Origin of the sequence: uncultured Methylovirgula sp. (assembly GCF_947646745.1) — a bacterium.
GTDB lineage: Bacteria > Pseudomonadota > Alphaproteobacteria > Rhizobiales > Beijerinckiaceae > Methylovirgula.
Genome location: NZ_CANSHK010000025.1, coordinates 1 through 48,642, shown reverse-complemented (window position 1 = coordinate 48,642; position 48,642 = coordinate 1). Strand labels below are relative to the sequence as shown.

The 48,642-nt window shown below is 63.4% G+C and carries 52 protein-coding genes, 1 tRNA gene and 1 riboswitch; of the genes, 33 read left to right on the top strand and 20 right to left on the bottom strand.

Going from position 1 to position 48,642, the window contains the following annotated elements:
• From Q0025_RS09060 to Q0025_RS09045, 4 genes are all read left to right on the top strand, one after another.
• A partial coding sequence (locus tag Q0025_RS09060) for a hypothetical protein (protein ID WP_297298180.1) occupies positions 1–536 on the top strand: 536 nt, incomplete at its 5' end.
• A 62-nt stretch (positions 537–598) separates the two neighbouring features.
• Positions 599–3,091 (top strand): excinuclease ABC subunit UvrB, encoded by a 2,493-nt coding sequence (uvrB, locus tag Q0025_RS09055; protein ID WP_297298179.1) that lies wholly within the window; start codon positions 599–601, stop codon positions 3,089–3,091.
• 44 nt (positions 3,092–3,135) lie between these two features.
• On the top strand, positions 3,136–3,987 hold the full coding sequence (locus Q0025_RS09050; RefSeq protein WP_297298177.1) for a hypothetical protein: 852 nt from the start codon (positions 3,136–3,138) through the stop codon (positions 3,985–3,987).
• A gap of 46 nt (positions 3,988–4,033) precedes the next feature.
• Positions 4,034–4,336, top strand: a complete 303-nt coding sequence (locus Q0025_RS09045; protein WP_297298175.1) for a hypothetical protein — start codon at positions 4,034–4,036, stop codon at positions 4,334–4,336.
• Here Q0025_RS09045 and Q0025_RS09040 read toward each other — a convergent pair.
• Both Q0025_RS09040 and Q0025_RS09035 read right to left on the bottom strand, forming a co-directional pair.
• Positions 4,323–4,901, bottom strand: a complete 579-nt coding sequence (locus Q0025_RS09040; protein ID WP_297298173.1) for a cytochrome b — start codon at positions 4,899–4,901, stop codon at positions 4,323–4,325. The genes Q0025_RS09045 and Q0025_RS09040 overlap by 14 nt on opposite strands.
• 99 nt (positions 4,902–5,000) lie before the next feature.
• The gene (locus tag Q0025_RS09035; RefSeq protein ID WP_297298171.1) at positions 5,001–5,999 is read right to left on the bottom strand and encodes an extensin family protein; all 999 of its coding nucleotides are present in this window, start codon (positions 5,997–5,999) and stop codon (positions 5,001–5,003) included.
• Positions 6,000–6,133: 134 nt separating this feature from the next.
• On the opposite strand from Q0025_RS09035, the gene Q0025_RS09030 reads away from it, so the two are divergent.
• The 3 genes from Q0025_RS09030 (at position 6,134) to Q0025_RS09020 (ending at position 8,246) form a co-directional block, all read left to right on the top strand.
• Positions 6,134–7,150: a CorA family divalent cation transporter gene (locus Q0025_RS09030; protein ID WP_297298169.1), complete on the top strand. Its 1,017-nt coding sequence runs from the start codon at positions 6,134–6,136 to the stop codon at positions 7,148–7,150.
• A gap of 68 nt (positions 7,151–7,218) precedes the next feature.
• The gene (gene arfB / locus Q0025_RS09025; RefSeq protein ID WP_297298167.1) at positions 7,219–7,641 is read left to right on the top strand and encodes an alternative ribosome rescue aminoacyl-tRNA hydrolase ArfB; all 423 of its coding nucleotides are present in this window, start codon (positions 7,219–7,221) and stop codon (positions 7,639–7,641) included.
• A 74-nt stretch (positions 7,642–7,715) separates the two neighbouring features.
• Positions 7,716–8,246, top strand: a complete 531-nt coding sequence (locus tag Q0025_RS09020) for a DUF3617 family protein (RefSeq protein ID WP_297298165.1) — start codon at positions 7,716–7,718, stop codon at positions 8,244–8,246.
• Positions 8,247–8,332: 86 nt separating this feature from the next.
• On the opposite strand, the gene Q0025_RS09015 is transcribed toward Q0025_RS09020, so the two are convergent.
• Together Q0025_RS09015 and Q0025_RS09010 are read right to left on the bottom strand one after the other, a co-directional pair.
• A complete protein-coding gene (locus Q0025_RS09015; protein ID WP_297298164.1) occupies positions 8,333–8,890 on the bottom strand; it encodes a DUF2852 domain-containing protein in 558 nt (185 codons plus the stop codon).
• Between the two features lie 116 nt (positions 8,891–9,006).
• On the bottom strand, positions 9,007–9,642 hold the full coding sequence (locus Q0025_RS09010; RefSeq protein ID WP_297298162.1) for a TetR/AcrR family transcriptional regulator: 636 nt from the start codon (positions 9,640–9,642) through the stop codon (positions 9,007–9,009).
• Between the two features lie 196 nt (positions 9,643–9,838).
• On the opposite strand from Q0025_RS09010, the gene Q0025_RS09005 reads away from it, so the two are divergent.
• Both Q0025_RS09005 and Q0025_RS09000 read left to right on the top strand, forming a co-directional pair.
• Positions 9,839–11,146 carry a methyl-accepting chemotaxis protein gene (locus Q0025_RS09005; protein ID WP_297298160.1) on the top strand — a complete coding sequence of 436 codons (1,308 nt, stop codon included), beginning with the start codon at positions 9,839–9,841 and terminating at the stop codon, positions 11,144–11,146.
• Between the two features lie 32 nt (positions 11,147–11,178).
• Positions 11,179–11,436, top strand: coding sequence for a hypothetical protein (locus Q0025_RS09000; RefSeq protein WP_297298158.1), 258 nt, complete (start codon positions 11,179–11,181; stop codon positions 11,434–11,436).
• 16 nt (positions 11,437–11,452) lie between these two features.
• Here Q0025_RS09000 and Q0025_RS08995 read toward each other — a convergent pair whose 3' ends face one another.
• The gene (locus Q0025_RS08995) at positions 11,453–13,816 is read right to left on the bottom strand and encodes an ATP-dependent helicase (RefSeq protein WP_297298156.1); all 2,364 of its coding nucleotides are present in this window, start codon (positions 13,814–13,816) and stop codon (positions 11,453–11,455) included.
• A gap of 538 nt (positions 13,817–14,354) precedes the next feature.
• Here Q0025_RS08995 and Q0025_RS08990 point away from each other — a divergent pair.
• Positions 14,355–15,560, top strand: a complete 1,206-nt coding sequence (locus Q0025_RS08990) for a hypothetical protein (protein ID WP_297298154.1) — start codon at positions 14,355–14,357, stop codon at positions 15,558–15,560.
• A 253-nt stretch (positions 15,561–15,813) separates the two neighbouring features.
• Positions 15,814–16,953, top strand: coding sequence for a glutathione-independent formaldehyde dehydrogenase (locus Q0025_RS08985; protein WP_297298152.1), 1,140 nt, complete (start codon positions 15,814–15,816; stop codon positions 16,951–16,953).
• Between the two features lie 28 nt (positions 16,954–16,981).
• Here Q0025_RS08985 and Q0025_RS08980 read toward each other — a convergent pair whose 3' ends face one another.
• Both Q0025_RS08980 and Q0025_RS08975 read right to left on the bottom strand, forming a co-directional pair.
• A complete protein-coding gene (locus Q0025_RS08980) occupies positions 16,982–17,239 on the bottom strand; it encodes a DUF6496 domain-containing protein (RefSeq protein ID WP_297298150.1) in 258 nt (85 codons plus the stop codon).
• A gap of 66 nt (positions 17,240–17,305) precedes the next feature.
• Entirely contained in the window at positions 17,306–17,998 is a 693-nt protein-coding gene (locus Q0025_RS08975; protein WP_297298148.1) for a glutamine amidotransferase, read from the bottom strand.
• A 49-nt stretch (positions 17,999–18,047) separates the two neighbouring features.
• On the opposite strand from Q0025_RS08975, the gene Q0025_RS08970 reads away from it, so the two are divergent.
• Positions 18,048–18,773, top strand: a complete 726-nt coding sequence (locus Q0025_RS08970) for a DUF4396 domain-containing protein (protein WP_297298146.1) — start codon at positions 18,048–18,050, stop codon at positions 18,771–18,773.
• A gap of 59 nt (positions 18,774–18,832) precedes the next feature.
• Here Q0025_RS08970 and Q0025_RS08965 read toward each other — a convergent pair whose 3' ends face one another.
• Both Q0025_RS08965 and Q0025_RS08960 read right to left on the bottom strand, forming a co-directional pair.
• Positions 18,833–19,882 carry a YeiH family protein gene (locus Q0025_RS08965; RefSeq protein ID WP_297298144.1) on the bottom strand — a complete coding sequence of 350 codons (1,050 nt, stop codon included), beginning with the start codon at positions 19,880–19,882 and terminating at the stop codon, positions 18,833–18,835.
• A gap of 96 nt (positions 19,883–19,978) precedes the next feature.
• Complete coding sequence (locus Q0025_RS08960) at positions 19,979–20,368, bottom strand: tautomerase family protein (RefSeq protein ID WP_297298141.1); 390 nt, start codon at positions 20,366–20,368, stop codon at positions 19,979–19,981.
• A gap of 252 nt (positions 20,369–20,620) precedes the next feature.
• Here Q0025_RS08960 and Q0025_RS08955 point away from each other — a divergent pair, with 252 nt between their 5' ends.
• From Q0025_RS08955 to cydX, 5 genes are all read left to right on the top strand, one after another.
• Positions 20,621–21,082: a nuclear transport factor 2 family protein gene (locus tag Q0025_RS08955; RefSeq protein WP_297298139.1), complete on the top strand. Its 462-nt coding sequence runs from the start codon at positions 20,621–20,623 to the stop codon at positions 21,080–21,082.
• Between the two features lie 309 nt (positions 21,083–21,391).
• Positions 21,392–21,565, top strand: coding sequence for a cytochrome oxidase putative small subunit CydP (gene cydP / locus Q0025_RS08950; RefSeq protein WP_297298137.1), 174 nt, complete (start codon positions 21,392–21,394; stop codon positions 21,563–21,565).
• 3 nt (positions 21,566–21,568) lie between these two features.
• Positions 21,569–23,149 carry a cytochrome ubiquinol oxidase subunit I gene (locus tag Q0025_RS08945; RefSeq protein WP_297298135.1) on the top strand — a complete coding sequence of 527 codons (1,581 nt, stop codon included), beginning with the start codon at positions 21,569–21,571 and terminating at the stop codon, positions 23,147–23,149.
• Position 23,150: 1 nt separating this feature from the next.
• Positions 23,151–24,290, top strand: a complete 1,140-nt coding sequence (gene cydB, locus Q0025_RS08940; protein WP_297298133.1) for a cytochrome d ubiquinol oxidase subunit II — start codon at positions 23,151–23,153, stop codon at positions 24,288–24,290.
• A 27-nt stretch (positions 24,291–24,317) separates the two neighbouring features.
• Complete coding sequence (gene cydX, locus Q0025_RS08935) at positions 24,318–24,449, top strand: cytochrome bd-I oxidase subunit CydX (protein WP_297298132.1); 132 nt, start codon at positions 24,318–24,320, stop codon at positions 24,447–24,449.
• 21 nt (positions 24,450–24,470) lie between these two features.
• On the opposite strand, the gene Q0025_RS08930 is transcribed toward cydX, so the two are convergent.
• The gene (locus Q0025_RS08930) at positions 24,471–24,938 is read right to left on the bottom strand and encodes a hypothetical protein (RefSeq protein WP_297298130.1); all 468 of its coding nucleotides are present in this window, start codon (positions 24,936–24,938) and stop codon (positions 24,471–24,473) included.
• 98 nt (positions 24,939–25,036) lie between these two features.
• Positions 25,037–25,111, bottom strand: a tRNA-Gly gene (locus Q0025_RS08925).
• A gap of 198 nt (positions 25,112–25,309) precedes the next feature.
• Here Q0025_RS08925 and Q0025_RS08920 point away from each other — a divergent pair.
• From Q0025_RS08920 to Q0025_RS08880, 9 genes are all read left to right on the top strand, one after another.
• Positions 25,310–26,212 (top strand): co-chaperone YbbN, encoded by a 903-nt coding sequence (locus Q0025_RS08920; protein ID WP_297298128.1) that lies wholly within the window; start codon positions 25,310–25,312, stop codon positions 26,210–26,212.
• A gap of 99 nt (positions 26,213–26,311) precedes the next feature.
• On the top strand, positions 26,312–26,980 hold the full coding sequence (locus Q0025_RS08915; RefSeq protein ID WP_297298126.1) for an LON peptidase substrate-binding domain-containing protein: 669 nt from the start codon (positions 26,312–26,314) through the stop codon (positions 26,978–26,980).
• A gap of 11 nt (positions 26,981–26,991) precedes the next feature.
• A complete protein-coding gene (locus tag Q0025_RS08910) occupies positions 26,992–27,216 on the top strand; it encodes a Trm112 family protein (protein WP_297298124.1) in 225 nt (74 codons plus the stop codon).
• 29 nt (positions 27,217–27,245) lie between these two features.
• Positions 27,246–28,121 carry an acyl-CoA thioesterase II gene (tesB, locus tag Q0025_RS08905; protein WP_297298122.1) on the top strand — a complete coding sequence of 292 codons (876 nt, stop codon included), beginning with the start codon at positions 27,246–27,248 and terminating at the stop codon, positions 28,119–28,121.
• A 336-nt stretch (positions 28,122–28,457) separates the two neighbouring features.
• Positions 28,458–28,796: a P-II family nitrogen regulator gene (locus tag Q0025_RS08900; protein WP_297298121.1), complete on the top strand. Its 339-nt coding sequence runs from the start codon at positions 28,458–28,460 to the stop codon at positions 28,794–28,796.
• A 30-nt stretch (positions 28,797–28,826) separates the two neighbouring features.
• Entirely contained in the window at positions 28,827–30,251 is a 1,425-nt protein-coding gene (locus Q0025_RS08895; RefSeq protein ID WP_297298119.1) for an ammonium transporter, read from the top strand.
• 308 nt (positions 30,252–30,559) lie between these two features.
• Entirely contained in the window at positions 30,560–33,124 is a 2,565-nt protein-coding gene (locus tag Q0025_RS08890; protein WP_297298117.1) for a DNA translocase FtsK, read from the top strand.
• A gap of 162 nt (positions 33,125–33,286) precedes the next feature.
• Positions 33,287–34,024, top strand: a complete 738-nt coding sequence (locus Q0025_RS08885) for an outer-membrane lipoprotein carrier protein LolA (RefSeq protein WP_297298115.1) — start codon at positions 33,287–33,289, stop codon at positions 34,022–34,024.
• A 287-nt stretch (positions 34,025–34,311) separates the two neighbouring features.
• The gene (locus tag Q0025_RS08880; RefSeq protein WP_297298113.1) at positions 34,312–35,127 is read left to right on the top strand and encodes an exodeoxyribonuclease III; all 816 of its coding nucleotides are present in this window, start codon (positions 34,312–34,314) and stop codon (positions 35,125–35,127) included.
• A gap of 25 nt (positions 35,128–35,152) precedes the next feature.
• On the opposite strand, the gene Q0025_RS08875 is transcribed toward Q0025_RS08880, so the two are convergent.
• Entirely contained in the window at positions 35,153–35,506 is a 354-nt protein-coding gene (locus tag Q0025_RS08875; protein ID WP_297298111.1) for a hypothetical protein, read from the bottom strand.
• Positions 35,507–35,696: 190 nt separating this feature from the next.
• Positions 35,697–36,536, bottom strand: coding sequence for a hypothetical protein (locus Q0025_RS08870; protein ID WP_297298110.1), 840 nt, complete (start codon positions 36,534–36,536; stop codon positions 35,697–35,699).
• A gap of 258 nt (positions 36,537–36,794) precedes the next feature.
• On the opposite strand from Q0025_RS08870, the gene Q0025_RS08865 reads away from it, so the two are divergent.
• On the top strand, positions 36,795–37,829 hold the full coding sequence (locus Q0025_RS08865) for an aspartate-semialdehyde dehydrogenase (protein ID WP_297298108.1): 1,035 nt from the start codon (positions 36,795–36,797) through the stop codon (positions 37,827–37,829).
• Positions 37,826–38,080 carry a hypothetical protein gene (locus Q0025_RS08860; protein ID WP_297298106.1) on the top strand — a complete coding sequence of 85 codons (255 nt, stop codon included), beginning with the start codon at positions 37,826–37,828 and terminating at the stop codon, positions 38,078–38,080. Before Q0025_RS08865 ends, Q0025_RS08860 begins: the two co-directional genes overlap by 4 nt.
• 78 nt (positions 38,081–38,158) lie before the next feature.
• Here Q0025_RS08860 and Q0025_RS08855 read toward each other — a convergent pair whose 3' ends face one another.
• Positions 38,159–38,569: a hypothetical protein gene (locus Q0025_RS08855; protein WP_297298104.1), complete on the bottom strand. Its 411-nt coding sequence runs from the start codon at positions 38,567–38,569 to the stop codon at positions 38,159–38,161.
• On the opposite strand from Q0025_RS08855, the gene Q0025_RS08850 reads away from it, so the two are divergent.
• Positions 38,549–39,127, top strand: coding sequence for a hypothetical protein (locus tag Q0025_RS08850; RefSeq protein WP_297298102.1), 579 nt, complete (start codon positions 38,549–38,551; stop codon positions 39,125–39,127). The two genes, Q0025_RS08855 and Q0025_RS08850, sit on opposite strands and share 21 nt — an antisense overlap.
• 39 nt (positions 39,128–39,166) lie before the next feature.
• On the opposite strand, the gene tal is transcribed toward Q0025_RS08850, so the two are convergent.
• The 5 genes from tal to thiC all read right to left on the bottom strand — a co-directional run bounded on the left by tal (position 39,167) and on the right by thiC (position 44,145).
• Positions 39,167–40,120 carry a transaldolase gene (gene tal, locus Q0025_RS08845; protein ID WP_297298101.1) on the bottom strand — a complete coding sequence of 318 codons (954 nt, stop codon included), beginning with the start codon at positions 40,118–40,120 and terminating at the stop codon, positions 39,167–39,169.
• A 57-nt stretch (positions 40,121–40,177) separates the two neighbouring features.
• Positions 40,178–41,254: a dienelactone hydrolase family protein gene (locus Q0025_RS08840; protein ID WP_297298098.1), complete on the bottom strand. Its 1,077-nt coding sequence runs from the start codon at positions 41,252–41,254 to the stop codon at positions 40,178–40,180.
• Between the two features lie 76 nt (positions 41,255–41,330).
• Positions 41,331–42,011: a Fic family protein gene (locus tag Q0025_RS08835; protein WP_297298096.1), complete on the bottom strand. Its 681-nt coding sequence runs from the start codon at positions 42,009–42,011 to the stop codon at positions 41,331–41,333.
• The gene (locus Q0025_RS08830) at positions 42,008–42,187 is read right to left on the bottom strand and encodes a hypothetical protein (protein ID WP_297298094.1); all 180 of its coding nucleotides are present in this window, start codon (positions 42,185–42,187) and stop codon (positions 42,008–42,010) included. Before Q0025_RS08830 ends, Q0025_RS08835 begins: the two co-directional genes overlap by 4 nt.
• A gap of 104 nt (positions 42,188–42,291) precedes the next feature.
• Complete coding sequence (thiC, locus tag Q0025_RS08825) at positions 42,292–44,145, bottom strand: phosphomethylpyrimidine synthase ThiC (protein WP_297298092.1); 1,854 nt, start codon at positions 44,143–44,145, stop codon at positions 42,292–42,294.
• Between the two features lie 67 nt (positions 44,146–44,212).
• Positions 44,213–44,314, bottom strand: a riboswitch (TPP riboswitch).
• 146 nt (positions 44,315–44,460) lie between these two features.
• Between thiC and Q0025_RS08820 the strand changes: the two genes are divergently transcribed.
• The gene (locus Q0025_RS08820) at positions 44,461–44,697 is read left to right on the top strand and encodes a hypothetical protein (RefSeq protein ID WP_297298090.1); all 237 of its coding nucleotides are present in this window, start codon (positions 44,461–44,463) and stop codon (positions 44,695–44,697) included.
• Positions 44,698–44,703: 6 nt separating this feature from the next.
• On the opposite strand, the gene efp is transcribed toward Q0025_RS08820, so the two are convergent.
• Complete coding sequence (efp, locus tag Q0025_RS08815; protein ID WP_297298088.1) at positions 44,704–45,273, bottom strand: elongation factor P; 570 nt, start codon at positions 45,271–45,273, stop codon at positions 44,704–44,706.
• A gap of 196 nt (positions 45,274–45,469) precedes the next feature.
• On the opposite strand from efp, the gene epmA reads away from it, so the two are divergent.
• From epmA to Q0025_RS08800, 3 genes are all read left to right on the top strand, one after another.
• Positions 45,470–46,522, top strand: a complete 1,053-nt coding sequence (gene epmA / locus Q0025_RS08810; RefSeq protein ID WP_297298086.1) for an EF-P lysine aminoacylase EpmA — start codon at positions 45,470–45,472, stop codon at positions 46,520–46,522.
• 11 nt (positions 46,523–46,533) lie between these two features.
• Positions 46,534–47,577: a lysine-2,3-aminomutase-like protein gene (locus Q0025_RS08805; protein ID WP_297298084.1), complete on the top strand. Its 1,044-nt coding sequence runs from the start codon at positions 46,534–46,536 to the stop codon at positions 47,575–47,577.
• Between the two features lie 86 nt (positions 47,578–47,663).
• The coding region (locus Q0025_RS08800; RefSeq protein WP_297298082.1) for a DUF3772 domain-containing protein at positions 47,664–48,642 on the top strand (979 nt) is incomplete at its 3' end.

Sequence of the window (48,642 nt, the reverse complement as noted above, 5' to 3'; positions counted from 1 at the left end):
TGCCGTCCGAGGTCGTCGCCGCGGTGCTCGGCAAGCCGGGCAACCTGCGCGAAAGCGCCCTTGCCGGCTCATTCCAGGTCAAGAGCGTCGGCTGGTCGTTCCGTGCCGCCGTGCTCGCCGGGTTGATCGTCGGCCTCGTCAACGCCGCGGCGCGAGCGACGCGTTTTTTGAGCCTCGGCAGCCTTGGTGGTCTCGGCGGCCTCGACAAACTGCCGCTCGGGCCGTCGGTTTTGGGCCAGATCTCGCTCGGCGAGGCGACCGTGCCGCTGACCTTGCTGGCGGCCCTTGCGGGCCTGTGGAGCGGCGCCCGCGCCAGCGCGCTCGCGCTTCTGTTCGCCCACAAGATTCTCGCCCGCCTCGGCCACACGAGCCTTGTGGCGTACAGCCTCGGCGGCGCGGCGGCCTGTCTGGCTTACGCACTAATCGCCGCGCTGTTTGGCGCCGAGACGACGCCCGTGTCAGTCGCGACGGAGGCCCTGTCCGGCCTTGGCGCCGGTTTCTTCTACCGGCTGTTCGCTGCGACCGAACGCAGCTGAAGCGCTGGGCCATTGGCTGATCTGCGCTTCCATCTGCGGCGCAGCGGACCCATATTGCGTCCATGCCCAAAACGCCCAGACAATCCGCCCGTTCGAAGGCCGGCAAGCCGGAGCTAAAACCGCTCGGCGAGCACCTCGCTTCGCTGCTCAATCCGGCCCTGGCGGGCGGACCGCCGATCGGCTTTGCCGAGGCGCCGGCGCATTATGACAGCGCGCTCGCCGTCAGCGGCGTCGCGGCCACCGCCGCCTCGCTCAAAGACCTGCTCGAACACGGCGACCCCAATCTGCGCAACAAGGCGCCGTGGATGCCGCACCGTCCGTCGCGGCCGGAGAAATCCGAAGGCGGCGTACGCTTCAAGATTGCCTCGGACTATGAGCCGCGCGGCGACCAGCCGACGGCGATCGACGAACTGGTCGCCGGCGTCAATGCCAACGAGCGCGACCAGGTCCTGCTCGGCGTGACCGGCTCGGGCAAGACCTTCACCATGGCGCAGGTGATCGCCCGCACGCAGCGCCCGGCGCTGATCCTGGCGCCGAACAAGACGCTCGCAGCGCAGCTCTATGGCGAGTTCAAGAGTTTCTTTCCCGAGAACGCGGTCGAATATTTCGTCTCCTATTACGACTATTACCAGCCGGAAGCCTATGTGCCGCGCTCCGACACCTATATCGAGAAGGAGAGCTCGATCAACGAGCAGATCGACCGCATGCGCCATGCGGCGACCCGCGCCTTGCTCGAACGCGACGATGTCATCATCGTCGCCTCCGTTTCCTGCATCTATGGTATCGGCTCGGTCGAGACCTATACGGCGATGACCTTCACGGTGAAGGCCGGCGAGCGGATCGACCAGCGTCAGCTCATCGCCGATCTCGTCGCGCTGCAATACAAGCGCTCGGGCGGCGATTTCTATCGCGGCGTCTTTCGCGTCCGCGGCGATACGATCGATCTCTTCCCCGCCCATTATGAAGACCGCGCCTGGCGGATCAATTTCTTCGGCGACGAGATCGAATCGATCATCGAATTCGATCCCTTGACCGGGCAGAAGACGCAGGATCTCGAATTCATCAAGATCTACGCGAACTCCCATTACGTCACGCCGCGCCCGACGCTCATCCAGTCGATCAAGGGCATCAAGGAAGAATTGAAGCAGCGCCTCACCGAGCTTTACGCCGCCGGCCGTTTGCTCGAGGCGCAACGGCTCGAGCAGCGCACCTTGTTCGATCTCGAGATGATGGAAGCGACCGGCTCCTGCGCCGGCATCGAGAATTATTCGCGTTATCTCACCGGCCGCCGGCCGGGCGAGCCGCCGCCGACGCTGTTCGAATATCTGCCCGACAATGCGCTCGTCTTCACCGACGAATCGCATGTGACCGTGCCGCAGATCGGCGGCATGTATCGCGGCGACTTCCGCCGCAAGGCGACGCTCGCCGAATATGGCTTCCGCCTGCCCTCCTGCATGGACAACAGGCCGCTGCGCTTCGAGGAATGGGATGCGATGCGGCCGCAATCGATCCATGTCTCGGCGACGCCGGGCAAATGGGAGATGGAGCGCTCCGGCGGCATTTTCGTCGAACAGGTGATCCGCCCGACCGGCCTCATCGATCCGCCGGTCGAGGTGCGCCCGGCGCGCGCCCAGGTCGACGATCTGCTCGGTGAAGTGCGCGACGTGGCGCAGAAAGGCTACCGCGCGCTCATCACCGTGCTGACCAAGCGCATGGCCGAAGATCTCACCGAATATCTGCACGAACATGGCGTGCGCGTGCGCTACATGCATTCCGACATCGACACGCTGGAGCGCATCGAGATCATCCGCGACCTGCGCATCGGCGCCTTCGATGCGCTCGTCGGCATCAACCTGCTGCGCGAGGGTCTCGACATCCCGGAATGCGGGTTGGTTGCCATTCTCGATGCCGACAAGGAAGGCTTTCTGCGCAGCGAGACCTCGCTCGTCCAGACGATCGGCCGCGCCGCGCGCAATGTCGACGGCCGCGTGATCCTCTATGCCGATCAGATCACCGGCTCGATGCAGCGGGCCATGGCCGAGACCAGCCGGCGGCGCGACAAGCAGCGCCAGTTCAATATCGAAAACGGCATCACACCGGAATCGATCAAGCGCGGCATCCAGGACATTCTCGGCTCGGTCGCCGAACGCGACCATGTGACCGTCGATGCCGGCATGGCGCAGGCGGGCAATCTCATCGGCCATAATTTCAAGGCGACGATCGCCGACCTCGAACGCGAGATGCGCGATGCGGCGGCCGACCTCAATTTCGAAAAGGCGGCGCGGCTGCGCGACGAGATCAAGCGGTTACAATCGGTCGAACTTGCGATCTCCGACGATCCGTTGGCAACGCAAACCGATGTCGAGCGCGAGGCCGGCGCCTATCGCGGGACACGGCCCTTTGGCGATGCCGCCAATCTGCCGGCGAGCCGGCCGCACAAGCCGACCGATGCCGAAATGGGACCGCATAATTTCGGCGGCGGCGAGGCCAAGCCGCGCAGTTCCGCGGGACGCGGCGGAACACGGGCGTGGAAGGGGAAGAGACGGCAAAGCTGAAATATCCCGCAACCATTTTGCTGGCGCTCGCGTTAGCGGCGGCCATGTTTCACTTTCGTCCGAGGACCGCCGCGGCCCTCTGCGGCGGCCATCTTTATGCGCTGACTTATAGCGGCGCGACGCCGCATATCGATCTGTCGATCGACGGCGCGACGGCGCGCGCCATGCTCGATTATGGCGCCACCAAAAGCTCGCTGCGGGCGAAGACGCCGGCCGAGCTCGGCGGCATGGTCAAGGCGGCGACGTCGCTGCCGCTTCCCGGCGAAAGCGAATTTCTCACCCGCCGCGCCGAGCCGGATACGGATGCCATTATCGGCACCGATCTGCTCGCCCATCTCACAGTCGCGCTCGACGGCGAGACCGCGGCGCTGTCGGCCGAACCGTGCCCAGCCGCGCAGCTCGAAGCGGCCGGCTTTGCGCCGATCGCCCAGCGCGGCTTCTTCTCGCGCGATCGCGCGCGCGTCGCCAAGGACCGGCCCAATGTGCCGGTCGTCTTCGTGCAATTGGGCGCGACGCAGACCTGGGCGCAGATCGACACCGGCTATGACGATGCGCTTTATCCGCATTCGCTCGACATCAACCAGGCCTATTATGACGCGCTCGTCGCCCATGACATCCGGCTGACGCAGGAGGGCACGGTGACGGTCAAGACCTGCGTCGGCTTCGAGACGCGTCCGGTCTATTCCAGCTCTCAACCGCTTGTGATCGCCGACGAGAACAGCAGGCCTGTCGCCGAGACCGGCCGCTATTATCTCATCGTCAAGCCGACCAATCCCTGCGGCGGCATCGCGACACGGACCACGCCGGCGGCGCAGCTCGGCGGCTCGTTCCTGAACCTGTTTCGGTCGATCGTCTTCGACCCGCATGGCGAAACGGTGTGGGTCAAGAAGGACTAAAGCCCGCTTCGCGGATGGCGCCGCTTTGCTCACGAAGGGCAAAGCCATGTTTAAAATTCTTGGTCTCGCGGCGGCGCTTTGCGCGACGCCCGCCTTCGCCGCACAGCAATTGATGCCGGCGCCCTATCCCGGCCAATTCGGCGGCAATGCGCAGGAATCGCAGCCGGTGGCGCCGACGCTCGGTGCGCCTCAGCGATTGGTGCCGGAGCCTGCGCCGCAAGCCAAAGGGCCCGCTGCGCTCGATGATCCGCGGCCCGTCACCGCACGGCGGCATCAGCGCCTGATCCGCGATCCCTATCTGCGCCAGGATTGGTGCAATGGCACGAGTGCCTGCACTATTCTGCGTTGACCTGCTCCGGCAGCATGCGCGCTAAATCATTGTCTCGGCGGATCGCGATATGCCAGACGACGCCGAGAAGATGCGCCGCGAGAAACAGATAGACGAAATATTGGCCGGTCAGATGCACCGCGCCGGCAAGCTTGGAGAGCGCCGGATTCTCCGGCAGGGCCGGCAGCGGCAGACCGAAGAACGAAACCGGATGGCCGTCGTGGGCGCTTGAGAGAATATAGCCGCTGACCGGCATCACGACGAAGATCGCATAGAGAAAGACATGCGTCGCACGGGCGAGGCCGGCCTCCCATTTGGCGAGGCGCGGCGGCAGCGGCGGCGGTTTGCGCACGGCGCGCCAAATGAGCCGCGCGACGATCAGCGCCAGCGCCAGGACGCCGAAGGACTTGTGCAGAAAGATGAAGACATGATGGTTCGGCGCGTCGCGGCCCATATGCGCGACGATCCAGCCGAGCGGCAGCGTCGTGAAAATGACCAGCGCCGCCAGCCAATGAAGAAGCTGTGCGGGCGCGTTGTAGCGCATGAACCGTTGTGTCGTCGCGTGCGGCGGATTCGATTGCAACATGCCGGAGTCCATCTGCGGTTGGAGGTTTCCCGTTCCTAACGCGCGGGGCCATGCTGCGGAAAGCACGCAAGCCCATGCGCCGCAGAATGTGATCGCACCTTAATGCAGATCCCAATCGGCCGGCCGCCCTTCGGGCACGAAGGCGCCGTCGGAGCGCATGGTCCCCGCCTGGGGCTCGGCCGTTTGCGGCTGAACGGGTTCGGGCGGCAGTGCATCCGAGGAGAGCGCCTGGTACGAACGCCCATAGGAGCGCGGCGGCGAATAGGGTGCGGCGGGCACGGCGGCATCGGGCGAATCGGGCCCCGTATGCAGGGCCATCGGTTGCTGGTCGGCGGCGCTGCCGGCCTGCGAGACATCCATCTCCTCCTCAAGCGGCGGCGGCTCGGGCAGACCATCCGGCGGATGCGACTGCGGCCAGATATCCGGATGCGGCTTGCAGACCCGGCGCGGCCCGGTCGATGTGTTGCCGCGCATCGCGAGATCGAGATGGAGATGGTTGTAATGCAGGAAATTATAGCCCGGACCAAGCACGGTGGTGAAATCGCCGCAGGCGCCATTGTCGACATCGCGCAGGAAGGCCTGCGATTGCGGATCGCCCTGCGTCCAATCGTGAACCACGGTGATGTCGCGGCCGTCCTGAAGCCGGAAGCCCTTCACATCGATGGCATTGCCGAAGGCATGTTCGGAGAGCCTCGCGCCCCATTCGCCATTGATGCCGCGGCAGCTATAGGTGCCGAAGGTTTCGATCTCGACGACGCGCTCGCTGAACCGCGTTTCGGCCGCCGGCTCGACCACGTCCTTCACCCAGGCATTAAGCGACGCGATCATCGGGCAATCGAGAATGTAATCGCCGTCGAGCATGACCGTGCCGTCGAGCAGGGCCGCGACCTTGAACGGCCGCGTCAGGCCGCAGATGCCCGGCCCGTTGATCTCTTCGACCGGGCGGACATAGGCCGATTGCTGGATGAGATTTTGCGCCAGACAGGCGTTTTCCGCTTCGGCGCGCCAAGCCGGCCGCTGCGCCCCGTAATTCGAGCAGCCAGCGAGCTCAAGAAAAAGCGCCGCCGCAGCGGCGAAAGGCAATATGCGACGCGCCATTGCCTCAAATTGTTCGAAATGTGTTAAGTGCGCTTAAAATAACGCGGTTAACGTCTCGCTGCGGCACGGCCGGCGGCTTCTGCCGTTAAGTCAACGGTCGCGTTCTTTCGTGATCCCAACCTGCGAGCCTCATTATGGATGACACGCCCATTGCCCTCGCGCCTTCGTCGGCCGCGCACGTCATGCCCGGTCTCGTCTGGGCGTTCCGCATCCATGCCGACGGCACGCCGGAGGCGCTCCCTGCCGACAAACCGATCCGCCTCGGCGACGACGGCTGGCTCTGGCTGCACTTCAACCTCGCCGATGCGCGGGCATGCGAACTCCTGCCCCGCTTCGAGGACCTGCCGCCGGAAGCGGCGGCCGTGCTGACCGCGCCGGACGGCACGCAGCAGCTGCATGTCAATGACGAAAGCGTCTATGGCATCTTTGCCGATCTCATCGCCGATCTCGACGGGGCGACGCATCATTTCGGCTATTTGCATTTTGCCATGACCGACAGGCTGCTCGTCAGCGCGCGCCGCCGGGCGATGAGCGCCGCCGAAAGCGCCCGTCAGGCACTCGACCGCGGCCGCAAGCTGCACCGCGTCGCCTCGCTGTTCGAGCTGATCGTCAATCATGTCGCCGATTCGATCGACAAATATGCCGACCGGCTCGACGAGGAGATGGACGAAATCGAGGACGACCTCTGGCAGCGATCGGCCATGGACCAGCGCGGGCGGCTTGCCAAAGCGCGCAAGGCGGCCGTGCATCTGCATCGCCAGATGCAGGGCCTGCTGACGCTCTTTAGCCGCGTCGGGCACAAGCTCGACACCGAACCGCCGGCGGATCTGCGGCTCAAGACCAGCATTCTGACACAGCGGCTCGAAAACCTCGACCGCGACATTGTCGCCATGCGCGAACGCGCCCATATGCTCCAGGAAGAAGTGGCGCTCAAGATCGCCGAAGATACCAATCGCAGTCTTTATCTGCTCACCATCATCACGACCTTCTTCCTGCCTGCGAGCCTGGTCGCCGGCATTTTCGGCATGAACGTGAAGAATCTGCCTTTCACCGACGTCAACAGCGGCTTCTTCTGGTCGATGGTGATCCTGGTCGGCGCTTCGCTCGCCATTCTCATCATCATGCAGCGCATGCGCATTCTTCTGCGCTAGAACGCATCGGACGAAAACGTGCGGATCGGCGCCCTTCGAACGAACGGGCGACAAGGGACGAAAGATCGATGTCGCGGATTGTCATCGCCGAAAATCTGTCGCTCGACGCCAACGAGCTCGAATTTTCGTTTCTGCGCGCCTCGGGCCCCGGCGGCCAAAATGTCAACAAAGTCGAGACGGCGGTGCAATTGCGCTTCGACGTGCGCCATTCGCCGTCCCTCGCCGAGGACGTCAAGCGACGGCTTGAGAAGCTCGCCGGCAGCCGGCTGACGCAGGACGGCGTGCTGGTGATTTCGGCGCAACGATTCCGCTCGCAGGAGCGTAATCGCGAGGATGCGCTGATGCGGCTCGGCGCCTTGATTGCCAAGGCCATGCTGCGGCCGAAACGGCGGATCGCCACCCGGCCGACGCTCGCCTCGAAACAGCGGCGCCGTGACGCGAAAGAAAAGCGCGGCGCGATCAAAAGATTGCGCAGCACGCCCGCCGATTAAAGCGCATCGCCGCCGCGAGTGGATTGCCGGCGCCGCTCGTGCTATGGCCGGCAGTAGCAAGAGGGGAGGATTTCATGCGTGTAACTTTTGCGGTGGCGACGGCGCTGGCTGCGAGCTTTGTGACGGCCGCCGCGGCCGACGATTATCCGTCGCGCAAACCCGGCCTTTGGGAAGTCGTCGTCCATAATGCGGCCATGCCCGAAGCCACGATGAAAATGTGCATCGATGCCGAGACCGATCAATTGTTTCACAAATTCAGCAGCACCATCCGCTCCAAACATTGCGACAAGAACGACGTCACGGTAAGCGGCGACACTGTCCAGACGCAAACCAATTGCGTCCTCGGCGGAACGACGGTGACGACAAGTTCAGTCACAAAATTCACCGGCAACGCCGCCTATCACGTCGACATCAAGACGCATTTTGATCCGCCGAAACTCGGCCAGAGCGATGTGACGGCCACGCAGGATGCCAAATGGGTCGGCGACTGCCCGGCCGATATGAAGCCCGGCGACTTCGACATGGGTCATGGCATCAAGGTCAATATCAAGACGATCAATATGCTGAAATCGCTGCTGCCGGGGCACAGCAACAGCAATCAATAGAGCAATGTCTCAAACGCGACGAGGCAACCCAGGTTGCAGCTGGATTGCCTCGCAGACGTGCTACGCGATTTGGCGAGCCGGATCGCTCAGCTTGCCGGCGGCGGGTTCGGCGCGCCGTTCTGCGGCGGCTGCGCGTTGCGCTGGTTCATGAACCGCTCGAATTCCTCGCGATCCTTAGCGCGGCGCAGGTTTTCGACGAAGGTCGAAAATTCCTGCTCGGCGGCACGCAGCTTTTCGCGCTCGGCTTCGAGCCGCGCCAGTTCCGCCTCGCGCCATTCGTCGAAGGCAAGATTGCCGGTCGAGCCGGGCTTCCATTGCCACGGCGCCCCGCCGAAGCCGCGCCGCTCGCACGCACTCGACCAATTGTAGAAATCCTGCCGGCGCATACCGAAACCGTGACGGCCCATCTTCTGCTCCCATTTCTCGCGGAATTTCTGCTGCATCTTGTCACTGACGAAGCTCGGCAGATCGCCGGCATAGGCGCTCTTCTTCTGCCAGATCTTGGCGAAGAGAATCACAAGCCCGATCGGCCAAAACAGGATGAAGCCGAGCACCATGGCGACGATTTCGATCGGCTTCCAATCCGCCATCGTCGGAATATTGGCCGAAGCGTCACCCGGCGCGCGGCCATAGCTGCGTGTCATACACATAAGCTCCTCCATGCAGCACGAACGCTGCAATGTAAAAGTATATTACATTAACATTGGATGGCTGTCGAGGCGGCGCCGGTTCAAATCGTATATCCCGATGATAACGCTGATTATTTTCCGCGCAGCGCGGTGGCGATCAGGGCGTCCGCGCCGCGCTCGAGAATCGCCGCGGGATCGTCGCCGCGAGCCGGATCGAAATGGCCGGCGAGGGTCAGCATGGCCGTGCCATGCGCCAGCGCCCAGATTTCCAGCGCCAAGCGGCGGATGTCGGCGGGATTGCCGCCGGCCGCCAGGATGACGCCCGCGGCGGCACGCGTCAGCCCGTCGAAGGCTTTGTTGGCGACGAAATTGGCCGCCTGCCCATGCAGGCTTCGGGCATTCTCGAACATCGCCGTGTAGAGGCCGGGCTCGGCGGTGGCGAAGGTGAGATAAGCCCGGCCCATGCGCTTCAGTGCCGCGTGCGGTTCGGGGCGGCCGTCATCCCAGGCACCGGCCAGCCGCTCGCCAAAGAGATCGAAGCCGCGGCGGGCGAGCTCGCCCATCAAGTCTTGCCGGTCGGCGAAATGCCGATAGGGCGCCGCCGCCGTCACCCCGACGCGTTTGGCGGCCTCCGCCAAGGTAAAGCCGCCCGGCCCATGCTCGGCCATGAGGGCGCGCGCCGCTTCGACCAAGGCCTCCTTCAGACCGCCGTGGTGATAGCCGCGCCGCTCCGGCCCGAAGCCGCCGTGTTTCCAGTTTCGCTTCATATGCTTGGGAATCATAACGACAGTTTAGACGCAGCGCCCCGGGTGCGCGAGAGGCGGGCGTCCGCTGCCGGGTCCATTATGGTTACCAAATCTTGACAAGTTCGGGATAAATCTGCGTGCCGCACAACCATAACGATAAAGCGCCGGCACCCGAGGACCATCGATGTTTCCGCGCCTCAACCGGAAGCACTCTGCAGTGCCGTTGCCCGTTGCGACGGACGAGGATCGCTTTGCCGAAATTCTCGAGGCGCTGCCGGACAACCTGGAGGTGGCGCGCCTGCCCGAAGGCCGTTTCGGCCAGGCGCTGGCGCGGCTCCTGCACGCGGCGCGACGCACGAGCTTCGACCGCCTCGAGCTGATCGCCAAGCTCTCGAAAGAGGCCTCCGAAACCGCCGTCAATACCATCTGGATGGCGCATGACCTGAGCGAGATGACGCGCTCGGCGCGGGCCATCTCCAGCGCCGTCGAAGAACTGGCAACCTCGATCGACGCGATCGCCGGAAACACCGCCGACAGTGCCGCACACGCGGCGCGCGCCACCGGGACGATGGCGCAATGCGCGACGGATAGCCAAGCGGCGACCGATGCGATGGTGACAATCGAACGCTGCACGGGCGACATCGACGCGCGGCTTGATATTCTCGACGGCGCGGCGGCCCAGATCGGCGCCATGGCAAGCATGATCGAGGCGATCGCAGCGCGGACGAATATGCTTGCGCTCAACGCGACGATCGAGGCCGCGCGCGCGGGTGAGGCGGGCCGCGGCTTTGCCGTCGTCGCCGGCGAAGTCAAAGCCCTGTCGCACCAGACGAGCGGCGTGACCGAGGAAATCCGCAAACGCCTCGCCGCTTTTGCGGCGGAGATGGCCGATATCCGCGCGGCGGTCGGCGACAGCCGGAGCGCGGTCGGGCAAGGCCGCGGCATCGTTTCGAGCGTCGCCGATCAAGCGGCCGCCGCCGGCAAGGAGATGAGCGAAGTCGCCGAGCGCGCCCGCCATCTCGCCGAATATCTCGCGCATCAGCGCGCCGCAACCGCGGAGATCGCCGAGGGCACCGAGGCGATCGCCAGCAAAATCAGCAAGACCGAGACCGAGATCGGCGCGGTCGACCGGCGGCTCGCCGGTTGCGAAGACTTGGTCGAGAAAAGCTGGGGCGACGCCGCCGCGGGGATTGCCCGGGTCCGTGCCGACGCGGCGATCTTCAAGCGCAAGCTCGCTGCGATCCTGGTCGGGGTCGATCCGCCGATTCTCGCGCCGGCTTGGCTGAAACGCGATCGGCTGGAGGCGGCCTTGAACAGCCTTGGTGAGCCCGCGCCGCGCGATCTCGTCGATCGTCTCGATCGCGCCGTGGCGCAGGCCGAGCAATGGGGCGGGGAAGCGATCGGCGCGATCGGCCATAAGGATTGGCGCGCCGCTACCCATTTTTATGAACGATGCGAAGCGGCGCTGGATGAAGTGGCCGCCACCGCCGCGCTGCTTTCGCGCGCGATCAAAGACAAGCTATAAGGCCGGCATGACGGCCGGCGAGGATGCGGCTCATGCGAATCGGATTGCATCTGCTCTTATTCGGGCTTTGCTTGAGCGCCGGCGCGCCGGCGCTGGCCGATGCGACGGCGCCGGCCAAAGTGCCGTCGGATGTCTCGGTCCTCGCCTATGGCGCGGCGCATCCCGGCTGCCGCGAATGGACGGACGGCTGCCGCATCTGTCTGCGCAGCCCCGATGGGCGCGTCGGCTGCTCGACTCCGGGCATCGCCTGCCAGCCGAAAGATATTGTCTGCAAGAACGAAGGCAAGTGAGTGGTGCACGTCACCATCACGCCGCCTGAACGAAGCTCTCCAGCACCATCTTGCGCCCGGCCTTGTCGAAATCGACCGTGAGCTTGTTGCCGTCGACGGCCGCGACCGTGCCGGGCCCGAACTTCATGTGAAACACCCGCGCGCCCTTGCCGAAGGATGAACTTGCCGACGATTTGGCGACGAGTTCGCCCTCGATCGTCAGCGGCCCGCGCCGCGCCGCGCTGTCCTGCCAATTGCTTCGCGCCTCGCCTTGCGTCTCGGCACTGCGGCGCTGCGCGCGCTGCCAGCCGGGCGTCGCATAGGGCGAGCGGTAAGTATCCATATTGGCGAAGCGCGATTGCGCATAATTGCCGTAGCTGCGGCCGGACGCCGAATCGACCACCTCGACATGGGCTTCCGGCAGTTCGTCGAGAAAGCGCGACGGGATCGTCGTCTGCCACAGGCCGCGGATGCGCCGGTTGGTGGCAAAATAGATTTTCGCCCGGCGCTTGGCGCGCGTGAGGCCCACATAAGCCAGCCGGCGCTCTTCTTCCAAGCCGGCACGGCCCTGCTCGTCGAGCGAGCGCTGATGCGGAAACAGGCCTTCCTCCCAGCCGGGCAGGAACACCGTCTCGAATTCCAATCCCTTGGCGGCATGCAGGGTCATGATCGAGACACGCGCGCCGGCGTCGGCGCTGTCGGCGTCCATGACCAGCGAAATATGTTCGAGGAAGGCAGTAAGACTCGGGAATTCCTCCATGGCGCGGACGAGTTCTTTCAGGTTTTCGAGCCGGCCGGCGGCCTCGGCCGTGCGGTCCTTCTGCCACATGTCGGTATAGCCGGATTCTTCGAGGATCGTCTCGGCGAGCTCGCCCTGCGGCTTCTGCTCGACGAGCCCGGTCCAGCGGTCGAGATCGGCGAGGAAGTCGCGTAGCGCCTGGCGCTGCTTCGGCTTCAATTCCTCCGTCTCGATCATGATCCGCGCCGCCTGGCTCAGCGAAATGCGCTCGCGGCGCGCATGATCGTGCAGCATTTGCAGGCTCGCATCGCCGAGACCGCGTTTCGGCACGTTGATGATGCGCTCTAAGGCGAGATCGTCGTCGTTCTGCGCGACGAGCCGCAGATAGGCGAGGGCATCGCGGATTTCGGCACGCTCGTAGAACCGCGGACCGCCGATGACGCGATAGGGCAGGCCGAGGGTGATGAAGCGCTCTTCAAATTCCCGCATCTGGAACGAGGCGCGCACCAGAATCGCAACCTCGTCGAGCCGCGCGCCTTGGCGCTGAAGCTGCTCGATCTCTTCGCCGATGACGCGGGCTTCTTCCTCCGAATCCCAGACGCCGGAGACGGTCGGCTTGTCGCCCTTCTCGCCGTCGGTGAACAGCGTCTTGCCGAGCCGGCCCTGGTTATGCGCGATGAGGCCCGCGGCGACATCGAGGATATGCCCGGTCGAGCGGTAATTGCGTTCCAGCCGGATGATTTTCGCGCCCGGGAAATCTTTCTCGAAGCGCAGGATGTTATCGACGTCGGCGCCGCGCCAGCCATAGATCGATTGATCGTCGTCGCCGACGCAGCAGATATTGTTGCGGCCCTGGGCGAGCAGCTTCAGCCACAAATATTGGACCGTGTTCGTGTCCTGATATTCGTCGACGAGCATATAGCGGAAGCGCTCTTGATATTGCTTCAAGACGTCCGGATGTTCGCGGAAGAGCCGCAGGCTTTCGAGCAGCAGGTCGCCGAAATCGGCGGCGTTCAGCACTTTCAGCCGGTCCTGATAATGCTGGTAGAGCTTGCCGCCCTTGCCGTCGGCGAAGGCGGCCGCTTCGCCCGCCGGAACGTGGGCGGGATCGAGCCCGCGATTTTTCCAATTGTCGATCTGATAGGCGAGCGTGCGCGCCGGCCAGCGCTTGTCGTCGATATTCTCTGCCTGCAGCACTTGCTTCAAGAGCCGGATCTGATCGTCGGTGTCGATGATGGTGAAGGAATTTTTGAGCCCGACCAGTTCGGCATGGCGGCGCAGAATCTTGGTCGAGATCGCGTGGAACGTGCCGAGCCACGGCATGCCCTCGGCCGCGCCGCCGATCAGCACGGCGATGCGCTCCTTCATCTCTCGCGCCGCCTTGTTGGTGAAGGTGACGGCAAGGACCTGGCTTGGGAAGGCGCGGCCGGTGGCGAGAATATGGGCGATGCGGGCGGTCAGCACCCGCGTCTTGCCGGTGCCGGCACCGGCAAGCACCAGCAGCGGGCCGTCGAGCGTCTCGACCGCAGCGCGCTGCTCCGGATTGAGACCGTCAAGATAGCGCGACCCCGCGCCGGCGCTGGCCCGTGCCGCAATGCCGCCCGGCCGTACCGCCGGGGGCGCATAGCCAGGACCAGATTCTTCAAAATTATCGGGGCTCACGCCCGCACTCCGACCGGGAACGAAAGACGAATCATGGATTCCAATGTGGGGCTTTTGGAGGGGGATGTCGAGGCGAGGAGAAGACGGCGGGTTGGATGGGCTAGGTTTGGGTCCGGCCGCGCCAAGGCTATGCTTGCGAGGCAGCGGACCGAGAAAAACGGGCGGCTTCCCTGAACAGGACCAAGAGGTCTCCATGCCGACTGAGCAATCACTCACCGATCTTTTCGCGCGTCTTGGCGCACGAAATCCGGCAATGGGCGCGCTCGCGGATCGAAGAAGGACTCCCGCAGTTCGCACGGTTCCTTCGTACGGGGGGCTGTGAATTGATCGTCCCGGAGGATGATCGACATCGGATCGACGCGCAGACCATTGCCGTATCGGACCAACCCGGTGCTGCGATCGAGCCGGCATTACGCCGGATCCGTTCCGTTCTATAAAGTGATGTTTACTTGATCAACTTGGTACAGCGCGTCAATCCAATCGGCCTTATGTTAATGCCGCTGGCAATTCGGTGCGCTGAGAAGGCGGGGGTATATTCTTGATCAAAAACAAGTCGAACAGCGCCGATGTTCGGCATACGAGCGCGATGTTTATACTTCGCTTCGCACTTCCCTTATTGATCATCATAGCCGCTCTCTGGGCGCTCGGGATGAAGAGCGCGATCGCCCTGGCTACACTTGGCACGGTTTCACTTTATGGCGTCCTGGTTCTGCGCGGGCCGCTCCAAAATCTTGCCATCGCCCTGGCGACGGCCGCAATTGCACTGGCCATAACCGAATGCGTCGCCGTCGTGATCACGCCGCGTATCATCACTACGCCACCCGGGCTCTACGTGCCCGACGCCGAACTTGGATACAGGCTTGGAAAGCCAGGACGCTATCGCTCCCGGCGTATTCTCATCGGCACGCCTGGCTATGATGTGAACTACACGATAAACGCCGAGGCCATGCGGCAGGTGGACGCCGGCCATGACGGAAAGGGCGTTATTTTTCTCGGCGATTCTTTTGTCTTCGGCCTTGGCCTCAACGACGCCGACACTCTGCCGCAGATCTTCGCGCGCCTGACGAAGCAACGCTTCCCCGTCTTCAACGCGGGCGTACCAGGATGGAGCCCGGCGAATGTTCTTGCTGAGATTCAATCCGGACGCTTGGACAAAATGCTGAGCGATTCAGATTTCGCCGTGCAGTTCGTTGCGCCCTGGCACGCGGAGAGAATGGCTTGCAACTCCGGCCAGACGGTTTACGGGCCGAAATACCAGGCCGTGGATGGCGGCGTGCAACGGCTGCGCAATTGCCCCCCGGAGACCGCAAGTATTTTTTCGACCTTCAGCATTTTCAATACGCTGATCGCGCCGCACCTGCGCCATCTCACAAATAACGACATAGCGAACCTGGTCGCGGTGACCCGCGAGTCCGTCAAGCTGGTGAAAGAAAAGTATCATGTGCCGATGATTATCTATTATCTGCGCGACCCAGGCTATCTTCAGCGCGCATCGCTGTCTTGGACCGACGATCAGATCATGGCAGCGTTCCGGTCCAGTGGCGCTCAGGTGCTCGACTATACGCTGGCAGACGGAAATAATCCCAGATACCGGATCGGTGGAGACGGCCACCCGAGCGCTCTTGCCAATCGAATTCGCGCCGAACGACTCGTCAATTTCATGCAAGCGCAGGGCGACGCGCCTCTCTCTAATCCGAGCGTCAAAAGACTCGTTGGCCTGCCCCTCTCAGGTGAACCAAAGTGATGCTTAGTCCAGCATCGGCTGGGCGCGCGCTTAAGGCTTTCAGTCTGCTTCATTTCGCTTACCCCCAGGGAACGCGTGAGATGCGGCGCGATCGGGGCCGTAAGCTTCGCAAGGCGAGAACGCCACGCGGCGCCTATCGCGGCGAAGAGAACGAGCCGACCCAATAGTGCGCTCACATCTGCCGTTGTGCGGAACTCGTCGTGCCGCGCCGCGATTGGGGCGGCACGACACCCCCAAACGGCAGGAGCTTGGCATGAGAGGCTTGACCTATAGCGGCCCGCGCGACGTGCGCGTGGTCAATGTCCCCGACGCGCGGCTCGAAAAGGAAACCGACGCGCTGGTGCGGATTACGACCACCAATATCTGCGGCTCCGACCTGCACATGTACGAAGGCCGCACGAGCGTCGAAAAGGGCAAGATTCTCGGCCACGAAAATCTCGGCCAAGTCATCGCCATCGGCAAAGCCGTCGACCGCGTGAAAGTCGGCGATTGGGTCTGCCTGCCGTTCAACATCGGCTGCGGCTTTTGCAAGAATTGCGAGCGTGGCCTGACCTCGGCCTGCCTGACGGCCTTCCCGGGCCATGCCGGCGCGGCTTACGGCTATGCCAACATGGGGCCTTATTCCGGCGGCCAAGCGGACCTGCTGCGCGTACCTTACGCCGATTTCAATTGCCTCGTCCTGCCGCCCGACGCCGAAAACAAGCAGAACGATTATGTCATGCTCTCGGACATCTGGCCGACCGGCTGGCACGCGACCGAGCTCGCGCAGCTCCAAGGCGGCGAATCCGTCGTTATCTACGGCGCCGGTCCGGTTGGGCTATTCGCTGCTTATTCGGCGATCCTGAAGGGCGCGAGCGACGTCATGATCGTCGACCGTCATCCCGACCGGCTGCGTCTCGCCGAAGAAATCGGTGCCATTCCGATCGATGATTCGAAAGAGGATCCAGTCGATGCGGTCATGAAGATCACCGGCGGGGAAGGTGCCGACAAAGGCTGTGAATGCGTCGGCTGGCAGTGCCACGATCCGGCCGGCCATGAGGTGCCGAACGATACGATGAACAAGCTCGTCAAGTCGGTCCGCGCAACGGGGGCTCTCGGGGTCGTCGGCGTTTTCATGCCGCAGGATCCGAAGGCCGGCGACCGGCTCATGCAGCATGGCCAGATCGCCTTCGATTTCGGCGAATTTTTTAATAAAGGCCTGCGCCTCGGCTGCGGCCAGACCCCCGTCAAGGCCTATAACCGGCGGCTCTGCGCCTTGATCGCAACGGGCAAGGCGCGGCCGTCCTTCCTCGTCTCGCACGAACTGCCGCTCGACAAGGCGCCCGATGCCTACAAACATTTCGACTGCCGCGACGACGGCTGGACGAAAGTGGTGCTGAAGCCCGCAGCGTGAGGAAAGGGACCGCGAAGGCGGTCCCGCCTCAATGCTTTCTGTGGCCTTCCTTCTGCGCCTGGGCAGTTTCGCCGTGGCGCTCCTTTTCTTTGGTCTTCTTGAGATGCTCGCGATTCTTCTGCGGGCTTTCGTTTTTCGATGCGCCGGCCTCGCTCAAGGCGATGGCGACGGCCTGCTTGCGGCTTTTCACCGTGCCGCCGCGGCTCGACTCCAGTTCGCCGTGCTTGAATTCGTGCATCACACGGCCGACGGTTTCCTTCTGCGCTTTGGTCTCATGTCGTGCCATTGCCGGTCTCCACGCGTTGCAATCCGCACCAACGCACAAGAGCCTAGCGCCGATCCACGGCGCCTCTCAAGGCTTGAGGCCGGCCAGCCATTCGCTCAGCATGGTCGCCGTTGCGCGCTGGAGCGACGGGCAGTAGGCGGCTGCGGCTTTACGGAACTCACGCGGATCGCGGCCGCCGAGATCGCCGGCATAGCCGATCAGCCAGCGCTCGAGGTCGGCAGCGTCCGGCTCAGGATGGAATTGCAAGGCAAGAATATTGGGCCCGGCGGTAAAGGCTTGATGCGCACAAAGATCGGTCGAAGCGAGCAGCGTGGCGCCGGCCGGGAGCGCGAACGTGTCGCCATGCCAATGCAAGACTTCGACGCCGGCGAAATGGCGCAAGGGGCTCGCCGCGCCCGCGTCGTTCAGCGCGAGCTTCGAAAAACCGATTTCGCTGTGGCCGGAGGGGCCGACCTTGGCGCCCATCGCCGTCGCCATCAATTGCGAGCCGAGGCAGATTCCGAGTGTCGGACGCCCCGCGGCGATCCGTTGTCGCAGGATGCGTATTTCATCCGCGAGGAAGGGATAGGCCTCGGCCTGGTAGACGCCGAGCGGACCGCCGAGGACGACGACAAGATCGGGCGCCAGCGGATCGAAATCCGCAAGTACGCCGCTATCGACGTCGGCATAGGCAACCTCGAAGCCGGCGGCGGCGAGCGCCGGCGCGAGCGTGCCGAGATCCTCGAAATGAACGTGTCTGATCGCAATGGCGTTCGTCATGAGAGTCCTGTTTCAGGTCCGTATCGTGCTTCAATGCCGGAGGTTTTTCTTGACGCATCAATTCCCGCTTTGGCTTCATATTCTCGCAGAAATCTCGCTCGAGCTCGGCTTGGTCAGCGCATTGATCATCATTGCCGATGAAACGTCCCGGCCGCAACAGATGTGGATCATGAATCTCGTCTGGCCGCTCTGTGCGCTGTTTGGCGGCCTGATTTGGCTTGCGCTTTATTTCCGCTGGAAGCGCGGCGTGCCGCGAAATCGCGGCTCGGCAGAGGCGCAGCCACGGATGAAGCCGCCGCCCTGGGTCGCGGTGACGACCTCGGCAAGCCATTGCGGCGCCGGCTGCACGTTGGGCGATATCTTAGCGGAATGGCTCGCTTATTTTCTGCCGGGCCTTGCTATTGCCTTTGGCTGGAAAAGCCTTTTCGGCGAGAAAATCTATGCGGTCTGGGTCGTGGATTTCATCCTCGCCTTCGGCTTAGGAATCGGCTTTCAATATTACACGATCAAGCCCATGCGAGATCTTTCGCCGCGCGACGGGCTGATCGAAGCCTTGAAAGCGGATACGGCGACGATCCTCGCCTGGCAGATCGGCATGTGTGGCTTCATGGCCTTGGCGCAATTCGGCTGGGCGATGCGCGTCTATGGCGCGCCGATCGCGACGAACCGTCCGGAATTCTGGCTGATGATGCAGGTCGCCATGCTTTGCGGTTTCGTCACCAGCTATCCGGTCAATTGGCTGCTTCTGAAAATGGGCATAAAGGAAGAGATGTAAGACCTGATGCGCCCGCCGCGCGGGCGGCGAGCGCGGATTTTATCCGTCGTCTCGGCACTTCACGTCGTCATCTTCACGAGAGCCAAGCTGAACGCGGCGATGAAGACGAACGCGGCGAGACCGAGGAGCAGCGGGCGCAACCCCTTGGCGCGCAGCTTGCGGATATCGGTCTCGAGACCCATTGCCGCCAGCGCCATCGACAACAGAAACGTCGTCAGCGTCACGATCGGGAATTTGAGCGCGGCGGGCACGCTCACCACGCTGTTCAGGCCCACGAGCGCAACGAAGCCCAGCACGAACCAGGGGATCGGTGTGCGCGCCGGTTGGCGATGCGCGGGGCTTCCCGCCCGCGTCCGCGCCAGAAAGCCGAGGCTGATGACGACCGGCGCCAACAACGTGACGCGGGAGAGCTTGGCGATCGTGCCGAAATCGCCGGCCGACTTGCCGTCCTGAAAGGTCGCGGCGACGACTTGCGCGATCTCATGGATCGACGCGCCGGCCCAGAGCCCGAACGCATGCGGCGAGAGATGCAGCACGCCGGGCAGCAGCGGATAGCCGAACATGGCGATCGAGCCGAAGACCGTGACGCAGGCGACGGCATAAGCCACGTCCTCGTCATGCGCATTGGTCACCGTATTGGTGGCGATGACGGCCGAGGCACCGCAGATCGATGTGCCGGCGGCGATCAATTCGGCAAGCTTGCGATCGACGCCCAACAGCTTGCCGAACCATTTGGTGAAGACGAAGGTCGCGACAAGCGTGAGCACGATCACGCCCAAACCTTTCGGTCCGACCTCGACCACCTGCTGCGCGGTCAATTGCAGGCCAAGCAGGATAATAGCGAAGCGCAGAATTCGCCGCAGCGAGAAGGTGACGCCCGGCTTCGCTCGCGCCGGCGTCCCAACGAGATTGTGAAAAGCAATGCCCATGACGATCGCCAGGATCATCGGACTGAACGTTCCGACGCCCGGCAGAGCGTGCAAGGCAAAGCCCGTCGCCGCGATGGTCGCGGTGAGCAGGAGACCGGGAACGATCGCAAAAAGCGCGGGGCGCGGCGGCGCCGCGCTAGGCGCGATCGGCAGATTGAGGGGGGTTGTTGCAGTGTCCATCATTCGGCTCCGTGTTGGCGCCGAATGTCCGCGAATGTGACCGACAAATACAATTCATTATTATTGTCAAATCGCTCTAATAAATCGATTGATCGATCAAAGCTCGCCGGTCAAAAACTGCGCCCTGCCGTTGCCGAAGGACCAGTCCTCGTCGCTGTTTGAAACGAGCGACACCATCACGTCCGAAGTGGCGATCGCGCAATGCTCCCACAACTCTTGGCAGAGCAGCTTATAGAAGGCTTCTTTTTCCGCCCGTGCACGCGGCCGCGTCGTCACCGTGAAGAGGACGAACTTCTGCGTGCGCGGTATGTCGAGCCCGGTGTCCTGGGCGATGAGATGCGACGCCTTGTGCTCAGTATAGATTTGATAGCGGTCGCGCTCCGGCACTTTGAAGGCGGCGAGCATGGCGCGATGCGCGGCATCGAGCAAAGTCTGGATTTCTTCGTCGGTGCGGCCGGCGACGGCATCGATACGGATAAGCGGCACGGGACCCTCAAAGGTGGACGGCGCGACAGGCGGCATTGGTGCGCCATCTGCGCATCATCGATGCGATGATTGCTTCGCCTTTAACGCGACTCCAGGCTGAAAGCGAGCGGAGCCGTTCTCATTGCATCCATGCGCCGGATGCAGGCATAAGCCGAAGCACGCGCTCTTCCGAACCCAGCCGAGGCCCGAAGGGATGCTTGACGGAATTGTACCAAACGGTTTATACAGAACCGATAAGTACAGGAGAATCCGATGCCCGCGCCCGTTCCGCCTTTCACCCGCGAAACCGCGATTGCCAAAGTCAGGCTTGCGGAGGACGGCTGGAACAGCCGCGATCCCGCCCGCGTCGCGCTGGTGTACACGCCGGATTCGATCTGGCGGAACCGCGCCGAATTTCCGCGCGGGCGCGACGCGATCATCGCCTTTCTCACCCGCAAATGGGCGCGTGAACTGGACTATCGGCTGATCAAAGAGCTTTGGGCGTTCACCGACGATCGCATCGCCGTGCGCTTCGCCTATGAATGGCACGACGACAGCGGCCAATGGTTCCGCTCCTATGGCAATGAGAATTGGCAATTCGATACCGAAGGGCTGATGCATCACCGCTACGCCTCGATCAACGATCTGCCGATCAAGGAAGGCGAGCGAAAATATTTCTGGCCGCTCGGGCGCCGGCCGGACGACCATCCGGGTCTGAGCGAACTCGGGCTCTAAGCCACAAAGCGCCCGCCCATATAAGCCGCACCGCATATTTCGGTGCGGCAGCGATCCGCGATGTTGGACAATTCGTCCAGGCGGCGTTGCGGCCTATCTGCCGTCTTGCTTGATTAAGATCAATTCGATCCGGCACCGCCCCCGCTAACGTCCGCGCCACTTCGACCCTTCTCATCGGCGTGCGCGGAGCGGCGTGATGGATCATCTTGCGCGCATATATTTTTTGCGGTTTTGCAATCTCCGCGCGGCCCGCTTCTCCGATTGCGGCGGTGCGGCCTGATGCCGAGCCTGCTTGCCACATCGCGACGCATGCGCCGATCGACTTATGGGCGTGAAATCATTGCGGTGCTGTGCCTGAAACTGTTTGGCCTCGCCGCGCTCTACTACCTCTTCTTCTCCCCTGCCCATCAATTCGCGCCGACGCCGCAAGACGTCGCGCGGCATCTCGTCGACAACGCAAAGGCCGCAACGGCTGGAAGGTGACTTATGATTGACAACGCCGCCGTCGAGCTCTCGCGGCTTCAGTTCGGCCTCACGGCCATGTACCACTTCCTCTTCGTACCGCTGACGCTCGGCCTTTCGATTCTGCTCGGCATTTTCGAGAGCGTCTATGTGATGACCGGCCGCAGCATCTGGCGCGAGATCACCAAATATTGGGGCCTGCTGTTCGGCATCAATTTCGCCATGGGCGTGGCCACCGGCATCACCATGGAATTCCAGTTCGGCACCAACTGGGCCTATTACTCACATTATGTCGGCGACATTTTCGGCGTGCCGCTGGCAATCGAAGGGCTGATGGCCTTTTTCCTCGAGGCGAGCTTCATCGGCCTCTTCTTCTTCGGTTGGGATCGCCTCTCGAAGATCGGCCACCTTGTCGTCACCTGGCTCGTCGCGCTCGGCTCGAATCTCTCGGCGCTGTGGATCCTCATCGCCAATGGCTGGATGCAGCATCCGGTCGGCGCCGCCTTCAATCCGGCGTCCATGCGCATGGAAGTCACGAATTTCAGCGAAGTGTTGTTCAATCCGGTGGCGCAGGCGAAATTCGTCCACACCGTCAGCGCCGGCTATGTCACCGGCGCGATTTTCGTCATGGCGATCAGCGCCTGGTTCCTGCTGAAAGGCCGCAATCGCGCCTTTGCCATACGCTCGATGACGGTCGCGGCAAGCTTCGGTCTCGCCTCGGCGCTATCCGTCGTCGTGCTCGGTGACGAGAGCGGGTATACCGCTTCGGAAAACCAGAAGATGAAGCTCGCCGCCATCGAGGCGATGTGGCAGACGGAGCCCGCGCCCGCAAGCTTCACCGCCTTTGGCTTTCCTGACGCCAAGGCGCATATCACCCGCGACGCAATCGAAGTGCCGTGGGTGATGGGCCTCATCGGTACGCGCTCCATCAACGGCAAGATTCCCGGCATCATTCCGCTTGTCGAAGCCAACAAGGCGCGCATTGCGAGCGGCGTGATCGCCTATGGGGCGCTCGAACAATTGCGCCATCATCCCGATGACACGGCCGCGCGGACACGCTTCAACGCACATGTCAACGATCTCGGCTATGGGCTGCTGCTCAAGCGCTATACCGACAAGGTCGTCGATGCGACCCCGGCCGAGATCGACAGCGCCGCATGGGACACGGTGCCCAATGTGCCGGCGCTGTTCTGGACCTTCCGCCTCATGGTCGGCTGCGGCTTCTTCTTCATCGCCTTTTTCGCCTTCGCCTTCTGGCTCTCGGCAAAACATCGGCTCGACCGCTATTCGTGGTTCTTGCGGCTCGCGGTCGTCATCCTGCCGCTGCCCTGGATCGCGGCGGAACTCGGCTGGTTCGTCGCCGAACACGGCCGCCAGCCGTGGACGATCGACGGCATCCTGCCGACCTTCCTTTCGGCATCGAGCCTGACGGCGGGCAATCTGTGGCTCAGTCTCGGCGGCTTCGTCGTTTTCTACAGCGTGCTCGCCGTCGTCGAGCTCTATCTGATGATCAAATACATCAAGCTCGGCCCGGACGCCGAAGCTGGACCCGCATCGCCTGCGCTCGGCGCGCCGGCTCTGTCCTTGTCCGAAGGGGGACGCTGACATGTCTTATCTTACCTATGAGCATCTGCGCGTCATCTGGTGGCTGCTGCTCGGCGTGCTGCTGATCGGTTTCGCTGTCACCGACGGGTTCGATCTCGGCACCGGCATTCTGCTGCCCTTCGTCGCCAAGACGGACGGCGAGCGCCGCGTCGTGCTCAATACCGTCGGCCCCGTCTGGGAAGGCAATCAGGTCTGGCTGATCCTCGGCGGCGGCGCCATCTTCGCGGCCTGGCCCTTGGTCTATGCCGTTGCCTTCTCCGGCTTTTATCTCGCCATGCTGCTCGTGCTCTGCGCGCTGATCCTGCGCCCGGCAGGCTTCAAATATCGCAGCAAGCTCGAAGCGCCGCGCTGGCGCGAAACTTGGGACTGGCTCCTCTTCGTCGGCGGCCTCGTCCCGGCGCTGATCTTCGGCGTCGCCGTCGGCAATGCGCTGCTCGGCGCGCCCTTCACCTTCGATGATTCGCTGCGCATGACCTATCACGGCACGCTGTTCGGCCTGCTGACGCCGTTCGCGCTGCTCTGCGGCCTCGTCTCGGTCGCGATGCTGACCATGCACGGCGGCGCCTGGCTCGCGGTGAAGACCGAGGGGCGCATCGCCGCGCGCGCCCGCACGGCGACGCTCTATGCGGCGCTCGTCTTGATCGTCCTCTTCGCCCTTGCCGGACTTTGGGTGAGCCATCTCGACGGTTATCAGATCGTCGGCACGCTGGCGCATGATGCGGCCTCGAACCCGCTCGGCAAGACGGTCACGCGCAAGGCCGGCCAATGGCTCGCCAATTACCGCGCGCAGCCGTGGACGATCCTGGCGCCCCTCCTCGGATTCGGCGGCGCGGCGCTGGCGATCCTGGCATCTCGCGCGCATTTGGCGATCGGGGCCTTCCTCGCCTCGTCGCTGTCGGTCGTCGGTGTCGTCGCCACGGCAGGCCTCAGCCTCTTTCCGTTCCTGCTGCCGTCCTCCACCGATCCTTCGGCGAGCCTGACGGTCTGGGATGCTTCGTCAAGCCAGACGACGCTGCTGATCATGCTCATCGCGACACTCATTTTCGTGCCGATTATCCTCGCCTACACGTCCTTCATCTATGCCGTCCTGCGCGGCAAGGTGACGGAAAAGAAGGTCGAGGCGGACCATTTCAGTTATTGAGGCAGCTATCGAGGAAGGACATCGCCTATGTGGTATTTCAGTTGGGTTTTGGGCCTTGGTCTCGCCTGTTCCTTCGCCGTTCTCAATGCCATGTGGCTCGAGGTGAGGGATGACGATTCACGCGCCCGCGAGAACGGTTATTCCAACGATAACCATTGAGGGAAGCAAAGGCGCGCCACGTTAATGCGCCGTGCCAGCTTCGAGGAAAATCACGACGCCGAGCGCGACGATTGCGACAGTTTCGATCAGCGGCCGCGCGCGGCTGAGCGCCACCCAGCGCTGCGCCTGGCTTCGCTGATCGTCCGTCAGCTCGTTCAGTCCTTCGAAACGAAGTGCCTGCGGAATGAAATAGGCAAACGACCAGGCACGCGCCGCAAAATGGGCAACGAGGGCTAGGATCAGCCAAGGCCGCGCGGCGGAAAAGCTCCAGTTCAGCCAAGCACCGGCGATGAGCGCCAACTCATAGGGCGAGTGGACGATCATCCAAAAGATCTTTCGGTTCAATCCACCGCGCGCCGGCTGGATCATCGCAAGGTTTGCGGGCCAAACCCTGTCGACGAGGATCGTCTCGTAAATGCCGCCGCCGAGCGCGACGGATCCGAGGACCAAGGCGATGAGGAGGACGATAAGCCCAAAATTTGTGCTCATCGAAAGCCTCCGGCTCATGGCTTACGTAAAACTTCGCCCGACAACGACCAAAGCGGCCCAAGAGGCCGGTTTAGCGCTCTGATATCTTTGGGAAAATCTGGAGCGGGCGAAGGGATTCGAACCCTCGACCCCAACCTTGGCAAGGTTGTGCTCTACCCCTGAGCTACACCCGCATCCATGCCGGGCGGCGCCGGCGTCCGCGCTATATGCCGCAAACCTTCCGCCATTGCAATCAAGCCGGCGTCATAAAATTTTCGCGCCGCCCCAAGACGCCGAAAAGCCCTGCGCGGTTGCGAAAAGCTTGACCCCGACGCATCTATGCGGGATGCGGGCATGCCCGGCGTGCCTGGGGTGGACGAGGAGAGCGGTCAATGGCGGAAGTTTTGGCGCAGGCGCAATTGGCGCCGGACGCGCCGGTCTCCAAAGCGACGACGACGGCGACCTTCGCCACCGACGTTCTGACCGAATCCGGCCGTCAGCCGGTTCTCGTCGATTTCTGGGCGCCCTGGTGCGAGCCCTGCAAGCAGCTGACGCCCATCCTCGAAAAGGCGGTCAAGGCGGCACACGGCAAGGTCAAGCTCGTCACCATGAATATCGACGAGCATCCGCAGATCGCCGGCCAGCTCGGCATCCGCTCGATCCCCGCCGTCATCGCCTTCCAGCGCGCCCAGCCGGTCGATGGGTTCATGGGCGCGCTGCCGGAAAGCCAGGTGCGCGGCTTCATCGAACGCCTGATCGGCCCGCTGCCCGAAGAAGAGAATTTTCATTCCGTGGCCGAAGCGGCGTTGGCCGCCGGCGATCCGCTTGCGGCGCTCGAAATTTTCCGCAGCCTGCATGCGCAGGACCCGGCCGACGTCGGCGCCCTGGCCGGCCTGATCAAGGCGAGCGTCTCTGCCGGCGAACTCGAAGAGGCGCAGAGCCTGCTTGCGCAAGTGCCCGCCAGTGCGGCGCAAGACCCCGGCGTCGCCACCGCGCGTGCGGCGGTCGAAAACGCCATTCAGGCGGCGGGCGTCGGCGAGATCGGCGAACTGGAGCGCCGCGTCGCCGCAGAACCAAACGATCCGCAGGCGCGTTACGACCTCGCCATCGCGCTCAATGCCCAAGGCCGGCGCGCGGAGGCCGCGGACGCGCTGCTCGCCGTGATCAAGAGCGATCGCGAGTGGAACGATGCCGCCGCACGCAAGCAATTGCTGCAATTTTTCGAAGCTTGGGGCAACATGGATGCGGCGACGGTGGCCGCGCGGCGGAAATTGTCGGCGCTTCTGTTTTCCTAGGAATGGCGCCACATCATATAAGGCGGAGCACGGGTCTGATCGAAAAAGGCGTGCACTTTTTCGTGCTATGCTCCAGGCCGCGGTAAACGAGGCGGTGGCATGACGATGAACAAATCCTATCGCGGGCCGGGCGATCTGCCGAGCGTCATTCCGGTCTTTCCGCTGTCGGGCGCCTTGCTGCTGCCGCGCGGCGAGCTGCCGCTCAATATTTTCGAGCCGCGCTATCTCGCCATGGTCGATGATGCGATCAGGGGCCATCGCATCATCGGCCTGATCCAGCCGGAGAGCGAAGCCGCGGAAATGGAAGGCGCGCCGGCCTTGCAGGCGATCGGCTGCGCCGGGAGACTCACCCAATTCGCCGAAACCGGCGACGAGCGCTATCTCATCACCCTCACCGGCATCGCCCGCTTCCGCATCCTAGAAGAGATCGCGGCCGTGACGCCTTACCGGCAATGCCGAGTCGATTTTTCCACCTTCGATGCCGATTTCACGCCGCGCGACGGTGAAGACGCGGTCGATCGCGAAAGCGTGCTGCGCACCTTGCGCGAATTCGCCGAAGCCAATGATGTGCCGGTCGATTGGGAGAGCGTCCGCGAGGCGCCGAACGAGGCGCTGGTCAATGCGCTGTCGATGATGAGCCCCTACGGCCCGCGCGAAAAGCAGGCGCTGCTGGAGGCTCCGAGCCTGAAGCTCCGCGCCGAGGTTTTGGTGGCGATCACCGAATTCGAACTCGCCCGCACGCGGCGCGACGCGACACGGCTGCAATGAAGGACGAAGCGATGACCGAGCCGACAGCCAACGCCGCGCCGGAGACTGCGGCGCCGAAGACCCGCATCGACCCGCGCCTGCTTGAAATCCTCGTCTGTCCGCTGACCAAGACGACGCTGGAATATGACGCGCAAGCGCAGGAATTGATTTCCCGCGCGGCGAAGCTCGCCTATCCGATCCGCGACGGCATCCCGATCATGCTGCCGGAAGAAGCCCGCTCGATCGAGCCCGAATAGGCGCCGCGCCGGAACAGGCTGTTCGCCCGATGTCTGCCGTCGACCAGCTCTTGCAGACGCTCGATCTCGAACGGATCGAGGAGAACATCTTCCGCGGCCATAGTCCGCGCAGCGGCTGGCAAAGGGTCTTCGGCGGTCTCGTCATTGCCCAGGCTCTGGTCGCCGCAGCCCGGACGGTCGATGACGCCCGGCCGCCGCATTCGCTGCACGCCTATTTCCTGCTTCCCGGCGACCCCGCCGCCCCGATCATCTACGAAGTCGATCGCATCCGCGACGGCGGCAGCTTCACCACGCGGCGGTGTAACGCCATCCAGCATGGCCGCCCAATTTTTTCGCTTTCTGCCTCTTTTCAAGTCATAGAACTTGGGCTTAACCACGCCATTTCGATGCCGGACACCATTCCGCCGGAAAGTCTGCCGGATGAAGCCGCATTCTTCGCCAGCCTCGGCGCGCACATGCCGCCGGGCTTGCAGGCGCTCCGCGGCTGGTTCGAGAAGGAAGGCGCCATCGAATTGCGCCTCGTCGATCCGGCCCATTATCTGGGGCATAAACGGGCGCAGCCGACACAATATGTGTGGATGCGTGCCCGGGGCGATCTCCCGGACGATCCTGCGGTGCACCGCGCGGTACTCGCCTATCTCTCCGATATGACCTTGCTCGACGCCGCCATGGTCGTGCACGGGCGGACCCTGTTCGATCCGCAGATCCAAGTCGCAAGCCTCGATCATGCGCTGTGGTTTCATCGGCCGTTTCGCGCCGACGACTGGATGCTCTACGCACAGGACAGCCCGAATTCCGGCGGCGGCCGCGGCCTCACCCGCGGCCTGATCTTCAGTCGGTCGGGCGAATTGATCGCCAGCGTGGCACAAGAAGGCCTGCTGCGCTTGCGCGGCGCCCCCGCGTAAAACCCCCAATCTGCGAATTCGAGCCGCGGAACGCCGCCGCAACGGCAGAATCGGCGTGGTCCGGCAAATTTTGCCGATGCTGGCCCATGCCTTGCTTTGAGCCGTCTTGACCATGGCCGTCTACGCCCACTCCGCGTGATGAGTATGGGGGCATGGTCACGATGGCAGCGACCCGGTGCGACATACCTGGCGTACCGGTCAGCAGGACAAACAGAGCGAAATCATTCGCAGCCGTTTGTCACGGCACGGTCGTGTCGTGGCGCGCGGTAGATAAGGAGCACCCGTCCTGCTGGCCGATGCGTTTACGGGCCGGACCTGCGCTCACTGGAGGATGAAATGAAAATTGTGACGGCCATCATCAAACCGTTCAAACTCGATGAAGTAAGGGACGCGCTCACGACGCTCGGCGTGCATGGCATGACCGTGAGCGAAGTCAAAGGCTACGGGCGTCAGAAGGGCCACACGGAGATTTACCGTGGCGCCGAATATGCCGTGAATTTTCTTCCCAAGCTGAAAATCGAAGTCGCGATCGGCGCGGAACTCGTCGATCGGACGATCGCGGCGATCACCTCTGCGGCACGAACGGGAGAAATCGGCGACGGCAAAATCTTTGTCAGCCCGCTCGACGAAGTCGTGCGCATCCGGACCGGCGAAAAAGGCGCCGATGCCATCTAACGCTCAACCGAGATCAGCAGGAGTAACGAAATGAAATTGATTCCGTCATTGAGGGCGGGCCTTACCTCGGCTTGGGAAGCGCTGAAGAAGCCATCGGGGCTGGCGCTTGCAGGTTTGGTATTCGGCGTCCTCTTCTCGATTGCCCTTTCCGCGGTTCCCGCCGCGGCCGCGCCCGCCGCTCCGCCGGCTTGCGATGCCAATCATCTGACCGTCTGTACGCCGAACAATGGCGATACGGCCTGGATGATGACATCCATGGCGCTCGTTTTGATGATGACCGTGCCCGGCCTCGGCCTCTTCTACGGCGGCATGGTGCGCAAGAAGAACGTCGTCGATACGGTGATGACGAGCTTCGCCATCACCTGCCTCGTCACCGTCATCTTCGCCGTGCTGACCTATAGTCTCGCATTCACGCCCGGCTCGCCGTTCATTGGCGGAACGACGCGCATCTTCCTGCAAGGGATCTTGAGCGACGTCTCCAACAATACCGGCAATCCGAACGGACTCGCGCCGACGATTCCGGAAGATGTCTACATGGCCTTCCAGATGACCTTCGCGATCATCACGCCGGCCCTGATCGCCGGCGCCTTCGCGGAGCGCATGAAGTTCTCGGCCATGCTGGTCTTCATCGGCCTGTGGGCGATCTTCGTCTACGCGCCGATCGCGCACTGGGTCTGGGGCTCGGACGGCTTCCTGTCGAGCGGCAATTCGGCGGCGAAGTTCCACGTTCTCGACTTCGCCGGCGGCACGGTCGTGCATGTCAATTCCGGCGTCGCCGGTCTCGTCTGCGCGCTCTTCCTCGGCAAGCGGCACGATACCGGTCCTGCCCATAACGTCGTGCTGACGATGATCGGCGCCTCGTTGCTGTGGGTCGGCTGGTTCGGCTTCAATGCCGGCTCGGCGGTCGCCGCCAATATGCAGGCCGGCATGGCCATGACGGTGACGCAGATCGCGACCGCCGTCGCGGGTCTGACCTGGATGTTCGTCGAATGGGCGCATCGCGGCAAACCGACCGTCGTCGGCATCTGCTCGGGTGCGGTCGCCGGCCTCGTCGCCATCACGCCGGCTTCGGGCTTCGTCGGCCCGGCAGGCTCCATCTGGATCGGCATCGCCGTGGGCATCTTCTGCTACTTCACGGTGACCTTCGTGAAGGGCTGGCTCGGCTACGACGACGCGCTCGATTGCTTCGGCGTCCATGCCTGCGGTGGCGCGCTCGGCGCCATCCTGACCGGCGTCTTCGCGATCAACCAATACGGCGGGACGGCCGGCTTGATCGAAGGCAATCCCGGCCAGGTGGTGAACCAGCTGATCGGCGTCGGCATCGTTGTTGCTTATGATGCCATCGTCACGGCGATCATCCTCTTCCTGGTCAAGATGACGATCGGGTTGCGGGTTACGCCCGAAGTCGAGCGCGATGGGCTCGATCTCGCCTTGCACGGCGAGGTTGTTCAGTAACATCCGGCACCTCCCCGCTGGAAAAAACTTCGGGGCTCCTTCGGGAGCCCCTTTTTTTACCTGCCCCGAAGACCGGCGTGATGCGCGCCGCGGACGGTCAGCTTAAGCCCGCTTTAACCACGTCTCTTTAGGCTAGCCCGTGCGGGCGGATGCCGGGCGTCACTTGGCGCGAGCCCCGCGTTAGAGCCTGTTCCGGAACCGGTTTTCCAAGGGGGACAGGCGCCGACAGAGCGAATTGGCGCGACGTCTTATCGGCCCGGTGAACTCCATCCGGCCGGCAGGCGCGCCGGACCGGGGCCAGGGCAGGCATGCGTACGACGACCAGTTTCACGGCCTTGGACCATATTCCCGACCCGCTGCGCCTTTTTGCTGTGCGCCGCGCCGCCGAAATCATCGGCCTGACGCTGATCACAGGCACTGGCGCGCTGGCATTGGCGCTGCTCACGTGGTCGGTTCGCGACCCAAGCCTCAACCATGCGACCGACGGCCCGGTGCGCAATCTGCTCGGTGCTCCGGGCGCCATCACCGCCGATCTCTTCATGCAGATGCTGGGGCTCGCCTCGCTCGCCCTGTTGGCGCCGCTTGCCATGTGGGGCTGGCGCCTACTGCGCACCCGGCACCTCGATCGGCCGAGCTGGCGCCTGCTCTATTGGCTGATCGGCAGCGTTGCCGCGACGGGATTTGCCGCCGTCCTGCCGGTGACGAGCCGCTGGCCGCTGCCGACGGGTCTCGGCGGCGTGCTCGGCGATGCTTTGCTCTTCATCCCGAAACATCTTTTCGGCGGCCATGGGCCGATGACGCTGATCCTCGCGGTTATCTTCGCGGCCGTGGCGATCCTGGCGCTCGCCGCAGCGGTCGGCAAGCCGAAGCCGGAAGCCTATTTCGACGAAGACGAAGACGAGGCGCCGAAGCCCGCCAAGCGTGCGGCCGCCGCCGCTGAGGACGAGGATCGCGCCGGCGAACCGGGCTTGGCGCTGGTCGTCGTCGGCGGCGTCATTCATGCGCTCTTGACGGCGAAATCGGGCCTCGCCCGCGCCTTGGCCAAGCGGCGCGAGCCGCGCACGACACTGGCGCCTTGGCAGGATGCGGCGCGTCGCGTCGGCCCCGCGCTCGACCAGCGCCATATGCGCGGAGACCCCAATTTCGATCTCGGTTTCGAACCGTCGGCCTATGCGCCGCCGGCCGCCCGCGCCGCGCGCCAGGCCGCCGAGGCCGAAGCCGAGGATCTGCCGGGCAGCCGCAGCCGCGTTACGCCGGGCACGACCAATCTGAAGTCGGGCCAGCGCCTGCAGCGCGAAATCCAGCCCTCGATGCTCGACCGCCTGAGCAAGGCCAAATATCAGCTGCCGCCTCTGCTCATGCTGAGCGAGCCGAAGCGCGGCGCGGTCAACCGCGTCTCGGAAGAAGCGCTGCAGCAGAATGCGCGGCTGCTCGAAGGTGTGCTCGACGATTTCGGCGTCAAGGGCGAGATCATCAATGTGCGGCCGGGGCCGGTGGTGACGCTTTACGAGCTTGAGCCGGCGCCCGGCATCAAATCGGCGCGCGTCATCAGCCTTGCCGACGACATCGCCCGCTCGATGTCGGCGGTCTCCGCCCGCGTCGCCGTCGTCCAGGGCCGCAACGTGATCGGCATCGAACTGCCGAACCAGCGCCGGGAAATGGTCTATCTGCGCGAAATCCTCGCCTCCCAAGATTTCGAGAAATCGAAGGGCAAGCTGTCGATCGCGCTCGGCAAGACGATCGGCGGCGAGCCGATCATCGTCGATCTCGACCGCATGCCGCATCTCCTCGTCGCCGGCACGACCGGCTCGGGCAAATCGGTCGCGATCAACACGATGATCCTATCGCTCGTCTACCGGCTGCGGCCGGACGAATGCCGGCTGATCATGGTCGATCCGAAAATGCTGGAGCTCTCGGTCTATGACGGCATCCCGCATCTTTTGACGCCGGTCGTCACCGATCCGAAGAAGGCTGTCGTCGCGCTCAAATGGGCGGTCCGCGAAATGGAGGACCGCTACAAGAAAATGTCGAAGCTCGGCGTGCGCAATATCGACGGCTTCAACACCAAGGTCGCCGAGGCTGCGGCGAAGGGCCAGACGGTCAGTCGCACGGTGCAGACGGGCTTCGACCGCGAGACCGGCGAAGCGGTCTACGAGCAGGAGGAGATGGACCTGTCGGTCCTGCCCTATATCGTCATCATCGTCGACGAAATGGCCGACCTGATGATGGTCGCCGGCAAGGACATCGAAGGCGCGATCCAGCGCCTCGCGCAGATGGCGCGCGCCGCCGGCATCCATCTGATCATGGCGACGCAGCGCCCTTCGGTCGATGTCATCACTGGTACGATCAAGGCGAATTTCCCGACCCGCGTGTCGTTCCAGGTAACGTCGAAGATCGACAGCCGCACCATCCTCGGCGAGCAAGGCGCCGAACAATTGCTCGGCCAGGGCGACATGCTCTACATGGCCGGCGGCGGCCGCATCATGCGCGTGCACGGCCCCTTCGTCTCCGACGGCGAAGTCGAGAAGGTGGTCGCACATCTCAAGAGCCAGGGCGCGCCGGAATATCTCGATGCCATCATGGTCGAGGACGAGCCGGCCGGCGAAGACGGCGAAAGCTTCCCGACCGGCGCCGAGGGCGAAGAAGGCGGCGATCTTTACGACCGCGCCGTCGCCATTGTCCTACGCGACAAGAAATGTTCGACGAGCTATGTGCAACGCCGGCTCTCCGTCGGCTACAACAAGGCCGCCTCCTTGGTCGAGCGGATGGAAAAGGAAGGCGTCGTCAGCGCGCCGAACCATTCCGGCAAACGCACCATCCTGGTCGGCGGCGGCATTGACCGCGGCGCCTTCGAACCGGCGGCGGATTATTAGGGCAGGGCGGCGTCCGAGCCGTCCTATTGCCGCCACATCGCCCGATTACCGCTCGCTGTACGCAGCACGATCGGACCGCACAGGTCCGGTGCGCCGAATGCGGCGGTTTCGTGCTAAACTTTCTTGCGAACGAATCGGCGCCGGGCGCGAAAGGCGAAATTCATGTCGATGACCAGCTTGAAGCGCGCAGGCGTTTCAATTCTCGTTCTTGCGGCCCTGGCTCTGCCCGCGGCGGCCTTCGCCGATCCCGCCGCAGCCCCGCCGCCAAAACCGCATCCCGTGGCGCCGGCGACGCCGCCCGCCGCCGCGCCGGCTTCGACCCAGCCGTTCACGCCGATCGATCCGCATGTCGCGATCCAGAAGGCGGACGATTATTTCAATTCGACGCGGACCATGATCGGCGATTTCGTCCAGATCAGCGGCGACCGCCGCTCGGAAGGCAAGGTCTATGTGCAGAAGCCGGGCAAGCTGCGCTTCGAATATGCGGAACCCGCGACGCTCGACATCGTCGCCGACGGCATGACCGTCGCCGTCGTCGACCGCAAAATGGCGACGCAGGATTTCTATTTCATCTGGCAGACGCCGCTGAAATTCCTGCTCAAGGATCGCATCGACCTGCTGCACGACGTGGCGGTGCAAGACGTCACGAGCGATCCGGATAATGTGACGATCACGGTCGTCGACAACGAAACCTTCGGCGGGACGTCGCGCATCAAGCTGATGTTCGATCCGGCGAGCTTCCAGCTCAAGCAATGGGAAGTCACCGACCCGCAGGGCAACGAGACCCTCGTCTCGCTGTTCAATGTCGACAGGACGACGCCGCCCGATCCGTCCGTCTTCCAAATCCGCTCGAATCGGCTGGACGGCTCAAGCAGCCGGTTCCTCAACCAGAGCAATTAACTGTTGGCAATAATTTGCGGCCGGTCTTGCAGCCGCATGGGGCCAAGCCTATCTCCTCACAGGAGAGTGATACGGCCGGCCTGACGAATTCCCCCCGTTCGGTCTCGCCGGCTTCGCCGGACCCCCTCCCGGCACAGTGTCGCTCCACGGGCGTCCGATTTCGGTCGGACGCCCTAATTTTTTGGCCCCTACAGCCGGGCAAAAACCTGTGACGGCGGCGAGGCTTTTCTTGCGGCGCGACGGCGGCTTGTGCTCAATCGGGCGAGATCACCGTTTCCGAGTCGAAATTGCCTTTCACTGTCGCCACCTGGAATATCAATTCCGTCCGTCTTCGTATCGATCTCGTCGGCAAGTTCCTGACCGCCCATGCGCCGGACGTTCTCTGCCTGCAGGAGACGAAGTGCCGGGACGCCGAATTTCCCGCCGCCGCCTTCCGCAAGCTCGGCTATAGCCATATCGCGCTCAATGGCCAGAAGGGCTATCACGGCGTCGCCATCGTCTCGAAAATCCCGTTCGGGATCATCGACCGGCGCCCGTTCTGCGACAAGGGCGACGCCCGCCACGTCAGCGTGACGCTGGCGCCGACCAATATCCGCGCTTTCACCCTGCATAATTTCTATGTGCCCGCCGGCGGCGACGAGCCGGACCCCGCGATCAATCCGAAATTCGCGCATAAGCTCGCCTTTCTCGACGAAATGGCGAGCTGGATCCGCGCCGACCGCATCGCCGGCGGCGACGCCATGATGGTGGGCGATCTCAATATCGCGCCGCTCGAGACCGATGTCTGGAACCATAAGGCGCTGCTCAAGGTGGTCAGCCACACCCCGGTCGAGGTCGAAAAGCTCGGCAAGGTGTTCGCCGCCGGTCCCTGGGTCGATGCGCTCCGCCGCTACGTGCCGCCCGAGGAGCGGCTCTATACGTGGTGGAGCTATCGCTCGCCCGACTGGGCGAAGGCCGACAAGGGCCGCCGCCTCGATCACATTTGGACAAGCACGAGCCTCGCTGCGGCGCTGCGCGGCATGAAGGTCGTGCGCGAAAGCCGCAGCTGGGAGCGGCCGTCCGACCACGTCCCGGTGCTGGCGCATTTCGACTTCGACGCGTGATCTCTCCGATCAGACCGGAAAAGTCTTATGGATAGGGCGGATAGGCCGGCGTCCAGAACTCGACCAGCGGCCGCGGCCGGCCGGTCGGGTAAAGCGGACGCGGCAGGTTGTCTTCCTCGAAACGCGAGGGGAAATAGACCTGATCCGGCGTCTGATTGAAGCCGGTATTGGCGGTCACATAGTTCTCTTCCGAGCCCTGCGGCACGACATTGCCCGGATCGAGCCAGCTGCGCTTATTGACGGTGAGCGGCGGCTCGGCGCTCGAATAGACCGGCGCCGGCGCATAATAATGATGGTGATGCCGATGCGCCGCCGAAGCGGGCGCACCCACCATGGCCGCCGCGCCAAAGGCAGTCACGCTCAGTAGCAAGATCGACATCGGACGCATAAGAATTCCTTCCGCCGCTCGATCACGATGATTTTGGCTCGAATCGATCCGAAATCGTGCCCGCGATCGGTCCTCGAAGCTTCGGCGGCCGCCCGACGCGGCCATGCCCCAGAAAACTCTTTAGCCGGGCTTTTGGTTCGGCGCGAATGACAAAGCGCCGCCCGAGCCGTCAAAAGCACGTTCAGCGCATTTTTCGCAGCTTGAGTGGCGGCGGCGCATCATTTTCGTCGATCCAATTCCAATCGGTCCGGCTCATGTCGGGGCCGAGCGCGGCCCCGACGCAGCGCGGGTCGCGGCGCAATTCCGAGGCGGCGAAGAAACCGACCAGGTCGGGATCGCCACCACCGTCAAGCTCCAGCCTGTCGAGCAGGCAGGCAAGGGCCGGCCGCGAGACCGGCATGGCCATGCCGCCGCAGGCAAAGCCGCCGAACCGGAAATATCCGTCGAGCCCGGCACCGCGGAAGCCGAGGCAGGGCACCGGTGCGGCATTTCCAGCGGCGAGATCGACATCCGCCGCCTCGATCGGCCCGAAGCGCGTCGGCAGGACCGCGACATTGGCGGTTCGCACGATCGAAAGCTCCGCCGACGCGGCAAGCCGAACCAGAGCCACGAACAGCGGGACATCGACGGCCTTTTCGCCGCCGAGGCGGTAGAGCGTCAGGCGGAAGAAGGGGCTGCGGCCGTCGAGCCCGCCAAACGTCAAAATATCCTGGCGGCCGCCGAAGCGATTGCGCCGCGCCGCATAGCTTTGGGTGCTGTGCGCGAATTCGGGCGCCGCGAGATCGTAAAGCTGCAGCGGGTTGGCAATGTCGGTCCAATCGGGCGGCGGGGCGGCGGCATGGGTGGCCGGCGGCGCGGCGGGCGGCGCCTCGCGGCCGGCAAACAGGACCAAAGCCGCCGCGAACAGGATCGCGACAATGGCGGCCATGCCCGGCGAGACGCCACGCCGCCGCCGCAGACGGCGGCGGTTCGGCTCATCGATGAGCCGCGTCGGCCTGATGTCGTCGAAGGTCGCGTGCATGGCATTCTCGGGCCTTGGGGCGGCCAAGCGAGTGTCGCATCGTGAGGCTCGCGGCCGGGTTACCGCGGCGCGGACTTTTGCCGATAGCGTCAACAGAGGCTTTACGCGCCGGGCCCGCAGGCTGCTTGGCAGCCTTGCGGACGTGATTTTTCGCCCGATCTTTGTTATGGCAGCCGCGGATTTTAGGTTTTCGCGCGGCTCGCGAGCGGAAAGCCCTTGGCGCTTCTCGATCCTGCCCCGGCCGCAAAGGAGAAAAATATGGGTTTCAAGGTCGCCGTCGTCGGCGCAACCGGCAATGTGGGGCGCGAAATGCTCGACATTCTGGCCGAGCGGCGCTTTCCCGCCGATGAAGTCGTCGCGCTCGCCTCGTCGCGCTCGATCGGCACCGATGTCTCCTACGGCGACAAGACGCTCACCTGCAAAGCGCTGGAAAATTACGATTTCACCGGCACCGACCTCTGCCTGATGTCGGCCGGCGGCACGGTGTCGAAGGAATGGTCGCCGAAGATCGGCCGGCAAGGCGCCGTCGTGATCGATAATTCCTCCGCCTGGCGCTACGATTCCGACGTGCCGCTGATCGTGCCGGAAGTGAATGCCGATGCGGTCAAGGGCTTTGCGAAGAAGAACATCATCGCCAATCCGAATTGTTCGACCGCGCAGCTCGTCGTCGCGCTGAAGCCGCTGCACGACGCCGCGACCATCACCCGCGTCGTCGTTGCGACCTATCAATCGGTCTCCGGCGCCGGCAAGGAGGCGATGGACGAACTCTTCGCCCAGACCCGCGCGATCTTCGTCTCCGACAGCGTCGAGACCAAGAAGTTTCCGAAGCGCATCGCCTTCAACCTCATTCCGCAGATCGACGTCTTCATGGAAGACGGCTACACCAAGGAAGAGTGGAAGATGCTTGCGGAGACGAAGAAGATCCTCGATCCCAAGATCAAGCTCACTGCAACCTGCGTGCGCGTGCCGGTCTTCATCGGCCATGCGGAAGCGGTGAACGTCGAATTCGAAAAGCCGATCACCGCCGACGAAGCGCGCGACATCCTGCGCGAAGCGCCGGGCGTGCTTGTCGTCGATAAGCACGAGCCGGGCGGCTATATCACCCCGCACGAGGCGGCGGGCGAAGATGCCACGTTTGTCTCGCGCATCCGCGAGGACGCGACCGTCGAGAACGGCCTCGCCTTCTGGTGCGTGGCCGACAATCTGCGCAAGGGCGCGGCGCTGAACGCCGTGCAGATCGCCGAACTGCTCGTCAACCGCAAGCTCATCACCCCGAAACGACAGGCTGCATGATGGGATTGTCCATTTCGCCGGACTGGCTCGATACGCCGATAAGCGTCGCGGACGTCGACGCCGATTACGGCGCGCCGAGCTCGGGCCTTCACGCGGAATGGGAGCGGCTGAAAAGCGAGATGCGGCCGGGCGACAAACTCGTGCGCTTCGCGAGCCCGGTCGAGAGCTGGGAGCGGCTCGCCGGGCGCGCCGGCATCGCGCTGGTGCGCGACGGCAAGGTGATCGACGCCTTCGTCACGATGATGAATTAAAGGCGGCTCAGATTCGCCCCGGCGGCTTGTCGCCGCCAAAATCGATTGCCTCTGCTACAACCAAGCTTTAGCTTAGCTTTATTCAATTTCATGCGGGGCCGTTCCATGAACTGCGTCCAGAAATTTGTATGGACGGCAGTCAGTGTCGCGTTCTGCCTCATTTGCGCGATGGCTGCTGCGCCCGCGGATGATCGAAGCAATGCCGATCGTCTCGCCAACGAGCTCACGAAGCTCTCGGCCCAGGAATTCAAGATTGATCTCCCAGATGCTTCGATCGAAATCGTCGGGCCTTTGGAGCTGAAAGTCACCCGAGCCGGCGCGAGCTGGCACGCCTATCTCTACAATCTTTATTCCTATTGCCAGCGCAACATTAACAACTGCGGCCAGGCGATCGTCGCGCGGGCCTGGCAGTTCAAGGTCGCTCATCAAAATGGCGACCCGCCGATTTCGAAATCGAACCTGCGCGTCGTGGTCCGCGATGGCGAGCATGTCGACGAACTCAAACAACGCTATGGTGACGATATTAATGCGTTGGTCGAACCCCTTTGCGGCGATCTCTGGGCCATCGTGGTCGAGGATAGTCCAACGATGGTAAGCTATCCGAAACCGGCGGAAATCAAGGCGCTCGGTCTTTCCGTGGATGACGGGCTGAAGCTCGCGCTGGCGAATACCAAGGCCGCGCTCAAAAAAGGCGTTCCGAACCTCACACCGAAAGACAAAGCCGACCTCAGCGTCTTTGTCGGCGATGATTTCGTGACGACCTTCGCCTTTCCCGAGCTCTGGGCGCCGGTCGCTCAAACATTCGGCGGAACGTTGATCGTTGCCGTTCCGTCGACGGACCAGATGTTCATTATCGGTGATGACACGCCGGATGCACTGGAACTCATGCACAAGGCCGTTGACGACGAATGGGCGCACGCCGAGCGGCCCTTGTCCAAGTCTCTTTACGGCTGGACCGAAAAAGGCTGGGTTGAGATACCGAACCAACCCGTTTCTCAGGCCGCGCCGAAACCCGGCACAGCCTCCCAGGCGACGACAGCAAAGTGATCGACGCCATCGTCACGATGATGAATTAAAGGCGGCGTTCTACGCCGCCATCGTGAGCCGCGCCGAAACCAATTCACGCAAGGCGCGCAGATCGCGGGCAAAGACGCGGATGCCTTCGGCGAGCTTCTCGGTCGCCATCGCATCCTCGTTCAGCATGAAGCGGAAGCTCTTTTCGTCGAGGAACATCTGCGCCGGGGCGAGCAATTTGTCGTTGGGCTCGAGCGCGCGCACGAGCGCGCCCTCGTCCTTCGCCAATTGATCGAGAAGCGCCGGCGCGATCGTCAGGCTGTCGCAGCCGGCGAGCGCTTCGATCTCGCCCTGATTGCGGAACGAGGCGCCCATGACGATCGTCTTCGCCTCGACCGATTTCGCATAGGCGTAGATTTCCTTGACCGAGAGCACGCCGGGGTCGGTCTCGGCCGTATAGGTCTTGCCCATGTTCTTGACATGCCAGTCGAGGATGCGGCCGACGAAGGGCGAGATGAGATAGGCGCCGGCCTCGAAGGCCGCCGCCGCCTGCGCCAGCGAGAAGACCAGTGTCAGATTGCAGTCGATCGCCTCCTTCTGCAGGATCGAGGCGGCCTGGATGCCTTCCCAGGTCGCGGCGACCTTGATCAGCACGCGCTCGCGGCCGACGCCGCGCTGATGATAATCGGCGATGATCTCGCGCGCCTGATGGACGGTGCCCTCGATATCGAAGGAAAGATCGGCATCGACCTCGGTCGAGACGCGGCCGGGCACGAGCTTCGTCAGTTCGGCACCGAAATTGACTGCGAGCCGCTGCGCGACGCGGCTCGTCGCCGCGCCATGGCTCAAGCCCCAGAGCACCGCCTCCTCGACGAGATCGCGATGCTCTTCCATGCCCGCGGCTTTGAGGATCAGGCTCGGGTTGGTGGTGCAGTCCTGCGGTCTATACTGCGCGATGGCGCCGATATCGCCGGTGTCGGCGGTGACGATGGTCCATTGCTTCAACTGATCGAGTTTCGAAGGCATCGGATTTTCCTTGTGGCATATCGCCAACGCCTGAGGCCGCGCAGGTTTCCTGCCGGCTTATCGCGGCGCGGCGTAGCCGTCGTCCACGGCATAAACATGACAGGCGCCGGCATGGGCGCCGCAGAGGTCGAGCGCCGCGCGCCGCGCCTCGGCCGCGCTGCGGCGGGCCGTGCGCCATCCATAGGCGCCATCGGCCCCGATCGCAAAGGCCTTATGCGGAAAGGCCGCGAGATAGGCGGCAAAATCCTTGCGGCCGTTGGCGGACAGCGCCGCCGGCGGCGTGAGCGGCCCCGAGCCATACGGCGGCAGGAGGGGCGCGCGGTCGCGCAAACCTTGCCGGCGCAGAAACGCATCGACGAGCGGCGTCCACACCGCCTCGCCCTGCGCGGAAAAGAGCTTATGGCCGTCCGCGCCGAAGGCTGAGGCATGGACGAACGTCACCGGCGCGCCGGCCGCCGCAAACGCTTGGCGGAATTGATCGGCGAGCTGCGGCCCGAAGAAATGATCGTTCGCGGCATAGACCCAGAGCATCGGCGTGCGGGCGTGCTGGCCGAAGGTGCGGAAGGCCGCGATCAACGCCGGCGCATCGCAGACCTCATCGGCGCTTTCCGAGCCGCGGCCGCCGGCGAAGCTCACCGCCGCGACGAGGCCCGGCGGCGGATTTTCCGCCAGCGCGACGGTGGCGAAGCCGCCGGCCGAAACGCCGACGGCGATCATATGATGCGCATCAATGTCGGGGCGCTGCGACAACGCGGCGAAGGCGGCCGTGAGATCCGCGGCGCCGGCGCGGCCGGCGTGAAGGTAATCGGCCTTGTCGCAGGGCCCGAAACTTTCCGCCCAGCCGCCGCCCGAGAGACCATAGCCGCGCCGCATGATGGTCGCGGCGGCCCAGCCGCGGCGGGCGAATTCCAGCATCTGCGGCAGCATCTGTTGCGGCGCGAGTTGCGGCCGCTCCGCCGCATCGCGCGGCGAGCCGTGGCTCAAGAGCGCCAGCGGATATGGCCCGCGGCCGGGAGGCAGCATGAGCAGCCCCTCAAGCCCCTGCGCGCCCGCGGCGGTCTCGGGAATGTGCAGGCTTTCGATGATGTAGGTTTGGGCGAAGGCGGGGACGAGGGACGCCGCAACTAAAAGCAAAATACTGAGGAGACCGAATAACTTTAAGCGGCAATTGCGAATACTGCCAATAAATCGCTTCAACCCAATTTCTATCTTAATGCAGCCTACGCTCTTCTGGCTCGATTTGATCGCCATCGGCTTCCCTCGCCGCATTGATGAGCTGGTGAGCGAGCATACCGCCAACGAGTTGTTCAAGTGCAGAAACATCAATTTTTTCTGACGTCCACGCTTCATCGGCGCGCTCAAGCGCCTCGTAATAAGGTATTTTGTTAATTGCAATTTGTTCCGGAATTGTCGGAGTGCCTGGTAAGAGGCTATCCAACTTAACGCTCAAAACCACATAGGACACGGCTCTAGCCGTTCGGCCGTTGCCATCGGCGAATGGATGAATCCAATTCATCTTCCAAAGGACGTAGGCGGCGAGATGGACCGCGCTCTTATTCCAATTGCTATTTACATATTCACATAGCGCCTGCATTTCGTCGGCAACAAAGGCAGGCTCTGGAGGTTGGTGACGACTCCCGTGAATTTTTACAGGTGTATTTCGAAACGTCCCGGCTAATCGATGCAATCCCTCTAATGCCGCTTGATGAAGCTGCAAAATTGGGCCTACTCGAAGTTTAAAAGGACGCTCCGCGTCCTTCACGTGAGAGCGGATTATGTCGAGCGCCAATGCAAATTGACGAAGACCGTTTTCAGCTTCTTTTCGGGCAATCTGATCTGGATCGCTGATAAGCGCGACATCTTCCGCTTCGCTATGCCGATCTTCAGTCACGATTTATTTCGCATTTCTATTTTTCGATCGGCCTCGGCTACCATCTCCTTTGTTATTCTTTCGTTTTCGATATGGGTGTTGCCGTATGCAAAGCTACGCCGTTGCTCTCGAAGCTGGGTTTCATTCATAACTATTTTGCGAGCGCGGATGACCAGCTCCTCTAACTTGTCCTTCATAGTCATCCCTCCAAGTTACGAATCGCTGAGCTGATAGTCGTCCAGCATGCTGTCAACTTTCCTAATGCTATGTCAACGCATCCTTATTCACAACAAGTCGTGTTCTAACTTGTTCGGGAATCAACAGTCTCGGTTATGACGTAAAGCTTGCCGCCCTTCTCCAAAAATTCCGCGCTCTTTTCCGCCATGCCCTTCTCGCGCACGGCCATCGCGTTCACCTCGTCGCGCAAATCCTGGGTGATCTTCATCGAGCAGAATTGCGGCCCGCACATCGAGCAGAAATGCGCGACCTTGTGCGCCTCCTTCGGCAGCGTCTCGTCGTGGAATTGGCGGGCGGTGTCCGGATCAAGCGACAGATTGAACTGATCCTGCCAGCGGAAATCGAACCGCGCGCGGGAGAGCGCATCGTCCCTCACCTGCGCCGCCGGATGGCCCTTGGCGAGATCCGCCGCGTGGGCGGCGATGCGATAGGTGATGACGCCCGTCTTCACATCGTCGCGGTCGGGCAGGCCCAGATGCTCCTTTGGCGTGACGTAGCAGAGCATGGCGCAGCCATACCAGCCGATCATCGCCGCACCGATGCCCGAGGTGATGTGGTCATAGCCCGGCGCGATGTCGGTCGTCAGCGGCCCGAGCGTATAGAACGGCGCCTCGCCGCATTCTTCGAGCTGCTTTTCCATGTTCACCTTGATCTTGTGCATCGGCACATGGCCGGGGCCTTCGATCATCACCTGGCAGCCCTTGTCCCAGGCGATCTTGGTCAATTCGCCGAGCGTTTCCAATTCGGCGAATTGGGCGCGGTCGTTGGCGTCGGCGATCGAGCCCGGACGCAGGCCGTCGCCGAGCGAGAACGACACATCATAGGCGCGCATGATGTCGCAGATCTCGTCGAAATGCTCGTAGAGGAAGCTCTCCTTGTGGTGCGACAGGCACCAGCGCGCCATGATCGAGCCGCCGCGCGAGACGATGCCTGTGGTGCGCTTGGCGGTCAGCGGCACATAGGCAAGCCGCACGCCCGCATGGATCGTAAAATAATCGACGCCCTGCTCGGCCTGTTCGATCAAGGTGTCGCGGAAAATCTCCCAGGTGAGCTTGATCGGATCGCCATCGACCTTTTCGAGCGCCTGATAGATCGGCACCGTGCCGATCGGCACCGGCGCGTTGCGGATGATCCAATCGCGGATGTTGTGGATGTTGCGGCCGGTCGAAAGGTCCATCACCGTATCGGCGCCCCAGCGGATCGCCCAGACCATCTTGTCGACTTCCTCGGCGACCGAGGAGGTGACGGCCGAATTGCCGATATTGGCGTTGATCTTCACCAAAAAATTGCGGCCGATGATCATCGGCTCGAGTTCGGGATGATTGATGTTTGCGGGAATGATGGCGCGGCCGCGGGCGATCTCGTCGCGGACGAATTCCGGCGTCACGAAGGCGGGGATCGCGGCGCCGAAGCTTTCGCCGTCGGCCAGGCGCGCCGCGGCGCCGTCGAGCGCTTTTTCGCGGGCGAGGTTCTCGCGCGCCGCGACATAGATCATCTCTTCGGTGATGATCCCGGCGCGGGCGAATTCATATTGCGTCGTGTGTTGGCCGAGCTTGCCGCGGCGCGGCGCGACATTGGCCGGGCAGGGCGGCACGAGCTTCTCGGCGCGGACATTGCCATTGTCTTCCGGCTGGACGGCGCGGCCCTGATAGGTCTCGAAGCCGCGCGGCGCATACCAGGCTTCCCGCAGGCGCGGCAGACCCTGTGAAAGATCGATGCGCGGCGTATCCTCCGTATAGGGCCCCGAGGCGTCGTAGAGGCGCACCGGCGGCTCGTTCGCCGCTGGATCGAGCGCGATCTCGCGGAACGGCACCCGGATTCCGGGGCGCGGCTCGGCATAGATTTTCCGCGCGCCGGGCAGCGGCCCGCAGGTCACGCTCTCCGGAACGAGGTTTTCGGGCTTTTGGCGAATGTTCATCGGCCGGCTCCGCGCTGTGATGGGGCCGGCGCAGGAGCAGACACGCGATGGCAGGCGGAGTCCGGCTGCGCTTACGTATTGCCTGTCCCTGCGCTGGCATTACCCAGATTCAGGTTCAAAGGGTCTGATCTCAGCCGCCGGAAACCCGGCAGCACCCCAAGGCTCGAAGCAGGATAGGCGCGCAAAGGCCACACGGCAAGTCCGCGGGCCGACACACCGGCACCTCGGAACGTATTCACCGGCAGCACGTTTCTCACGCGACAGAGACGGGGCCATCGCGCACGGCGGGCTGAAGAGGAGTGGGCGGAGGTTTACGTGGCAGGGCTGACGATGAAGATTTGGGAGATGGGCGGAGAGCCTCCGCAGCGCCAGAGCGCCAAGCCGAAGCTGCGCCTGGAGCGCACACGCGCCGAATTGCCGCGCGGCGGCAAGGACATGGCAGCCCAGATCGGTGCGGAATTGCGCGCCGTCTTCGCCCTGCCTACGGCAGGCAGCCTCGCCAACACCGACGAACTCCTCGCCCGGCTCGATGCGCAGAGCGAGGACCGCTAGCAAAAATCAGTCTTTGGCGCGCTCCACATAGGAGCCGTCTTCCGTCTGCACGATGATGCGCGTGCCGGTCTGGATATGCGGCGGCACCATGGTGCGCACGCCATTCGAGAGCTTCGCCGGCTTATAGGACGAGGACGCCGTCTGGCCCTTCATCGCCGGCTCGGTCTCGACGACTTCGAGCGTCACCCGCGGCGGGAATTGAATGCCGACCGGAATGCCGTTGAAGACCGACAGAATGCAGGTCATGCCTTCCTGCAAATAGACCGCCTGATCGCCGATCACATCGGCCGAGACGCTCACCTGATCATAGGTATCGGCATTCATGAATGTATAATGATCGCCGTCCTGATAGAGATAATTGAAATTGGCGTCCTCGACGTAGGCGCGTTCGACCTGTTCCGTCGTCTTGTAGCGGTCGGAGACCTTCACGCCGTCGGACAAGCGGCGCATGTCGATCTGCGTCGTCGGCGTGCCCTTGCCAGGATGGAAGCTTTCGGCACTGAGAACGACATAGAGCTGGCCGTCGTCGCGCTCGATAATATTGCCTTTGCGGATGGAACTGGCGATGACTTTCACGAGGTTTCCTTCGTCTCTGACTCGAGCGGCACTTTGATCCGAGCCGCCGCTTGAACCAAAACGCATTAAAATTCAATGGGGACTAGCCGGAGGCAGGCTAATTCCGGGCGGCCTGCCGCACGCTGCGCGGCTGCGCTATAAGCGCCCGTGCCCTCGCTACAAGGCTTCGCGGGGGGATTTCAAGCGAAATGAGGATATGAGCGAGCCTTCTTTCTGGTGGCAGCCGGGCGCGCAGGCCGGACAGCGGCGCTTTTTAACCATCCGGGCGGCGCTGGCCAAGGCTTTGCGCGGCTTTTTCGACGCCCAGGGCTTTATCGAGGCCGATACCGCGATTTTGCAGGTCTCGCCGGGCAACGAAACGCATATTTCGGCCTTTGCAACGCAGCTGATCGGCCCGGATGAGCACCGCTCGCGGCTTTATCTGCATTCTTCGCCGGAATTCGCGCTGAAGAAGCTGCTCGCCGCCGGCGAGGACAAGATTTTCAGCCTCGCGCATGTCTTCCGCAACCGCGAGCGCGGCCCGCTGCATCATCCGGAATTCACCCTGCTCGAATGGTACCGGGCGAAGGCGCCCTATCGCGCTCTGTTTGCCGACTGCCGGGATGTGCTGGCCGCTGCGGCCAAGGCGGCCGCGACCGACACATTCCGCTTCCGCGGCGCGACGGCGGCGGCCTTTGCCGAGCCGGAGATTTTGACCGTCGCTCAAGCCTTCGAGCGCTACGCCGGCTTCGATCTCACGGCGACCTATGATGCGCAAGGCTGCGACCGCGAGGCTCTTGCGCGCGAAACCGCCGCTCTCGGCTTGCGCGTCACAGAAGACGACACTTGGTCGGATCTTTTCAGCAAGGTGCTTTCGGCGAAGATCGAACCGAACCTCGGCCACGGCCGCGCGACGTTGCTCTTCGATTATCCGGCGCCGGAGGCGGCCTTGGCGCGGCTCACGGAAGACAAAAGATTTGCCGAGCGCTTCGAGCTTTATGTCTGCGGCGTCGAACTCGCCAATGGGTTCGGCGAATTGACCGACGCAAATGAGCAGCGCCGCCGCTTTGCCGCCGCGATGCGCGAGCGCCAGCGCATCTACGGCGACGCCTATCCGATCGACGAGGATTTTCTCGCCGCGCTCGGCGCCATGCCGCCGGCCTGCGGCATCGCGCTTGGATTCGACCGGCTGGTGATGCTCGCGACCGATGCGAAGCGGATCGAGGATGTGCTGTGGGCGCCGGTTGCCGAAATCGGAACGCCCTTATGAGCGGTGCGACGATGATGAGCATCGATGACCTGATCGCGGCGGGTCTCGTCGCGCCCGAGGCGCGCGATGAATTGGCGGCGGTCGGCGAACGCTACGCTATTGCCGTCAACGAGACGGTGGCGTCGCTGATCGACCGCGACGATCGCGACGATCCGATCGCCCGCCAGTTCGTTCCCACCGCCGCCGAACGCATCACGACGCCGGAGGAACGGGCTGACCCTATCGGCGATGCGGCGCGAAGCCCCGTCGAAGGATTGGTGCATCGCTATCCCGACCGGGTGCTGCTGAAGCTGCTGCATGTCTGCCCGGTCTATTGCCGTTTCTGCTTCCGGCGCGAGAGCGTCGGGCCCGGCGGCGAAACACATCTTTCGCCGGATGCGCTTGATAAGGCGTTCGCCTATCTCGCCGATCACCGCGAGATCTTCGAAGTGATCCTGACCGGCGGCGATCCGCTGATTCTCTCCTTGCGCCGCCTCGACGAGATTTTCGCGCGGCTGCGGGCCGTCGCGCATGTCCAAGTGGTGCGCATCCATAGCCGCGTGCCGGTCGTCGCGCCGGCGCTGGTGACGCAGGCGCTCGCCCATCTGCTGCGCGGATCGGGCAAGACGGTCTATGTCGCGCTTCACGCCAACCATCCGCGCGAATTGAACGACGCCGCGGCCGCCGCCTGCGCCACGCTGATCGATGCCGGCATTCCGATGCTGAGCCAAAGTGTTTTGCTGCGCGGCGTGAACGATGATGCCGAAACTTTGGCGGCGCTGATGCGCCGCTTCGTGGCGCTGCGCATCAAGCCGTATTATCTGCATCATCCGGATCTGGCGCGCGGAACATCGCATTTCCGCCTGTCGATCGGCGAAGGACAAAGGCTCGTCGCCACCTTGCGCGGAAAACTCTCCGGCCTCTGTCAGCCCCGCTACATGCTCGATATTCCCGGCGGCTTCGGCAAAGTGCCGCTCGACAGCGTCATGCCGGGCGAAGACGGCGCCTATCGACTCGCGGATTTTCGCGGCGTGACGCATCGCTATCCGCCTAAGATTAACGCCATAAAGACATGAAGCTGCCGTCTTTCTTGGCGAACGGGAGCATCGCGGCTGCGTCACCCTTGCGCCGCACCTTGCAATGCCGACCGGAGCCTTGGCCCTTGACCCTGCTGCGTGTGGCCCGCCTTTTCGCCCTTCTCGCCCTGCTCCTCGGCGCGGGCGTCGCCGCGCGCGCCAATACGTTCAATGACATCGACGCCGCCAACCTGGACCAGACGGCGCGGAGCTTGCAGGAGGTCGACACGGCGCTGCAGCAGCCCGGGCTTTCCAAGGAAGTCCTGCAAAAGCTTCAGGATGAAACGCAGCCCTTAGGGCCGCTGCTGCAAAAGCTCCTCGATCATCTGACGCCGCGGCTCGCCGCCCAGAAGGCGCAGCTCGACCAGCTCGGCCCCGCACCGGCCGCCAATGCGCCGCCGGAAGCCAAAGTGGTCACGGCCGAGCGGGCGAAGCGCCAGAAAGCCTACGACGACCTCGATACTTTGGTGAAACGGGCCAATCTGCTCGTCGTCCAGACGCAGCAGGCGCAGGATACGATCGCCGCACGATTGCGCGCACGGCTCGCGCAATCGCTGCTCCAGCAGGAGCCGAGCCTCGCCAGCCCATCCCTCTGGCGCGATGTCTTCAGCGAAATTCCCGGCAACATTCTCGCGCTCCACAAGAGAACCGGCGCCTGGCTTACGGAAAGCGCCAGCAAGCTTGCAGGCTGGCGAGCGCCGATCTTTTGGGCGGTCCTGGCCGTGATCGTCGTCTTTTACTGGCCGTTGAGCCGCACGGCGCGCCGCGCCGCGTTTCGCAAGCCGCAAGAGACGGCGCCGACGCCGCTGCAGAAAATTCTCGCCGCTTGGCGCGTCTTGTTCGTCATCGCCCTGTTTCCGATCGGCGCCGTCTTTGCCGCCAGCGGGCTCGCCCATGGGTTCGGCCTCATCGAATTGAAGCAGCAGGGCCTCGCGCGTACATTCTTCTTTGCGATTTTGCGGATCGCCATCGCCGCCGGCCTCGCCCAGGCCAAGCTGGCGCCGAGAAGACGCGAGAGGCGCCTTCTCAGCCTCCACGACGATGCCGCCCCGCAGGATCTGCGGA

Bases quoted from the DNA above. Each gene is read 5' to 3' on its own strand.
- uvrB (WP_297298179.1), top strand. From the start codon at position 599: ATGCCCAAAACGCCCAGACAATCCGCCCGTTCGAAGGCCGGCAAGCCG.
- Q0025_RS09050 (WP_297298177.1), top strand. From the start codon at position 3,136: ATGTTTCACTTTCGTCCGAGGACCGCCGCGGCCCTCTGCGGCGGCCAT.
- Q0025_RS09045 (WP_297298175.1), top strand. From the start codon at position 4,034: ATGTTTAAAATTCTTGGTCTCGCGGCGGCGCTTTGCGCGACGCCCGCC.
- Q0025_RS09040 (WP_297298173.1), bottom strand. From the start codon at position 4,901: ATGTTGCAATCGAATCCGCCGCACGCGACGACACAACGGTTCATGCGC.
- Q0025_RS09035 (WP_297298171.1), bottom strand. From the start codon at position 5,999: ATGGCGCGTCGCATATTGCCTTTCGCCGCTGCGGCGGCGCTTTTTCTT.
- Q0025_RS09030 (WP_297298169.1), top strand. From the start codon at position 6,134: ATGGATGACACGCCCATTGCCCTCGCGCCTTCGTCGGCCGCGCACGTC.
- arfB (WP_297298167.1), top strand. From the start codon at position 7,219: ATGTCGCGGATTGTCATCGCCGAAAATCTGTCGCTCGACGCCAACGAG.
- Q0025_RS09020 (WP_297298165.1), top strand. From the start codon at position 7,716: ATGCGTGTAACTTTTGCGGTGGCGACGGCGCTGGCTGCGAGCTTTGTG.
- Q0025_RS09015 (WP_297298164.1), bottom strand. From the start codon at position 8,890: ATGACACGCAGCTATGGCCGCGCGCCGGGTGACGCTTCGGCCAATATT.
- Q0025_RS09010 (WP_297298162.1), bottom strand. From the start codon at position 9,642: ATGAAGCGAAACTGGAAACACGGCGGCTTCGGGCCGGAGCGGCGCGGC.
- Q0025_RS09000 (WP_297298158.1), top strand. From the start codon at position 11,179: ATGCGAATCGGATTGCATCTGCTCTTATTCGGGCTTTGCTTGAGCGCC.
- Q0025_RS08985 (WP_297298152.1), top strand. From the start codon at position 15,814: ATGAGAGGCTTGACCTATAGCGGCCCGCGCGACGTGCGCGTGGTCAAT.
- Q0025_RS08980 (WP_297298150.1), bottom strand. From the start codon at position 17,239: ATGGCACGACATGAGACCAAAGCGCAGAAGGAAACCGTCGGCCGTGTG.
- Q0025_RS08975 (WP_297298148.1), bottom strand. From the start codon at position 17,998: ATGACGAACGCCATTGCGATCAGACACGTTCATTTCGAGGATCTCGGC.
- Q0025_RS08965 (WP_297298144.1), bottom strand. From the start codon at position 19,882: ATGGACACTGCAACAACCCCCCTCAATCTGCCGATCGCGCCTAGCGCG.
- Q0025_RS08955 (WP_297298139.1), top strand. From the start codon at position 20,621: ATGCCCGCGCCCGTTCCGCCTTTCACCCGCGAAACCGCGATTGCCAAA.
- cydP (WP_297298137.1), top strand. From the start codon at position 21,392: ATGCGCCGATCGACTTATGGGCGTGAAATCATTGCGGTGCTGTGCCTG.
- Q0025_RS08945 (WP_297298135.1), top strand. From the start codon at position 21,569: ATGATTGACAACGCCGCCGTCGAGCTCTCGCGGCTTCAGTTCGGCCTC.
- cydB (WP_297298133.1), top strand. From the start codon at position 23,151: ATGTCTTATCTTACCTATGAGCATCTGCGCGTCATCTGGTGGCTGCTG.
- cydX (WP_297298132.1), top strand. From the start codon at position 24,318: ATGTGGTATTTCAGTTGGGTTTTGGGCCTTGGTCTCGCCTGTTCCTTC.
- Q0025_RS08930 (WP_297298130.1), bottom strand. From the start codon at position 24,938: ATGAGCACAAATTTTGGGCTTATCGTCCTCCTCATCGCCTTGGTCCTC.
- Q0025_RS08920 (WP_297298128.1), top strand. From the start codon at position 25,310: ATGGCGGAAGTTTTGGCGCAGGCGCAATTGGCGCCGGACGCGCCGGTC.
- Q0025_RS08915 (WP_297298126.1), top strand. From the start codon at position 26,312: ATGACGATGAACAAATCCTATCGCGGGCCGGGCGATCTGCCGAGCGTC.
- Q0025_RS08910 (WP_297298124.1), top strand. From the start codon at position 26,992: ATGACCGAGCCGACAGCCAACGCCGCGCCGGAGACTGCGGCGCCGAAG.
- tesB (WP_297298122.1), top strand. From the start codon at position 27,246: ATGTCTGCCGTCGACCAGCTCTTGCAGACGCTCGATCTCGAACGGATC.
- Q0025_RS08900 (WP_297298121.1), top strand. From the start codon at position 28,458: ATGAAAATTGTGACGGCCATCATCAAACCGTTCAAACTCGATGAAGTA.
- Q0025_RS08895 (WP_297298119.1), top strand. From the start codon at position 28,827: ATGAAATTGATTCCGTCATTGAGGGCGGGCCTTACCTCGGCTTGGGAA.
- Q0025_RS08890 (WP_297298117.1), top strand. From the start codon at position 30,560: ATGCGTACGACGACCAGTTTCACGGCCTTGGACCATATTCCCGACCCG.
- Q0025_RS08885 (WP_297298115.1), top strand. From the start codon at position 33,287: ATGTCGATGACCAGCTTGAAGCGCGCAGGCGTTTCAATTCTCGTTCTT.
- Q0025_RS08875 (WP_297298111.1), bottom strand. From the start codon at position 35,506: ATGTCGATCTTGCTACTGAGCGTGACTGCCTTTGGCGCGGCGGCCATG.
- Q0025_RS08870 (WP_297298110.1), bottom strand. From the start codon at position 36,536: ATGCACGCGACCTTCGACGACATCAGGCCGACGCGGCTCATCGATGAG.
- Q0025_RS08865 (WP_297298108.1), top strand. From the start codon at position 36,795: ATGGGTTTCAAGGTCGCCGTCGTCGGCGCAACCGGCAATGTGGGGCGC.
- Q0025_RS08860 (WP_297298106.1), top strand. From the start codon at position 37,826: ATGATGGGATTGTCCATTTCGCCGGACTGGCTCGATACGCCGATAAGC.
- Q0025_RS08855 (WP_297298104.1), bottom strand. From the start codon at position 38,569: ATGCTCGCCATCGCGGACCACGACGCGCAGGTTCGATTTCGAAATCGG.
- tal (WP_297298101.1), bottom strand. From the start codon at position 40,120: ATGCCTTCGAAACTCGATCAGTTGAAGCAATGGACCATCGTCACCGCC.
- Q0025_RS08830 (WP_297298094.1), bottom strand. From the start codon at position 42,187: ATGAAGGACAAGTTAGAGGAGCTGGTCATCCGCGCTCGCAAAATAGTT.
- thiC (WP_297298092.1), bottom strand. From the start codon at position 44,145: ATGAACATTCGCCAAAAGCCCGAAAACCTCGTTCCGGAGAGCGTGACC.
- epmA (WP_297298086.1), top strand. From the start codon at position 45,470: ATGAGCGAGCCTTCTTTCTGGTGGCAGCCGGGCGCGCAGGCCGGACAG.
- Q0025_RS08805 (WP_297298084.1), top strand. From the start codon at position 46,534: ATGATGAGCATCGATGACCTGATCGCGGCGGGTCTCGTCGCGCCCGAG.